The following is a 57,671-nucleotide window of genomic DNA, read 5'->3' as shown; positions in this document are numbered from 1 at the left end:
CGCGCGGTATCGGCAATCTGCTAGCCCAACACCACATCGACACTGCTAAAGATTTAGCTAAACTGGCAGAAATTAGTTTGGCTGACAAAGATTTAGCTTATTTTGTAGCGGGTACGCCGGAGTTTGCTGCTTATTGGCACGATTTGCAGTGGGCGCAGGATTATGCGAGTTTTAATCGCGATATCATGATGAATCGGTTTAAGAAAATTGTGGAAAAGCATCTCGCTGGTGGCAAAGTTACGAAGCCACTTTTACAGGTGAATTGCCACCACAATTACGCCGAAAAAGAAGTACATTTTGGCGAAGATGTGTATGTGACTCGCAAGGGTGCTGTGCGCGCGAAAGTTGACGATTTGGGGATTATTCCGGGTTCGATGGGGGCGAAATCTTTTATTGTTAAAGGTAAGGGAAATGTGGAAAGTTACTGTAGTTGCAGTCACGGTGCTGGCCGCTTGATGTCTCGCACTAAAGCGAAGAATGTATTTACTCTGGATGATTTTGTGCGGCAAACTGATGGGGTTGAGTGTCGGAAAAATGAGGAATTTTTAGATGAAATTCCGGGGGCTTATAAGCCGATTGAGGAGGTGATGAGTCAGCAGTCGGATTTGGTGGAGGTTGTGGCGACTCTGAAGCAGGTGGTTTGCGTCAAGGGGTGATGGGGGAAGTGGGGAGAGATTTTCAGCCTATTGTAGGGTTGAAGTTTTGCGATCGTCTCCTCTTTCTTCCATGCTACAATATTGCTCAACTGCAACAATTTAAATATTTTTAGCAATTTGAACAAAAACAATTAACTTATGAAAATTATTTCACTCCAATTAAAAAATCATTTTTTGGGTTGGGATTTTGATGAAATCAAATTTTCATCAAATTTAACTCTTTTAGTTGGCATATCAGGTGCAGGCAAAACCCAAATCCTATGTGGAATTATCGATTTAAAACGTATAGCCAATGGAAAAGCTATCAATGGATTGGAATGGAAAATCATATTTTCTACTGTAAATGGTACTGAATTCATTTGGGAAGGTGGTTTTAATACTGTTGAAACAAATGAACTAAGTTTTGATGATATTCAAGAAAAACAAGACGATCGAGAACAGTCATCATTGATTTATGAAAAATTGACATCAAATAATCAGGTTTTAATTGAGCGCAATAAAGAATCGATATTATTCAATAATATCCAAATGCCTAGACTTTCTTCATATCAATCAATGATATATATCTTGAAAGAAGAAGCTTTGATCGAAGAAGCCTTTGATGCTATAAATAAAATAGAATATCGAGATCATACTATAGGTGGTAGGCGTCTGAGAAACTCAAACCAATCTTTGGACTCGCTCAAAAATAAATACAACACCTTAGATAGCATAGTCAATAGTGATGAGGATATTAGAACTAAGCTATATCTTGCCTATGAAAAGAAGTTAGATATTTTTGAAACAATCAAGTCAAAATTCATTGATATTTTTCAACAAATTGAAGATTTAAAAGTAGAGCCTTTTAACAGCGATCAATTGTCCAAAGAAATTGCCGATCAATTTCAGCCTCGTATTTATATTAAAGATAAATCTGTACCAAAATGGATTAGAGACGATAGTATGTCTTCGGGGATGTTGCGTACAATGATTCATATTGCCGAAATTTTTCTGTCAAATGAAGGTTCGGTAATATTGATTGATGAATTTGAGAATAGTTTAGGAATTAATTGTATTGATATCTTAACTGATGACCTGATTCATGAAAATAAAACCTTGCAATTTATTGCCACAAGTCATCACCCTTATATTATAAATAATATTCCCTATGAATATTGGAAAATTGTTACCCGACAAGGCGGACACATTAGAACCTGTAATGCCTCGGATTATCATCTAGGTAAATCTAAACAAGACGCATTTATTCAGTTAAACAAAATTCTCGAAAAACAATCGTAGTATGAATTTATATTTTGTATTTGAAGGAAAGACAGAACCGATTGTTTATAAAAAGTGGTTATCTGTGCTGCTTCCAGAGTTGACGGAAGTGGATAGTTTTGATGCGGTAATTCAGAATAATTATTATTACGAAAGTGATATGGGCGTTCCCAGTTGCTATAGAGTTACTGCTAATGCTATCCAAGAAATAAACCTATTTCCTCAATATAATTACTTGGTTTTATTCACAGACGCCGATCGTTTTACAGTTTTGGAGAAACAAGCGGAAGCTGATGAGCAAATTAAGTCGGAATTAAAAGATAAACCTTTTCAATCTCTACCCGTAAATTGTCAACTTGAAGTTATTGTGCAGAAAGTTTGTCTGGAAACTTGGTTTTTAGGAAATCGAAAATTTTTTGTGAGAAATCCACAACATAATGAAATTTTGAAGCAATATATTAAATATTTTGATGTCAGTCAAGATAATCCTGAAGATTTAGCGAGTGAATTTGTTCAAGATGGGGAAAATACAAAGGATATTTTTGGATATAAAACAAAAGCTCTGTTTCATGAAGGTTATCTTAGAGAAATTTTCAAAGAACGTAGTTTGGCTTCAAAAACGCATTTTTCTTATAGTAAACCTAGACCAAGAGAAGTGCAAGAAGAATATTATCTTAAACAACTGATGGCAAGAGTTGAGGCAAATTCAGATCATTTACTGAATTTTCAATATTTTATAAATTTTTGTTTAAAAATCAAGGGGCAATTAAATAAATAATACATTATCTATTTATATTAAGGATTTTAGTTTTTTCTTGAAGGTTTGTAGTAAAGACTTTAGTCTTTTATTCCAGATTTTGGCAAAATGCGGACTAAAGTCCTCACTACGAACATAATATCACTCCCAATATGTTTCCCAATCGTTTTTAAATGCTTGTTGCAGTTTTTTCATGTAAGCCAGAGTTTTTATTTTGACCATCCATACGTTGTTAGCCTTATCCTTTCCTTTACACACAACTCCTTCGGCTACACCGTATTTTCCTTGACGGACTTCATCGATAAATTTGCCTGTCAACTTTCCGCGATACACAACTCTGGCAATGTTCAATGAAGAGAAATCTCGAACGAATTGCTCTGGTTCGACAATACCTCGATCGCACTCCACGTCTAACAGCACCAAATTTTTGGGTTCATCCTGTTTGTGCATTCCTGCAAATGAGCTAGCACCAAAAAACTCTGTAAATACCGCGATCTCTGGGCTGTGATATTCTGGGTTCGCCTGAAATACAGCTTCCAGAGATTTCGCGAAGTCCCTGACGAAAATCTGCGGCGCTTCCTCCAAACCCGGATGTGCTTCATTAAATTCTGCAATTCCGAGATCGTCGAAAACGAATTGATCGCGACGCGTTCCAAACGCATACCACCCAAGTTGCTCTTCCCAAACCCAATGCAGATTGGTGCCATCGTACTTTTCAAAGGCTGTGCACTTATCTAACGGAGCATTTTTGCTGTCGGGAATTTTGGGATAGGCAAGTTGGATTTTTGTCACTTTCTTGACTTGCTTTTGATGCTGAATTTAAGATAGTTGCTTATGTGCGATGGAGATTTTTGTAGTGAGGAATGCGAGTTTTTTGATTTATGCGGACTGAAGTCCTCACTACAAACCTATTTTTTGTCTGGTAATTTTCCCAAACTATTTCCTAACAGGCCATTTGCTGCCACTCTCTTTCTAGCAAGCGCAGCAATCTTTCATCGCCTTTAGCTGCGGCTATTTGTTTCCGTCGATCGAGAATACTGCAAATATGCGATCGGTGAACTTGCGCCAAATCCGCAGCAGTTGGTGCAGATTCAACCGCCGCGCAAGCTGCGCCAACTGTTGTGACCTGCTGCTGGGCTTGAAAATTTCGCTTTGTGGTAGAGTTGATACCGCCGTATTTTTTGGGGACAGCCAGGTGTCTCGGATACCGATAGTTCCAGTCTTGACCCCGATATTTGCCTGCGACTTCCCCTTCGATCATATCTACTGTCGGAATGTCGTACTCGTAGTTGGCACCGCGATAAGTGAGTTTCATATTTTTCGATCCTTATATTGAGATAAAAACGGTCGTCAGTCGATTTTAGATTTTAGATTTTAGATTTACTTTACCAGTAAAGAATTGGTTGAAAGCCTCTCTCTTTGAGGGAGAAATTAAAATCAGACTATTCATTACTCCAATCCTCTTCCTTCTAGGTAGAGGTAGAGGTAGAGGTAACTGTCAACTGTCAACTGTCAACTGTCAACTGTCAACTGTCAACTGTCAACTGTCAACTGTCAACTGTCAACTGTCAACTGTCAACTGTTGAAAGATGAATCTGGTACCTCGGACTTTGGTCTAAAATTTGGCGATCGACTTTCACGAGTCTACGTGGCACGGTACTTGCTTTTGGGCCCGATCGGGTCACGCTTGCTTGTGGCAGCTAAAACTATTTAAGTTTCTGTATTCAATTATACTGTTTTTTAATTAAAATGCGTTCATTTACAAAAATTAATATTTTGAGGGTAAAAACGCAGGAAAAAACCCGCCACAGCGGGTTTAATCGAGCTTTGACTAATTCGATCGTACTCTGAGTACAACGGATCGAGATCCGAAGAACTACCCGACTGTCACTTCATCGGTTTGCACGCCTGTGGCGCCCTCTTCAGCAGAAGCAATGGCCACCAACTTGTCAAGAACTTCCTGACTGGGAACTTGACCCTTGAGAACAACCGTGCCGCTGAGCTGAGCAACCCAAACAGTATCGATATCAGCAACTTCTGAATCGCCGTCAAAAGCCAAGGCCACCCGCTTCGCCAGGCCGCTTTCGTCAAAATTTCCGTCTGGGCCAACCTTAGCAGGAGCAATGGATTGTGCTTCGGCAGCTTGCTGTACTACTTCTGCCATTGGTTGAGCCTGCTCTTCAGGCTTTTCCAGTCCAAACAGTCTTTTAAACCAACCCATAGAAGTTGAGTCTCCAGAAAATACACTTTGTCTAAGATAGCTCTAGAATTCCAAAAGAGTCGTAATTGTTGCAAAACTAAGCGAAATTTCTGAAAATGCTTTTTCTACGGACTTTCAGAATCTAAAATCTCTAACGGTATCCCTATGTTGATGTTACTTTTTTATGTCGGGGACGATCGCTATGCCTTGGATAGCAGGCGCGTCGTCGAAGTAGTTCCCACTGTCACCTTGAAAAAACTCCACAACGCGCCGGAATACATTCCCGGCTTGTTTAACTACCGGGGACATCTCGTCCCGGTCATTGATTTGTGCCAAATGATACAGGGGACGGCCGCCCGCGCTTACTTGAGCACGCGCATTGTCTTAGTCAATTGCCAGTTTCCCGATACTTCTGGCGGGAACAACGACAGTTTGCACGGCCCCCTAATTTTAGGGCTGATGGCGGAACGGGTGACAGAAACTCTCGACAAACCAGAAACCGAATTTGTTAGTCCCGGCATTAAGATTGACAGCACTCCTTATTTGGGAGAAATGATTGCAGACGATCGCGGTATGATTCAATTTGTCAGGGTAGAACATCTGCTGCCTGAATCCCAAAAAACTTATCTGCTTCCCCAGCAAGAGGAGTGAGATTTAGTCATTGGTCATTGGTCATTGGTCATTGGTCATTAGTCATTGGTTATTAGTCATTGGTCATTGGTCATTGGCAATGGGTAATTAATTGGCAATGGGTAATTGGTAATTGGTAATTGGTAATTGGTAATTGGTAATTGGTAATGGTGAGTACGTCCGAAAGTTGATAACTACGATATTAACGCATTAGCGAAAGGTAAGTGTCAACTGTTAACTGTCAACTGTCAACTGTCAACTGTCAACTGTCAACTGTCAACTATCAACTGTCAACTGTTAACTATCAACTGTCATAGGAGCTAAAATCAATGACACAAGTAGCAATTGAAGCTCTACTCAGACAAAAAATTGGTTTAGATGCCCTGACTATTGGGTCTAATACAATTACTAGAGCCGTTAACCGTCGGATGGAAGATTGCGGTTTAACGGATATCAGTATTTATTTGACAAAATTGCAAACATCTCCTCCAGAATTGGAAGAATTAATCGAAGCTGTCGTGATACCGGAAACTTGGTTTTTTCGCGATCGCGAACCTTTTGTTTTTTTGAGTCGCTACGCGCTTTCGGAATGGTTGCCACAAAATCCCGGCGAAACCCTGCGCGTGTTGAGCCTTCCTTGTTCGACGGGGGAGGAACCTTACTCGATCGCGATCGCCCTACTAGACGCTGGTTTAAATCCGCTCAACTTCAGCATCGATGCGGCAGACATCAGCAAAGTTGCTCTCAAAAAAGCCCAGCGCGCAGTTTACGGCAGAAACTCTTTCCGTGACAAAAACTTAGACTTTCGCGATCGCTATTTTACTTCGCTGCCGGGAAACCTTTATCAGTTGAACGATTCGGTGAGAAGGAAAGTTAATTTTATTCAGGGTAATATTCTAGATAGCTATTTTTTATCTAACCAACTTCCTTACGATGCAATTTTTTGTCGCAACGTATTAATTTACTTTGATAAAGAAGGCAGAAATCAAACCATTCAACTGTTAAATCGATTGTTAAAAAAAACAGGCATATTATTTTTGGGTCACTCAGAAAGCGGGCAAAAATTGCCTACTCAATTTGTCTCGGTGCGTCATTCCCTAGCATTTGCTTACCGCAAAACAGATATTCCAGACAGCCCGCAAGTCCAGGTCAAAAAAGAGCAGACTAATATCAGTTATTCGCGGATAGTTCGGGAGTTTAAACACGCGGAAAATAGGGAAAATGTTCGCAGTGAAAAGTTGCCAAGTATTAACAATAAATCCTCTACTTCCCATCAAAAATATCCGAGAGAGAAGGAGAATTCGGGGATTTTGCCAATTCGGGCGATCGCACTTACACCAGATCCTGCTAAGTCTGCGAGTGCGGATTTAGACGCAGCGCGACGTTTGGCCGATCGCGGACAATTGCAAGAAGCGGCCAAACTGTGCGAAACTTACCTCAGTCAAAATCCCACGAATGCTGACGCTTACGTCTTATTGGGGCAAGTTTACCAAGCCAGGGGCGATCGCCAACAAGCTGAGCAATCTTTCCAAAAAGCAACTTACCTGAAGCCGGATCACTATGAAGGACTAATTCACCTAGCTTTGCTCAAAGAAGAGCGAGGAGATATTGCCGGTGCTGCGATCGTCCGCCGGCGCATTCAGCGAATGGAAAAATAGCCTAATAAGTAATAACTGAGAACGGAATTATGGACAATATTTTTAAGCATATGACTTTGCAAAGACGCATGATCGCTGCGTTTGTGTTCATGGGGGCGATCGTGCTTGTTGTAGCTTTAGTCGGCGCCAGCGGCAATTTTCGGCTATCCGGGCACCTGAAGTCGATCGCCAACGATGCTTATCCCAGCACCGTCGCTTTGTGGAAAATCAACGAAGGACAAACACAGGTGCAGTCTTCCGATCGGATGCTGCTCAACGAAGCAATCAATTTTGACCAAAGACGCCGAGAAATTGCGAGAATAAATAATGCTTGGAATCAGATAAATCAAGGTTTTCAAGAGTACGATAAACTTGGGCGCAACGAGGAAGAAGACAAACTTTATCAACAATTTAAACCGCTGTGGCAAAAGTGGGCTGAGGCTCACAAAGAATTCCAAGAACTCAATAAAGAATATGAAAGAATAGGCATTGTCAACCCCCGGCAAATCCAAATTGATTTGCTCAAACAGGGTAAAACTAAATCACCTCAACTAGCAACTGCTGCATCAGCAGTTGAGGTGCTTAACAGAATGAACGACAAAGCTTTGAATGAGAAAGTAACTACATTTCAAGCTGCGACAGAGGGAATGCTGGAACTCCTGAACTACGATCGCCAATTAGCAGCAGACTCAGCCAAAGCTGCCACCGAAGATATCAGTCAAACTCGGTTATGGGTGATTTTAGGCACGCTGCTGGGCCCTTTAACGGCCGTACTGTTTGGACTGTACTTTAGCAATACGATCGCCAAACCGTTAGGGGCTAAAATTGCCGGAGTGGTGGATGTAGCAGAGAAAATGTCGATCGGCGATTTAACAGCAGAAGTTCATGTCAGCGACACCAAAGACGAAATTAGCAAATTGGAGAACTCCTTCCGCAGCATGAATCGCGGTTTGGCCGGATTAATCAAACAAGTGCAAAAATCGGGCATACAAATCACTTCATCAGCCACCCAAATAGCCGCTTCTGGCAAACAATTAGAAGCCACAGTCAACGAACAAGCAGCATCCACCAACGAAGTTGTAGCTACTGCCAAAGAAATCGCAGCCACCAGCGGTAAACTCGTAAAAACGATGGATGAAGTTTCCCACATGGCAGAGTCAACCGCCCGCGAAGCTAGCACAGGTCAAAAAGAGTTAGTTCGCATGGAAAATACCATGAAAGTGTTGGGAAATGCCACCATTTCTATCTCTAGCAAACTGGGAATTATTAGCGAAAAAGCCAACAATATCAACAGCATTGTTACCACGATCACCAAAGTAGCAGATCAAACTAATTTACTTTCCCTAAATGCAGCGATCGAAGCCGAAAAAGCCGGAGAATACGGCATGGGTTTTGCCGTCGTCGCCCGCGAAATTCGCCGCCTGGCCGACCAAACAGCCGTTGCCACATTAGATATTGAAAATATGGTTAAAGAAATGCAGTCAGCCGTTTCTACTGGGGTGATGGAAATGGATAAATTCTCCCATGAAGTCAGCAAGGGGATGGAAGATATTCGCAACATCGGCGTGCAATTAGCCGAAATTATTCAGCAAGTACAATCTCTCACTCCCCGCTTCGATTCGGTAAATAGAGGCATGGAAGCTCAATCGGAAGGAGCTCAGCAAATTAGCGAAACTATGGCGCAGTTGGCCGAAACTTCCCTGCAAACTGCTGATGCTTTGCGGGAAATCAATAGTGCGATCGGCCTTTTGAACGAAGCAGCCCAGGGGATGCGCCACGAAATTTCGCGATTCAAAGTCAATTGATAGTTACTCACACCCAATATTCGTCAGTATCTAAACTCTAAAATATCAAATTTTATTCATTATTTGTAGCAGACAAAAAAGAGGTAAATTAAGTGCAGAAAAATTCAACTATTCAACAAATTTTGTGGAGGGGATTTGGCACAATATTTACCTTAATACTTATAGGGAATCTTGTAGCACAACACACTAAAAATACCTTAGTTAAATCTTTAGATAACGTTACTTCGAGCCATAAGATTTTGCAAGAATTGGCACAGTTAGATATGCTTTTGCTGGAAGCTGAGACTGGTCAGCGCGGCTATCTGTACACGGGAAAAGAGAATTTTTTAGAGCCATACAATGAAGCAAATGCAAGCATTAACGTGCAACTAGCAGAGTTGAGAGAGAAGATGAAAAATCCCACACAACAAGAAAAACTCGGCCAATTGCAAACCCTGATTAGAGAAAGAATCGATTATTTAGAAAAAACTATTCAACTCCGCAAATCTGGTCAAGAACAGCAGGTAAAACAAATAGTAAGTGCTGGAACAGGACTAGAAATTATGGCGAAGCTAAGGGGGAAAATTACAGAAATAAAGGAAACTGAAAATCAATTTTTGGATGAAAGAAAGAAAGTCGCCCAGGAAGCTGAGATTTTTTCAACTTATTTTGCTGGGGCGAGCACTTTGATTATTGTGGGAGTTGGGGTGTTAATTTCTTGGGTAATTATCCGGAATATCGCGCAATCCTTGGGAATAGCAGTAAAAGTTGCAGAAGAAGTATCTGCTGGTAATTTAACTGCCAATATTTCAGCAAATTATCAGGGAGAAGTTGGCAAACTACTCGCCGGATTCCAAAGCATGACTCAAAGCCTCAATTCCTTGATCGGGCAAGTACAAAATTCTGGCTTTCAAGTAACTGCTTCCTCTCATGAAATTGCCGCCTCTGGCAAGGACTTGGAGGAAGTAATCGCCAAACAAGCAGCTTCGATTAGAGAGGTGGAAGCTACTACAAAAGAGATAGCTGCTACTTCTCGACAACTGAAGCAAGCAATGCAGGGAATTACTTCTACATTCCAAACTACCACAATAGCAGCAGAGGGCGGTCAGCGGAACTTAAGCCACATGGAAAATACCATGCGGGAATTATCAACCGCCACAACTTCTATTTCTAGCCAACTTAGCAACATCAGCGAAAAAGCTAATAATATTAGTCGAATTATTATTACAATAACCAAGGTAGCTGACCAAACTAATTTACTTTCTTTGAATGCTGCCATAGAAGCAGAAAAAGCGGGAAAATATGGTATGGGTTTTGCTGTAGTTGCTAGAGAAATTCGGCGTTTAGCAGATCAAACTGCTGTTGCTACTTTAGATATTGAAAAAATGGTTAAAGAAATGCAGGCAGCAGTTTCTACTGGGGTGACGGAAATGAACAAGTTTACTGAAGAAGTAAATGATAGCGTTGAGGATGTGGAAAGTGTGAGCTGGCAACTGACTGAAATTATCGAGCAGGTGCAGGCTATCACTCCGCGTTTTTCAGTGGTAAATCAGAGTATGGAGGCTCAATCGGAAGGCGCTCAGCAAATTAGCGAGGTGATGGTGTATCTGAGTCAATCGTCGTCGCAAACGGCGGGCGCATTGCGCGAAATTAACGGTGCTATCTCTCAATTAAATGAGGCATCTCAAGGTTTGCGTCAAGAAATTTCTCGGTTTAAAGTAAGCAATAAGGATGTAGAAAATGTTTAAAAATATCAGTTTCAAAAAGCGCTTAAATGCTGCATTTATTTTTCTAGCTGTGATTGTTTTAGTAGTGGCTTTTGTCGGCTGGAGCGGCAATTCTCGGCTCGCCCGACATATTGATACGCTAGCTAATAATAGCCTGCCGAGCGTTAGTGGATTGTGGAAAATTAATGAAGGACAAACGCAAATTGAGTCGTCGGAACGGGCCTTACTGGATCTGGAACTTAGCCCAGAGGAAAGGAGAAGTGAGTTGACGAGAATTCAGCAAGCTTGGGAGCAGATTAATGAGGGTTTTAAAGAGTATGAAACCACATCCAGAACTGCGGAAGAAGATAAGGTATACAAAGACTTGCAGGCTAAATGGGATATCTGGAAGAAAAATCACGAAGCTTTTTTAGATTTAAATAAAAAATTTGAGAGTTTGGGAATTCTCAACCCATTTAAAAGGCAGATCGAACTGATTGGTCAAGGGAATACTAAGTCGCCCGATATCGAGGCTGCTAGGAGGGCTGGGGCGTTTTACAATCAATTGAGCGATCGCGCCAAAGCGAACCGCGCCTCGTTTGAATCTGCTACTAATTTAATTTTGCAAGACATAAAAATCAATGAAACTAATGCACAACTAGCTAAACAGCAGTCCAAAAACGATATTAATCAAACCACATTCTGGGTAATTTTGGGGATGATTCTCGGGCCGCTAACGGCGGGACTGTTTGGACTATTTCTCACGAGCGCGGTATCCCAAACTCTGGAAAATCAAATAGATCTGTCGGGTCTCAGAATTAGCGGCTCTACGAACCAAATTGCTGCTTCTGGCAAGGAATTGGAAGCGACGATGAATGAACAAGTTGCCTCAACTAATGAAGTAGTAGCCACGGCTAAAGAAATTGCTGCTACTGCTATGCAACTGGCGAGGACAATGGATGAAGTTTCGGAGATGTCCCACCAAGCTGCTCAATCTGCCGGCGGCGGTAAACAAGAAATTGGTCGCATGGAATCCACGATGAATAAATTAGCAGATTCTACCAGTGCGATCTCGGGTAAATTGGGAGTTATTAGCGAAAAAGCTAATAATATTAACAGTATTATCACGACGATTACGAAGGTGGCAGATCAAACTAATTTGCTTTCGCTCAACGCGGCTATTGAAGCGGAAAAAGCGGGAGAGTACGGGTTGGGTTTTGCGGTGGTGGCTAGGGAAATTCGCCGACTGGCAGATCAAACGGCGGTGGCTACTTTGGATATTGAAAATATGGTTAAAGAAATGCAGTCTGCGGTGGGTGTTGGCGTGATGGAAATGGATAAGTTTACTAATGAGGTGCGCCGGGGGGTGGAAGATGTGCAAACTATTAGTTTGCAGTTGGAGTCGATTATCCAGCGGGTGGAAGCTTTGACTCCGCGTTTTGAAGAGGTGAATGAGGGGATGGATGCACAGTCTCAGGGTGCTGTGCAAATTAGCGAGGCGATGGTGCAGTTGAGTGAGGCTTCTTCGCAAACTGCGTCGGCGCTCCGGGATATCAATGGGGCGATCGGGCAAGTTAATGATGCTACACTCGGTTTACGCCACGAAATGCTAGCGTTTTTAAAGTAGCCTTTTTAAAGTAAAGAGGGAGTCGGCGGCCCGAGTCGGTTTTTTAGAAGAATAAAAGGTGTAGCAAGGCTCAGTCTAAAATCTATTTTTTTGTACAATAGTTATTGTAGGGTGCGGTCGAAGCCTGAATGCGATCGCAAAACTAAGCATTTCCCCCCGCTGGCCACCCTACGGTTAGTTAAATCAACTGGTGCGTGGTGCACACCCTACAAACTAAAATCTAAAATCTAAAATCTAAAATCTAAAATCGAATGACTGATGATTGCTGGAATCGGATCGGAGTTGGGGGCGATCGGACTTGTCCTCAATTAAAAACATTTATTCACTGCCGCAACTGTCCCGTCTATTCCGACGCGGGCCGGAGTTTGCTGGAACAGCAATTACCGACTGGATATCTGGAAGAGTGGACTAATTTATTGCGATCGAGTCAAGGAGTAACTAACGCCGTCACGGCTGCGGGTACTATATCTGTAGGTATTTTTAGGCTTAACGGCGAATGGTTGGCTTTACCGGCGGCGCTGTTTAAGGAAGTGACGCAGATCTCTGTTATCCACACTTTGCCACACCGCAGCAATAATATACTTATTGGCTTGGTGAATATTCGCGGCGAAATCCAGTTGTGCATTTCGCTAAAAGCACTTTTGGGATTGGAAGCAGCAGATGCTAGCCGACAAAATATTAGTCCTGTTGTTTACGAAAGGATGGTAGTTATTGAGAGAGAAGGCAGTCGCTGGGTGTTTGGGGTGGATGAAATTTACGGCATTCACCGCATTCTCCCGGAACAAATCAGAAATGTTCCATCTACTGTTTCTAAAGTGCCAGAAACTTATACTAAAGGGATTATCAGTTGGCAGGGGCAAAGTGTTTGTTATCTGGATGATGATTTGCTGTTTTATACGTTGAATAAGAAGATTATCTGATAAATTGGGCATTGGGCGGAGCGTAGCGGAGGGATTGGGCGGAGCGTAGCGGAGGGATTGGGCATTGGGCATTGTAAAAAAAAATAACTGCTTGCAGTATAAAAAAGATTAATTATCGTTTATCTGCGTTTATCAGCTTGGAGAACGAGCAGAAAAGCTTGTTTCTATCTTCCTTCAACATTCATCCGTTAAATCATTTACACAATCTGTTGCCGAACTTCCGTCTTATATCAAATCTGGTAGCATCAAAATTATAAATCGAGTCAACAGTGAAGAGCCAATCACCATCATTTTTCCGATTAAGAGTCCCACAGTCAACAGTCAACAGTCAACAGTCAACAGTTAACAGTCAACAGTTAACAATCACCTGACGGTGCAACCGGAATTCATATCACTTATTAAGGATTAATAAAAAATGGCAAACCAAGATATGAGCAATTTCTCCATGATGGATTTATTTCGCATGGAGGCGGACACTCAAGTAGCAGTATTAAATGAGAACATTTTGGTATTGGAAAATAACCCGAATTCTCCTGCTGAACTGGAATCTTTGATGCGGGCGGCCCACTCGCTCAAGGGCGCGGCGCGGATTGTGGGACTAGATGCTGCGGTGCGAATCGCTCACATGATGGAGGATTGCTTTGTGGCGGCGCAGGCTGGCTCGATCGCCCTAGACTCACCTGATAAGATTGATGTGATGCTGCGGGCGATCGACCTTTTGGCCCAAATCAGCCAGATTCCGGAAACCGAGATCGAAAATTGGTTCCCGGTTAATCGATCGCAAATTGAAACCTTAGAAACTGCCATCTTAGCAATTATCAATAACGAACAATTAGATTTGGGCAGCCCAGATGAAGCAGAAACAATAGAACAAGAGACCATTGTTGAAACAGAAATTCTGCCGGAATGGGAGCCGCAATTACCTGTTGATTTTACCGCAGAAATAACAGACCACGTACAATTCAATTCTGATATTACTCATGAAATATTGCCCGATTTGCCACAGGTTGAAAGTCCAGAAACTCGGCTGCTTAAAACTGATTTATCGATGTTAGCTTTATTTGCCACAGAAGTAGAAGCACAATCAATACTATTAAACCAAACTTTACTCTCGCTCAAAAATGACCCCAATGAATATTTAGACTTAGACTCCCTTGTTAAATCCGCTCATTTAATAAAAGGTGCTGGCAGAATAGTTCAGTTCCATGAAGTTGTTAAACTTGCGAAGGCGATAGAAGATACATTTGTGGCACTTCAGAAGCACAAATCTAGCTTAAATCCCAGTCAAATTGACACCCTGCTCGCTGGAGTAAATATTCTGGTAAATATGCAGGAAATTCCGGCAGTGGAAATCGAATCTTGGCTGGCAGAAAAAGAGGCAGGAATAGATAATATTGTCGCAGATATAAGTAAGATTTTTGAATTATTAACAACTAAACAATCGGCAACAACTGCGGCAGTTGTTTCACAAAAATCTGCCGAAGTAACGAGTATCCAAACAACCCCGACACCACAACCAAAACCTCAAGATAATGCTTCCCAACGCACAAAAAATAGCGATCGAATTTCCCCTGCTGCCAATTCTACAGCAGTAGCTGTAGAGCAACGACCGACTAAAATTGTTAGCGCCAAACCTGCACCTTCAAATCTCAGGGAAAACGCTCAAAAGCCTAAAACCGCTGACCGCGTAGTGCGAGTAAATGCGGAAAATTTAAACCGGATTATGGGTTTGGCGGGCGAATCTTTAGTAGAAGCAAAATGGCTGCAACCGTTTGCTGATTCATTATTAAAACTTAGAAAAAACCAAGGACAACTTTATAATTTATTGGAGAAATTGCAGGAATCTTTAAGCGATTCTGTTCTGGATCAGCGATCGGAAGATTATCTCAGCAGTGCTCGCAAAAAAGCTAATGATTGCCGCCATATTTTGTCCGATCGCCTCAACGAACTAGAACTGTTTGCCCGCCGTTCTGCCAACTTGTCCGATCGCTTGTACCGAGAAGTTATTGCCAGCAATATGCGACCGTTTGCTGACGGCGTTTCAGCTTTTGGGCGAATGCTGAGAGATTTGGCGAGACAGTTGGGTAAGCAAGTGAAATTTGAAGTTGTTGGCAAATCTACTCAGGTAGATCGAGATATTTTAGAAAAATTAGAAGCACCGCTAACACACATTTTGCGTAACGCTCTTGACCACGGTATTGAACTCCCAGACGCACGTTTGGCTGCGGGAAAATCGGCGGAAGGTACGATCCGACTGGAAGCTGCACATCGGGGCGGGATGCTATCAATTACCGTTTCGGATGATGGAAAAGGAATAGAACCGGAAAAACTCCGCCAAAAAATTGTCACGAAAGGTATGGTAAGTGCGGAAATGGCTGCGAAATTGACTGAACCGGAATTGATGGATTTTCTGTTTTTGCCTGGTTTTTCTACTGCTAGTCAAGTGACGGAAATTTCGGGCCGCGGTGTTGGTTTGGATATTGTGCAAAGTATGGTGCAGGAGGTTGGTGGCATTCTCCGGGCGACATCTGTGCCGGAAAAAGGTATGAGTTTTCATTTGCAGTTGCCGCTAACTCTGTCGGTAATTCGGACGCTGTTGGTGGAAATTTCGGGGGAACCTTATGCTTTTCCGCTGACTCGGATCGATCGCATTGTGATGGTTGAGTCTGCTGATATTGCGATCGCCGAAAACCGACAGTATTTTACTCTTGACAACCAAAACATTGGTTTGGTGACAGCTTATCAGGTGTTGGAGTTGGCTGCGCCATCCGAGAAGTTGGATTTGTTGCCGGTGATCATTGTGAGCGATCGCTCTAGCAGTTATGGTTTAGCTGTGGATAAGTTTCTGGGCGAACGCGATTTAGTTGTCAGGCCTTTAGATCCGCGTTTGGGTAAGGTAGCGGATATCAGCGCGGCTGCTTTTATGGAAGACGGTGCGCCGGTGCTGATTGTCGATGTTGAAGATTTGGTGCGATCGACTGATAAACTGCTGGCTGAAAGTCTGTTACAGAAAGTTAGTAAAACCGAACAAACTGCTGAATCAACAACTCGCAAGCGCGTTTTGGTAGTAGATGATTCAATTACTGTTCGAGAAGTAGAGCGCAAACTTTTAGAAAATCAAGGATATGAGGTTGAAATAGCTGTTAATGGTATGGATGGTTGGAATGCTCTGCGTACCGGGCAGTTTGATTTGGTAATTAGCGATGTTGATATGCCGCGCATGACGGGGATCGAGCTGGTCAGTCAAATTAAAAATCATTCGTCGCTAAAGTCGATTCCGGTAATTATTGTTTCTTACAAAGACCGCGAGCAAGATAGAATCAGAGGATTGGAAGTGGGAGCGGATTATTATTTAACTAAAAGCAGTTTTCACGACGATACGCTGTTAAATGCGGTGGTTGATTTAATCGGTGAGGCTTAGAAAAAATAGCTTCAACAGTTGACAGTTGACAGTTGACAGTTGACAGTTTGAGAGCGACCTCTACCTAGAAGGAAGAGGATTGGGGTAATCAATAGTCTGATTTTAATTTCTCCCGATCGGGGAGAGGCTTTCAACCAATTCTTTATGGTAAAAAAATAAGAATTAAAAATTAAACCCCAATGTGGTATAAATAGTTAGGGTGCGTCAGCCGGTGCAATGCGGTCGGCACTGGAGCAACTATATTGCCGTTCAAATGCCCAAAAACTTATACAAGCCCCCGACAATCGTCGTAGAGCACTGCAAATTTTAGATCGCAGTTCAATCTCCCAGATTCATCTGTGAAATAAATCTAAAATCTAACATCTAAAATCGACGGCACAGTACAAGTTTTATTTTAAAGAAAATTCGGCAAAAAAAATGAATCGGTAGGCTCCGGCAACTACCCGCAACCTAAAATTAATTAACTATGAGCAATTTCAACATGAAAATAGCGATCGTCAACGACACGTTGATTGCTGCTGAAGCTTTGCGCCGAGTTTTGGTGACGGTACCGGAGTATGAAATTATTTGGATAGCGGCGGATGGGGCCGAAGCTGTGGAAAAGTGCGCCCGCAATACACCGGATGTGATTTTGATGGATTTGATCATGCCGGTGATGGATGGTGTTGAGGCGACGCGCCTGATCATGAAGCAATCTCCCTGCGCGATTCTGCTAGTGACATCTTCGGTGACAGGTAATGCGGGCAGGGTTTTTGAAGCTATGGGATATGGAGCTCTGGATGCTATTAATACGCCAATTTTGGGGTTGATGGGCAATTCCCCAAGCGGCGGTATGGAGTTGTTAAAAACTATTTCTAAAGTTGCTAGATTGATTGGCAAAAGTAACTCGACTTCTTTATTTCACAGCGCAACTCCCAAATGCTTGACTCCGCCGCTGCTGGCGATCGGCTCTTCGACTGGCGGGCCCCAAGCTTTGGCAACTCTGCTATCGGCTTTACCTGCCAATTTATCGGCGGCTGTGGCGATCGTCCAACACGTAGATGCTGAGTTTGCTCCTGGTTTGGCAGATTGGCTGAGTCAAAAAAGTAAGTTGTCGGTGAGTGTCGCAGTTGCCGATCGACCTTTGGAAGTCGGTAAGGTGATAATTGCCGCGACTAACGACCACTTAGTATTACAATCGAATTTAACACTTAAGTATACGAAAGAACCTTTAGAATATCCTTACCGCCCTTCAGTGGACACTTTTTTTGAGAGTGTCGCTCAATACTGGCCGGGCAAAGGGGTGGCAGTGCTGTTAACCGGTATGGGCAAAGACGGCGCTAAAGGGCTCAAAGTTTTGCGATCGGCAGGCTGGCACACGATCGCCCAAGACCGCGCTACATCAGTAGTTTACGGGATGCCGAAAGCTGCTGCTGATTTGAATGCGGCTGTGCAGGTTTTGCCGATCGAGGCGATCGCCCCAGCCTGCATGAAATATCTCGTGTAGAAAATACTAGAGATGTTTGGGCCATAAGGCTTAAGTTGTTGAGCACAATGGCCGAGGTCGTGCCAGACTCTCAGCGATCATAATCAATCTATTGGGGTGATGTTTTGGGAGCGCGATCGCGCGTGTATCTTGCCAGAAGTCTGTAATTTCACGGAATGCTGTGGTTACCGGGCACCTGCTAGCAAGCAGCAGCCGGCTGACCCAACAATTAGCGATCGTCGCCCTTGCAATCAATGTCAAGCGTGCTAGGCTGTGTAAAGATTTTACAAAAATCAGCGGATAAGACTTTACCAACCTGGTATTATCACCTGGTAAGCGTACTTAAATAATACCGGGTCGCTATTGACACTTAGAAAATATTTAAGTAAAAGTTTCGATCCTCTCCAGACAATGGCCGTTGCCCGATCTAGTTATGAAATTAACTCACTCTCAGGCTATTGAATTCGATCGCAGTTGTACACTAAATCAACGAGAAAGTCAAATAGTCAACTGCAACGTGGTAAAGTTGAAGTTTGAGGATAGGGGAAACAATGGGAAAAACCCAGTTACCGCCAGAGATAGCGCCATTCTCAGTAACCTCAAATTGGAGAGAAGCCGTCACTCTATTGACTTAAATTTACCTTTAAATTCAGAAAGCAAAAAAATATCTAGCTTGACCGAATACACTGTTACAGTTTTACTGATTGACGATCAGGAAATGATCGGCGAAGCGGTGCGCCGAATGCTTGCTAATGAAAAAGACATTAAATTTTATTACTGTAACGATCCAGCTCAAGCAATTAAGAAAGCATTAGAGGTAAAGCCAACAGTCATCCTCCAAGATTTAGTAATGCCAGAAATAGATGGATTGCAGTTGCTGCGCTTTTTTCGAGGGAATTCGCTGACGCGAGACATTCCGATGATTGTGCTCTCCAGTAAAGAAGAAGCGGAACTAAAAGCGCAAGCATTTTCCTTGGGTGCTAACGATTATTTAGTAAAACTGCCCAATCCAGTCGAACTGATTGCTAGAATTCGCTATCACTCCAAAGCTTATATGCACCTGCTGGAAAGGAATCTTGCCTATCAAACCATGCAGGATTATCTAGTCAAATTAGAGATAGAACAAAAAAAATCCCAGGAGTTGCTGTTAAATATATTGCCAGAGGCGATCGCCGAAAGATTAAAAAAAGAACAAGGTGTAATCGCCGACGAATTCGCAGCAGTTAGCGTGATGTTCGCGGATATTGTTGGCTTCACCCAGTTGTCGGCATCAATATCGCCCAAAAAATTAGTACATTTACTCAACGATATATTTTCCAAGTTCGACGATCTCGCCGAAAAACACGGTTTAGAAAAAATTAAGACAATTGGCGACTCTTATATGGTAGTGGCGGGGTTGCCAAATCCGAGAGCAGATCATGGAGATGCGATCGCGGAAATGGCGATCGATATGCAAGAAGCCATAGTCAAATACAGAGAAGAGTTCGGCCTCAGTATTAGCATCCGCATCGGCATTCATTCGGGCCCAGTGGTAGCCGGAATCATCGGGACAAAAAAGTTTATTTATGATTTGTGGGGCGATACGGTAAATACCGCTTCCCGCATGGAATCTCACGGTATCCCGGACGGAATTCAGATTTCCGACGCAACTTATTTGCTTATAGAAGACAAGTATGATTTTGAAAAACGCGGTTTAATCAATATCAAAGGTAAGGGCCAAATGGCTGCTTATTTATTAAAAGGAAGATTGGAAGTTGATTTTTAATGTTTGTAGTGAGGACTTTAGTCCTTATATTTTTCTGAGGACTAAAGTCCTCACTACGAACCTTGTAGATAATATTTTTCTGCTTCCGACCAATTTAGTTTAAGTAACGAATCTTCTCCACTTGAAAGCTTGAAACTCGGCTTAATTGGTTTTACACCCAAAGCGCTAATAATCTGCGATGCTACAGCTTTCGCCAATAGTGGCGGTACAGAATTTCCGACTTGGCGAAAACCGTGCCATTTTGTGACGTGAAATCTAAACCAGTCAGGATAGGAATGCAATCGCGCTGCTTCTCTGACTGTAATGCACCGAGGCGCGATCGGGTGAATTGGCCTTGGCGAAGTATAAGCGCCCCTCGCCCTGTCGGTTCCAGCCCTGAGAGTGTTGCAAACTCCGTCGGGGTGAAGCTTGTAAAAACGGCTGATCGGCTCTTTTTCGCCGTAGGCTGCGGCTGCAAATCTTTCGATACATTCGGGAGAATGTTTGGTGCGCCGACTGCATGAGAGGATTTGTCGATCGTACTGGCGATCGTAAGCATAATCATTCTCAAAATCATCGAATCCGCGCAAAAAACTCGCGTAATCGCTGCTGCACTTTCCGTACTCCACCATTACCCAATCTCGGTGTAGCAACTCGCTATACTTTTCTACTTCCGGCAAATCTCCAATCGCATCCAAAACTGTCGGAACCGCAGGTAAATTAACTTTTTTATAGCGTTGAGGAAGTTTCTTTTTAGGCAAAAAAGTAGTTGGCTGAGGATAGTTTGGCAGATCGTAGTCTTTTTTGCAACCAATCAGAAACAATCGTTTGCGAGCTTGCGGTACTCCGTAGTGAGCGGCGTTAAGAACTTGATAGTTTTCTTCTACTTGATAGCCTGCTTCCAGAAAAGAGCTAATTAAAAGATTCAGGAGTTCTTTGTGTTCGCCTGCGACAATTCCCGGCACATTTTCCATTACAAAAAACTTGGGTTTGAGCTCCAAAACTAAGCGCTGAAAGTGGAAAATTAGAGAATTTCGCGGATCGCCGACATCGCGCTTCCCCATCAGCGAGAATCCTTGACAGGGCGAACCGCTGATTACTACGTCGATTTCGCGCTTGCCGATCGCAGATTTTTGCCGAATTTCTGCTCCAGTCAGCTCTGAGACATCTTTGCACAATACAGAACACATCGGGAAATTGAACTCGTGGGTAGCGCAGTGGATGGGGTCAATTTCGACTGAAGCAAGTACATCAAAACCTGCTTGTTCAAAGCCCAGCGTCATGCCGCCTGCGCCTGCAAATAAATCAACAGCGATCGGTCGCTTTTTCCGATAGCTTGACATAATATTTCAATACTAAAATTTGTTTTAAGAAGCTGTATTTATTTTAACATTTTTGATTATTTCGGCAGCAGCGCGATCGCACACACCGACATCTCCCAGAGTTTCGCGCATTTGGCGATAATCGGTCAAAGTTTGCTGGCGTCGATCGGCATTTTGGAGCAATTCCAGGGCGTGGAAAACTATATTTTCGGCAGTAGCCTCGTCTTGCAGCAACTCCGGAACGATCTGCTTCATTTGCACCAAATTGGGCGGAGAGATAAAAGGAATCGACAATTTCAGCAGGTGGCGGGCAATCATCGCCGTAATGCGACTGACGCGGTAGGCGACAACTTGCGGAACGCCCAGCAAAGCTAATTCCAAATTAACAGTACCAGATTTGGCGATCGCAAAGTCGGCAGCAGCCAAGATTTCCAGATTGTGATTTTCCAACAAAGTAGCCCGCAAACCGTAATTCTCGATCGCTTTTTCGATTTTGCTGCGGAAAGCCGCTTGAGAAACCGGAATCCAGAAATGAACCTGCGGCAATTTAGCTTGAATAATGCGAGCAGCCTCAAATATCACCGGCATCAGGTACTTGAGTTCTTGCTTTCTAGAAGCCGGAATTAGAGCGACTGACACCTGTTCCGGCTCAATTCCCAAAGTTTTGCGGGCAACTTCCCGACTGGGCGCAGATTGCATTCTATCCACCAAAGGATGACCAACCCAACTGACTTGAGAGCCTTTAGCGCGATAATAAGTAGCTTCCTCGGGGAAAATTGCCAAAATGCGATCGGCAATATTGACAATCAGATCCGTATTGCGAGGAGAAATCGAGCAAACCCATTCTTGAGGTGCGATGTACCAAACCACAGGTAAATCGGGCAAACAGCGGCGAATGTAGCTACCAATACCGAGATTGGGAGTCAAATAATCAATCAATACAACAACATCGGGACGGAATTTTTTGAGATATTGTTTAGCTTTTTGCTGAACTGCGATCGTTGGCAAAATATAAGGCACAGATTCTATAATACCCATAGAACCAATACCCAGAGTATCGCCTAAAATAGTAGCGCCAGCCTGAGCCATACGAGGGCCACCCAATGCGGTTATTTCTAACTCCAAACCAGCGGCGACAGCGTGACGTTTTAAAGCTGCAACTAACAAAGCTCCTTGCAAATCGCCAGAAACCTCCCCAGTGCTAATAAAAATTTTCATAAAATCCATAGGTTTGTAGTGAGGACTTCAGTCCTCTCTCACATCGGTTTGTAGTGAGGACTTCAGTCCTCTCTCTCATCGGTTTGTAGTGAGGACTTTAGTCCTCTCTGACGCGTTTTTTAGCTAATAAGGACTAAAGTCCTTACTACAAACAAACAGCTAACTACTCATAGGTTCGATCCTTCGGACTTCAGTCCTCTCTGACGCGACTTTTAGCTAATAAGGACTAAAGTCCTTACTACAAACAATATATTTATTCTACCTCATTCACTTTTTACCAGGAATCAAACCGCGCCGCCCTTTGGTTACAGACTGTTGCACAAATCTCCGCAGGTGCTGCAAGTGGTGATTTTCCGGCAACAAATCCAACTGTTCCAAAGCTCGATCGAGAGTGTAGCCAGAATGGTATAAAATCCGAAAAGTTTTCTTTAAAACTAGCAAATCTTCTGGGGTTAAACCTGCGCGTTCGAGGCCTATTTTGTTGATAGCTCGCACTCGCGATGGATTCCCCTCAACTAGCATATAGGGAGGTACATCTCGATCGATCCTGCTCAAGCCACCAATCATGGACAAGCGGCCGATGCGGACAAACTGGTGAACGCCCAAAACCCCGCTGAGTCGGGCTTGGGACTCAATTGTGACGTGTCCGGCCAGGGCTACAGCGTTGGCAATGATTACTCGATCGGCAATATCGCAATTATGACCTACATGAACGTAAGCCATCAACATATTATTATTGCCGAGTTTAGTGCTTTCGCCCGCTCCAGTAGCGCGGTTGATTGTCACGTATTCCCGAATCACATTGTTATCGCCAATTGTCACCCTAGTCAGAGAACCCTCATATTTTAGATCTTGAGGTTCCAAACCAATCGCCGCACCAGGGAAAATTTGATTGCGAGCACCTATTTCTGTTAGCCCGTCGATAATTGCATGGGCACCAATCTTAGTCTCCGGCCCGATTTTCACTCTTTCCCCAATTACAGCATAGGCGCCCACTTCTACAGTCGGGTGCACTTCGGCGCGGGGATGAATCACAGCAGTTGGGTGAATCAAAGTAAGCATTTTTCAGTTTTCAGTTTTCAGTTTTCAGTTTTCAGTTTTTATACCAAACCAAGCTTAAATACCCCGTTTATTTCTTAGTCTGCGGAGGCGGACTTCGCTTGTATAGTAGCGATTTCAATCGCCCAATCATCAAGGAGTAACAAACCAGAATTTAGTATCAGTAGTTCCGTCAATTGTCAGTTATCAGTTGTCATCAGAAATGAATTTTCCCAAACAACTAATCACCAATAACCAATAACCAATAACCAATAACAAATTTAATCTACCATCGAAAACGTCAATTCTCCTTCACAAACTTTTTGTCCGTCCACTTCTGCGATCGCCTGCATTTTTCCGAAGCGGCGGCGTTTTACCCAGAGCAATTCTACAGTCATCAGCAACCGATCGCCCGGTACAACCTGACGGCGGAATTTGACTTTATCAATGCCGGTAAACATCCACAATCCCTGCTCGATTTCCGGTAACTGACCGAGAACGATACCGCCAACTTGAGCCATCGCTTCAACAATTAAGACACCGGGCATAATTGGTCTTCCGGGAAAATGCCCTTGAAAATGTGGTTCGTTGAAAGTCACATTTTTAATTCCTACAGCCCGCACTCCCGGCACGTAATCAACTATCCTGTCTACGAGTGCAAAAGGATAGCGGTGAGGTAATATTTTCTGGATTTCTTCGAGAGTAAAAGTAGATTTTACCGCTGGAGAATTATCATCGTTTTCTGTGGAAACGGATTCGGATTTAGCAGTAGGGATGGTGTTAACTTCAGTCAGCATGGACATTGCTTGAAGGACTTTTGAGTGTGGTATGAAAGAAGGAAGTTCGGCAACGGATTTTGTAACGGATGTAACGGATGGAAGTCCCATCGAAGTCGGAAGAAGTAAGAAGGAAGGCTTTAGTTATCGTCGCGATAGAACAGATTCACTGCAATGGTTTCAGCAATTGAGAATGTTCTAAATGCTTTGGCCGTTGCTACATAAACGCAAGCGATCGCGTTTTGGGTTGTGAATTGTAACTGCAAACTATAACTGTATATTGCCTGGAACCTTTTCTAACTTGTCTGTAGCACGGCTGAAACTTGGGAGTTCAGGGCTTTGGCAAGTTGGACGTGCAGGTTGTGACTGGCTTTGTAGGCCAAGTAATGAGCTTTTGGCAAAGTTCCCAGCAGACTGAGGTCGCCTACTAAGTCTAAGATTTTATGGCGCACTGGTTCGTTAGCAAATCTCAAGGGCGGGTTGAGCCAGCCGGATCGATCGCAAACTAGGGCGTTCTCTAGGGTACCACCTTTGATCAAACCTGCTTGTCGCAATTGTTCAACTTGGCGGGCCAGTCCAAAAGTGCGGGCTGGGGCGATCGCGCTAGCAAAACTTTCTACCTCTGGCGACCAACTGTACCATTGATTGCCGATCGCCTGTTCCTCAAAATCAATTCCGTAACTAAACCGAGTTTGAGCCGACGGTAAGGCGGCGGCAAAAGCATCGCCGTGACGCACCCAAATCGGCTCAGTCAGGACGAATGAGGGATTTGGATCTTCCTGGGATTCTTGAGCAATTAGGCCGCTACGGGCGATCGTCTCCACCCAAACCCGAGCCGAACCGTCCAGCAGCGGTACTTCCGGCCCATCAACCTCAATTCGAGCATTATCCGCTCCCATCCCCGCCAAAGCGCCTAATAGATGCTCTACAGTGCGAATTTGAGCACCTGCCGCACCAGCCAGTTCAGTAGAAAGTGCAGTCTGACAAACCGCCTCAATTGTTGCCGGAATTATCGGAGCACCGGGCAAGTCAATTCTGACAAAATAGCGGCCTTCTCCCACCGCAGCGGGCAAGACTCGGACGCGAGTTTGTTCGCCGCTGTGCAAACCAATTCCCGACAGTTCAAATTCAGATTTTAGAGTGTGAATAGTCATTAGTCAGTTGTCATTAGTCAGTTGTCAGTTGTTTGTGGTAACTGGTTCCCGGACTCTGCCTGGGAACCCATATCTAGAGGCTCTGCCTCGCGTAGGTGGTGAAGGAAAAACGAAGGCAGAGCTGACCCATCTGGTTGACCAGTGGAACTGCCAACTGCTTTCCTGACAACTGACAACTGACAACTGTCAACTGTCAACTGTCAACTGTCAACTGTAATTAGAATCTTTCACCAATCCCAAAGTGAATTTGATTGTCGCCGCTGTCGTTGATACCGTAATCGATCCGGATCGGGCCTAAAGGAGATTGAATCCGCACGCCGAGGCCGTAACCGTAACCGCTACCGGGCTTTCTGCGAACACCAGCCGGATCGCCGGGGACATCATTGCCCGTACCCAAATCGGTGCCTGCATCCAAAAATAGCGCTCCGCCGATAAACGAAATAATCGGGAAACGGTACTCCACGCTGCCTTCTAGGAAGCTGCGGCCGGCTCCGATGTCGCCTTCGTTGTATCCGCGTACAGAGTTGGCACCACCCAAGGCAAAGGCTTCGTAGGGAGGCAAATCTCCGAATATGGTGCCGGCTTTCAAGCTAAATGCCAGGGTTTGGGGGCCGGGGGAAAAGTTAGTGTACTTGACTGGTAGGTAAAAGCTGTAGCTGGCGCGCACTCGGTTGAGCAAGATGCTGCCGGAACCTACAGGAATAGATTGTTCCATCCCAAATCTGAGCAGGGAGCCGCTGGTGGGGCGGAGGGGGTCGTTGCGCCGATCGCGCACAGCACCTGCTTGGATTGTTGTCAAGTCGTCGCTGCCGGAATCGCTAAAACTTAATTGGTTGCCGAGTTGATCCTCTGATTCGCGACGGCCTTTGCGATCGGTAATTGAGACTCGCTGGTATTGCAAACCGAGTGAAGCTGTCCACTCAGAATCTGCAAAAGGATTCCGCGACAAGGGACGAGTAAAGTTGATGCCGCCACCGGTGCGGACGATGCGGGGTCGATCGTCATTTGGCAATCTAACTTCCCTTTCACCGCCGTCAAAAATCACGCTGATCGATCGCCTTCTAAAAATATTAGCCGTGAAAGAAGTCCGGTAAGGATCGCCCGCAATCCAGGGATCGGTAAAACTCAAGTCAAACAGGGTTTGGCGTTCCCCGATTTGTACTTCAGCCCCCAATTTTTGGTTCCTACCGTTCAAGTTTTGCTGCTGGTAACTCACCGTACCGAACAAACCCGTCGCGGAGCTCAAACCCGCACCCGCAGCCAGAGAACCAGTATTTTTCTCAATGACGTTGACAATTACCCTTGCCTTGCGGGGGTCAGTCGTTCCCGGTTCCAAAGCCAGCCGCACGTCTTCAAAAATCCCCAAACCAAACACTCGCCTCAAATCCCTTTCCGCCTTGGTGCGGTTAAAGATGTCTCCGGGCTTGAGTTGTACTTCGCGGGTGATGACATAGCGGCGGGTGTTACCTCCGATCGTCTGACCGGTCGCATCCGTTGCCTCTCCCTCCTTGTTCAGGAAGCGAACATCAACGGATTCGATTTGACCTTCTGCCACTACCAAGGTGACAGTGCCGTCGTCTGCTACTTGTGGCGCATCAGTGATTTGGCCCAAAACATAGCCGTTTTCTTGATACCAGGCATTAATTTTTTTCACTCCCTCCTCAAAGCGGCGGAGGTTGAGAATTTTGCCGTACTGATCGCGGAAGCTATCGTCAATTACGCTTTGGGGCAGAACTTGCTGACCGGTGATTTTCACTCCCTGTAGCACAGGATTTGGCTGCACGATAAAACTCACCCGAACGCCCAAGGGGGTGTCTTCCGGGACTGCGCGCACGTTTTTGAAAAAGCCTGTGGCAAAAATAGCGTTGATGTCTTGTTGCAGTTGGGTGCGGTTAGTCGTGCGTCCCGGTTGGGTGCTGATGACTCGGTAAATCTCGCTTGCCAGGTCTCCGGTTGCCCCGGTAACGGTAACTTCGGCAACTAGCACTTGCGGTTCTGCTGCCCCGGCTGGTGCGGGGGCTGGTCTGGGCTGCGGTGTTCCTGGGCCCGAGGGCAATGTCGGAAGGGTGTTAGCCGGCGGTCTGGTCGGGGCCGGTCTGGTCGGGGCCGGTCTAGCCGGGGCCGGTCTGCGCGGAATTTGGGCGTTTTGGGCGATCGCCCCTGATTCATCCTGGCCTGGTTTGGGAGAAACTTGGGCGTTTTGGACGATCGCCCCTGATTCGTCCTGTTTCCGAGGCTCTACGGAAACCCAGGCGGGCGAAACACCCGTCTCCGAGGGGGGGAGCGGGCTAGCCGCTTGTGCCTCTGGCAGGGCATTTTGGCTGCTAGAGCCGACCGGATTGGATGCAATCTCAGGTTGGAGTTGCACCTGTGCGGGCGAAACCGGAGTTACTGGTTCTGTGACTCGGTTTGGAGGTTCGCGATCGTCTTCTCCTCTGCGAGGGGCAGCCGCTGGGCTGTTGTTAGCTGCTGTGCGGTTTTGAGGAGAATTTTTGGTTAATTCTGGAACGGGGCGATCGGGTAATTCGATCGACGGGGCGGAAGGAACGGCAGCCAAAGCTTCCTCTGTTGATTCAGAGTAGGATGTTTGACCACTTGCCGAATTTGACAATCCGAAGGTTGCTGAGACAGTAAAAACTGCCACCAATACAGCAGATAAGCGCATTTTTGTTCACTCTTTTTGGCAATCACACACACGACTTTATATAGTCATTAGTCATTAGTCGTTAGTCATTAGTCGTTGGTCATTAGTCCTTAGTCATTAGTGCTGTCCCCGCTCGCGAACGCTATTAGTCATTAGAAACAACTGTCAACTGATTAACGCTGTCAACTGTCAACTGTCAACTGTCAACTGATTAATGCTGTCAACTGTGCAACTGTCAACTGTTTATATACTCCCGCAAGGCTTTCGTGGTGTTCCCCAAATTTTAGACTAAGGGTTCAACCTCCCAGATTAATCTGTGAAGTAAATCTCTAATCGAAAAATGGAAAATCTACTGACCGCTAATTCATGACTGTTCACCGCTGATTGCTGACACCGAACGTACAAGAGTACAAGTACAAACTGTGCAATTCTAGCGCATTTCCAGCCTCTAGACTTTCTGAGCTAGAACCCGCTGGAGAACTTGTTGGTAAGCGCTTTCTACCGAGCCCAAGTCGCGGCGGAATCTGTCTTTGTCCATCACGCGGGCGTCGGGGTCAGTTTCTGCGTTGTCCCAGAGGCGACAAGTGTCGGGACTGATTTCGTCAGCCAGGATCAGATTTTGATGTTGGTCGATCCCAAATTCCAGTTTGAAGTCTACCAGGGTGATGCCACACTGGGTAAAAAATTCTTTGAGTATTTCGTTAATTTCACGGGCGGCGATGGACAGTTGCTTTACTTGTTCGGGGGTGGCTAGCTGCATTAACTGCAATCTGCCGCGGGTTAGCAGCGGGTCTCCCAGATCGTCGTTTTTGTAATAAAATTCCACCAGCGGGGGATTGATAATTGTACCGATCGCAATTCCGGTTTGTTTGCAAAGACTACCGGCGGCAATGTTTCTGACGACGACTTCTAAGGGCAAGATGCCGACGCGGCAGACTCGCATTTGGTTGGGGGCAGGCGTGTCGATGAAGTGGGTGGGAATGCCTTTGGCTTCCAGCATCCGAAACAGGTGGGCAGATATGGCACAGTTAATTTCGCCTTTGCCGGCGATGCTGCCCCGTTTTTGGGCGTTAAACGCTGTGGCGTCGTCTTTGAAATGAGTCAGCAAAATTTCGCTGTCTTCGGTGGAGTATAGGATTTTGGCTTTGCCTTCGTAGAGTTTGCGATCGGCTGACATGGCGATTAATAATATAGATGAGTTTGAGATTTTACCAGAAAGAATTGGTTGAAAGCCGGAACCCTTGGGCGGAGAAATTAAAATCAGACTATTCATTACTCCAATTCTCTGACTTTTCGGCAGAGGTCAACTGTCAACTGTCAACTGTCAACTGTCAACTGTTGAACGTAGCTCGATCGCAAATTATACCATTTTAGATGTGAGATTTTAGATAAGGAATGCCCGATCGTGTATAGGTTTCGAGCTTACTTACAGTTTCATTCTTTTTTTTAAACTGGTATTATTTGCGAGTTTTTGCCGATCGACTGCACCGTTAGATGCCTCCTACCCACTACCAGAAATAATTAGTTGAAAGCCGGCCCGCCTTCTCGGGAGAAATTAAAATCAGACTATTTATTACTTCAATCCTCGGGCTTAATGGTAGAGGTCGCTTTAAACTGTCAACTGTCAACTGTCAACTGTCAACTGTCAACTGAGTATGCCTCCAGATATATACTGCGATCGGCTGAGGCATAAATGATTCTTGACAAAGCACAATAGAGATTAGACCTGCTGGGTTCGCGATCTGTGCTGAATGAAACTCACCATACAGACTGGCGCTTAAAAAACATCTGTAAAATGGCTGATTTATGGAAGACAAAAAAATTCATATCCTCTTGGTAGAAGATGATGAGGTGGATGTGATGAACGTCCGGCGAGCGTTCAAAAAAAATAACATTGTTAACCCTCTCTACTTGGCTGCAAACGGATTAGAAGCTCTGCATATATTGCGCCAAGAAAGCAAAACAGAGCCTGCAATGCCTCAAGCACGCCGATTGATTTTGCTCGACTTGAATATGCCGAAAATGAACGGCATCGAGTTTTTGCGAGAATTGCGGCTGGATGAAAAGTTGAAGTCGATTCCGGTGATCGTCCTCACCACTTCAAATGAAGATAGAGATAAGGTAGAAGCTTATAATTTAAATGTCGCGGGTTATATTCTTAAACCAGTAACTTTTTCTAATTTTGTCGAAGTTATGGCTACCCTCAACAGATACTGGATGCTGAGCGAAATTCCCTAAACCATAGAAAATAGAACAGAAAAATTTCAAGGTGGCTGTTGTGATTTTGGGAGCGGTACATTTGTTTTAGATACTTTTGGAATGCCGCAGTTTTTTTCAGATTAATTTACAATTCGGTTGTTATGGACAAACTTATCAAAATTCTGATAGTTGATGACGATGAAGTCGATCGCATGGCGGTCAAACGCTCGCTCAAGTCTGCTCAGGTTTCGGTAGAAATTACTGAAGCCGAAGACTGCGCCGATGCTCTGGCAAAACTATCGGTGAGGAAAAGTTCTAGTAGAGCAGCGGCACAACTCTCGCATCCAGATACATCTCAAAAGCTAAGCGAGGTTGAGGAAACCGACAATTCGCTGCTATTAAATCAGATATTTGACTGCAAATTTGACTGCGTATTCCTAGACTACCGCTTGCCAGACGGAGACGGACTGACTTTAGTAAAAAATGTACGGGAAGCTGGGCTGAAAGTTCCCTTAATTGTACTTACCGGGCAAGGCGACGAACAAATTGCTGTGGAATTGATGAAGGCGGGAGCTTCTGATTATATCGCTAAAGGCAAAATGTCTGCTGAGAGTTTGTCGCGCAGTTTGCAGAATGCCCTTCGCGTTTACCGCGCCGAATCTCAGGCGTTTCATGCCAGTCAACAACTTAAGGAAAGCGAGGAAAGGTACAGGTTAGTTTTAGAGGGAGTGAACGATGGAATTTGGGATTGGGATTTAAGTAAAAATGAGGTTTATTGGAACGATCGCCTTTTGGAAATTATCGGTTTGGTGCGAGATCAATTTGGCAGTACGATGGATGCTCTCTACAGCCGCCTGCACCCGGAGGACAAGGACGGCATCGTCCGGGCGATCGCCGCTCACTTAGATCGGGCGATCGACTACAATGTAGAATTCCGGCTGCTGCACTCCTCAGGAGCTTACCGCTACTGCACTTCCCAGGGCAAAGCCCAGCGAAATTCCCAAGGAAAAGCGCTGCGGATGGCCGGCATGATTAGCGATATTACCGATCGCAAACAAGCCGAAGACGCGCTAGAAAGAGAACGGCAGCAACTAAAACAAATTATTACCTGCGTGCCGGTAGCAATGGCGATGTTCGATACCCAAATGCGCTATTTAGCTAACTCTCACCAATGGCTGACTCAATTTAATTTTGAGTGGCAGTCCCTGACAAATCTCAGTCATTACGAATTGTTTCCAGATACGCCTAATCGCTGGAAAATGATGTATCAAGATGTGTTAAAGGGTGAGGTAGTTTCTGTGAGCGAAGATGCTTGGGAACGAGCAGACGGCTCTGTGATGTACCTGCGCTGGGCAGCTCACCCTTGGTACAATCCCGACGGCAAAGTGGGGGGAATGGTAATGGTAGCCGACAAGATTAATGAGTTGGTGGAAGCGCGGGAAACTGCCCTAGAAGCGAGCCGGGTAAAGTCGCAGTTTTTGGCGAACATGAGTCACGAAATTCGTACTCCAATGAATGGCGTTTTGGGCATGGCTCAATTGCTGCTGCGCGCTCCTCTGGAACCAAAACAGCGGGAGTCGGCTCAGACTATTTACCGCAGTGCCGAACATTTGCTGAGCGTGATTAATGATATCCTCGATTTTTCTAAGATAGAAGCCGGAGAAATGCGGCTGGAAAAGGCAGATTTTGATTTGGATATCTGCCTGGAATCGGTGATAGAAATGGTGGCACCTTGGGCGGAGGAAAAAAGTCTTGAATTGGATTTTTTAATTGACAGTGCGGTGCCAAAAAAGTTGGTGGGCGACTCGGGCAGGTTGAAGCAAATATTGCTGAATTTGACGGGAAATGCGATCAAATTTACCGATCGCGGTCAAGTCTTAGTTCACGTGAGTGTGAAACGGGGCAACCGATTGGCAGACGGCAGACAAGGAGAAAGTTTGCTATTTTCGGTGCGCGATACTGGCATTGGAATTTCGCCGGAAGGGCAGGCAAAACTGTTCCAATCTTTTTCTCAGGTAGACGCTTCTCCAACTAGGGCTTACGGAGGCACGGGTTTGGGTTTGGCTATTTGCAAGCAGTTAGTCGAAATGATGGGAGGTGCGATTGGGGTTCGCAGTTTTCTCGGCAACGGTTCGACATTTTGGTTTGCTGTACCTTTGGAAAAACAGTTGCAAGTTGAGCCTCAGACTGGCGAACTTGCTCTTAAGAAGCTGTTAGTAGTCTCGGGAAGCGCTTTGAAGAGGGCGGCGGTGCGATCGCTCGCTCAAAGTTGGGGCGCCCGCTGCTGCGAAGCAGAAACCGCTGCCGCTGCTTTGACTTGGTTGAAAAATGCCAATAGCAGCAATTCTGAGCATTCAGAGGCAGGCGAAAAAAGCTGCGATGCGGTGCTGGTGGACTTGCAAATGCCGGATTTGGATGCTGAGGAATTTGCCCAAAAAGTGCGATCGACTTCCGCATTTACCTCGTTAATCGCCATGACTGCTTGGCGGGAACAGCCGAAAGCTGAAGCACTTTGCTGTCATGGTTTTAGCAGCTATTTAATCGAGCCGGTGCGGCCTTCCCGCTTGCTTGAAGCTTTGCTGGCATCGGTTGAGGGAACGGGAGACTTTGACAGCTTGGAGGCTGCTAATACTTGCAAATTGCCAGGAGTTAATTCTCGATATATTACTCCCAATTCACCCTCATCTATGAGAATATTGCTGGCGGAAGACCACCCGATCAATCAACAAGTTATTGTCGAACAGTTGACAGCTTTAGGCTATCATCCTGACTGCGCCTCCAACGGTCAAGAAGCGCTGGACTTGCTGGCACAAAAAAGCTATGATTTGGTGTTGATGGACTGTCAAATGCCAATCCTTGACGGTTATGAAACGACAAAAAAGTTAAGGGAACGAGAACAGGGCGATCGGCATACTTTTGTGATTGCTTTAACGGCTCACGCTATGCCGGGAGAACGAGAAAAGTGTCTGGCTGCGGGGATGGATGATTATCTCAGCAAACCTGTCGATTTAGATGCTTTGGCCGTGGCGCTGAAAAAATATGAATCCCAAAATTTTGAGTTTAAAAATAAGTATGGAGTTAAAAGTATTAATTTGGCACAAAATCCTCAATTAGAAACAAATTATCCAGAAGTTTTGGAAGCAGCAAAGCCTGTCGCTGTGCCGGCACCAAGGGCTATAGAACTTCAAGCTTGGGAACGCGCAGACTGCGACGGACTGTTCGATAAAAGCAGATTGCAGCAACTCGGACGGGTTAATGTCAAATTGCCCGAGCGACTCTTGCAAGCATTTGTGGGAAACGCACAAGCTGATGTGGATGCTGCCAAAATAGCCGCAGAAGCTAAAGATTGGCAAACTGTGGAATATCAAGCTCACCGTCTCAAGGGAACTTCTGCAAATGTGGGAGTTGCTCAGATGTCGGATTTGGCAGCACAATTAGAGCATCAGGCGCGAGGCTTTCAATCTCAACCGCCAGCTTCTGGATTGTCAACTATTGAGAGGGTTGAAAGCATATTAGCGAGTTTGTCGAGTCATTTAGCTAGAGTTCAAGAGTTTGTGGAAACTCGAATGTTTGGTTAACATTTAAGTTTTTAAATGTGTCGGCATAGTGATTGTAGGGTGCCGTTCGTAGTGTGGACTAAAGTCCGCAACATACTGCGGACTAAAGTCCACACTACGAACCTTACTTATTGCAATCGATCGGAGACGATATTATTGTAGGCTCAGTTATTGTAGGGTGCGTCAGGACGGATTTTGTTAACAAAAGACAAAGAATATTCTCCCTGACGCACCCTACGCCTGCGGTTAATTAAAAAAATCGATTAGTTTAGCCATGACTGACGATACCGAAACAAACACTGTTTTACATAGCGAACCACCAGCAAATAATGGCTCGCTGCCAACGCCTTTGATGGATTTTGCTCGGGAACTTTTGCTACTTGAAAACAATGCTATTTCTGGGGAAACTTCTGTAAATGCCGTGCCGTGTCCGCCTGACGAAATCAATGACTTTTCTGTTGATAGCCTGATAGCAAAAATAGCTCGTTTTTGTCGGGAAAGCAAAGTAGGAAAAAAATTACCTACCGCTTTTTACGTTCACATTTCGGCTTTACCAGCAATCAATCCTGTTCTGGTAATTTACGAAAATTGCGCCAGACGCCATCTCGAAAATATTGATGAAGCAACTTTAGTTAAGTTTTCCCTCAATCAACCTAAAATATCTTATCTTTTTTACCCCGATTTCGATACGGACGCTCACCCTGCTTTGCAAAATAGCATCCAAATTAATCTAGAAACAGGCGAAGTTAAATATTTCGATTATAGCAACAGCGAAAATCCACCAGTTTTGCACCGCAAAGAAACTTTTGTGACACCAGATTATCCCAATTACGAGAAGTTTGCTCGGCTGACTCGCTGCGAGGAAGGATGGGGACTGCTGGACAATACAAGCGTCATTGGCACTCGCGATGGTTGGCTTAAATATTTGGGATATTGCGGTGTTGAAATCCACGATCATGATGTTGTCGAGCGTTTGAAACAGGAGAATAGTGAGTTATCAATTCCCAAGATAGAGCGGCACAAAGCTGCGATGGTGCGGAACTCTATTTCTAAACCTGTGCGCCTGGTTTTGGAATCTGATTTGTTTGTTGATGGGATGACTTTTTTTGATTACGGTTGCGGTTACGGTGGGGATGTTAAATGTATTGCCCGAGAGGGTTATGGTGCTGCTGGTTGGGATCCGTACTATCAGCCGGATACTCCGCAAATTAGTGCGGATATTGTGAATATTGGTTATGTAATTAATGTGATTGAATCTTTGGCGGAACGCCGAGAAGCTTTGCTGAATGCTTGGGAATTAACTAAGAATTTATTGGTGGTGGCGGCTCAGGTTTTGATTGACGATCCGGATCGCGGTCAAATTGCTTACGGGGATGGGGTGATCACTTCTCGGAATACTTTTCAGAAGTATTACGAACAAGAAGAATTGAAAATTTATATCGATCAAGTTTTAAATGTTGATGCAATTCCTGTGGCTTTGGGAATCTATTTTGTGTTTCGGGATGCGGCGGAGGGTGAGGGTTTTCGGGCTTCTCGATTTCGATCGCGCTTGGCGACTCCCAGAGTGCGATCGCAAGTCAAGCGTTTTGAGGATTACGAGGAAATGCTCGCTCCTTTAATGGCTTTTGTGAGCGATCGCGGCCGGCTTCCGGTGAAGGGCGAATTAGCCGAAGAATCGCCAATTAAGGAGGAATTTCACAGTTTTAACCGGGCTTGGAGGGTGATTTTGCAAGCAACGGATGCGGATGATTGGGAGACAATCGCCGACAAGCGCCGCCAGGATTTGCTAGTATATCTCGCTCTTAACGGTTTGGGCGATCGCCCTCCGATGCGCCGGCTTCCCGCTCAAATCCGCAATGACATCAAGGGTTTGTTTGACAGTTATCAGAGGGCTTGCACTTTGGCAGATTTAATGCTATACAGCCTGAGCAAACCGGATATTGTGGCGGATTGTTGCGAGGATAGTGCGATCGGCTACAAACAACACGGTTCCCTTTCAGTCCACGCCTCATTTTTAGAAGAACTCGACCCTTTACTGCGCCTCTACGAAGGCTGTGCAAACCGCACAATTGGCAGGCTGGACGGCGCTACAATTATCAAATTCCATGCTCGAAAACCTCAGATTTCTTATTTATTTTATCCAGATTTTGATACTAATCCGCATCCAGCCCTGCACAAGTCTATGCACATACATTTGGGCGATCTTTCTGTCAGCTATCAAGACTATTCCGATGTAAGTAACCCGCCACTTTTAGTCAGAAAAGAAGCTTTTGTGACGCCTAGTTATCCGCATTACGAAAAGTTTGCCAAACTCACCCGCCAAGAGGAAAAGTTGGGGATTCTCGATGGTGGTGCAGTTAGGAAGTATCGGGAATGGGTGAAGTGTTTGGAGGACAATTGCGTTAAGATTAAGGGACATAGCTTGTTTAGGCGATCGGATGCTGACCCGGAAAAATTGAAAATGCTGCAACAAGCTGCGTCTGAACGTCACTCGCGAAAAATTGAGGTTAATGGAGGAAAGAGTGAAGGAACCGCAGAGGCCGCAGAGAGCACAGAGGAGGAGAAGGAAGAGGCAGATGAAAAAGGTTCGTAGTGAGGACTTCAGTCCTTCTTCATCCATTCAAAAAGGACTAAAGTCCTCACTACAAACCAAGAGAGGAAAAAGGTTCGTAGTGAGGACTTCAGTCCTTCTTCATCCATCCAGCAAGGACTAAAGTCCTCACTACAAACCTTGTCCTAAATTGAAATAATAGTAGCCTACTTTTATTAACCAGTATATGCCTGTATCCATAACGTCTAGCTTAGCATCTCCGATTCCTTTCGATATATATGCTCCTCAACCATTCCTTGAAGACGATGACTCATCCTCCGTCATCTTAATTTTACAAGGAGTTGAAATCGACAAGTTAGAATATGCTGCGATCGCAACTGAGTTGACTAAGCATCAATTCTGGGTAATTGTACCAAACTGCTTCCCAGTTGGTAGAGATTATCTTTGTCCGGATAACACTTCAGCGGCGAAGGTTTTTGCCGCACTGAAACCTTCGAGTTATCCCTCGCTTAACAATGCTCTCGATAGAGGAGTTATATTGTTAGGACATTCGGCTGGTGGTATGGCTGCTTTCGGTACTGTAGGCGCTAATTCTCCTGAAATATCCATTCAACTCATGGCGATCGTTACCTACGGATCGAACGCACCATCAAACACTGGCGCGATCGCCCCTTTGCCTCCGATCCTAATGCTATCTGGGGAAAAGGACTCAGTAGTTCCTTCTGGACTTTCGCGATCGGCATTTCAGAGGATACCAGCACCAGCAAAAACCTCGATCGAGTTAACGGGTTTCAACCACTACAGCATCAATGATTCTCCACAACCCAGCGGGGCACCGGAAGAGGATAACACAGCCGACATCTCCAATCAAGACTCAGTTAGAGTCATAGCCTGTCTGTTGAGCTCCTTTGTCCAAAGTGTTAAAACTCAACAGGAGAATTGGCTGAGTTACGTGGATAGTGAGATTGTTAGTGCGATCGCAAACGCCATAAATTGATAAGCGATCGGGGCATAACAAACCATTGGAGCGGACAAAATTGTGATATTTTTAGATTGAGTTAGGGCGATCGTTATGGAAATCAGCAGCGAAGACCGAGAGATTCTCGAACGCCTAGAGCAAGAGCTATGGCGTCAAGAAACTCGCCTTGACAAGCAGCGCATGAATCAACTCATCGCACCGGACTTCTTTGAATTTGGACGTTCTGGGCGTGTCTGGCAAAGACAAGATACACTTGCAGCAGAGCCTTCATCAATAGATGTCGTCCGTCCACTGCCTGAATTTCACATTCGCCTGTTCGATGAGAACATTGCCCAGGTTAGTTATGACAGTGCATTTAGGTATGATGGCGTTGTTGAACATACGCACAGAAGCTCTATTTGGTCGCGAACAACAAGCGGTTGGGTACTTCGCTTTCATCAAGGCACACCATTTCAACCATGAATAAATACTGATATCGCGATCGCACCACAATGATAAACGTAATTGCCTATCGACCTCCACAGCCTGGTGACGAACAAGAAATTAGTGCTTGTATGTGGGCTTCTGCGGATCTATGGGAACTCACAGATGGAACACCAGAAAGCGTTGCTGAATGGAAACAAATTTCCGATCTAGAAGAATTAAGAGCCAGAATTTTGAGTAGCGAGAAAACGCTAGTCGCTATATGGAATGGGATTGTTGTTGGTTTTATTGCATTTCGGAGAGGGAGTCATCTGTCGTTGTTGTTCGTCCGCAGAGAATTTTCGGGGCAAGGAATCGGTAGAGAACTATTCACCCGATGCAGCAACGATCTTGATGAAATCACGGTTAACGCATCTGATGTGGCAGTAGGCTTTTACCAGAAAGTAGGGTTTGTCCAAAATGGCGATCGCTTCTTCACAAAGGGAATATGGGGGACACCAATGAAGTGGATAACAAGGAAGTGAACCAACTAGATGACACCCGTTGATTACTTTGCTGAGTGAAATTACTAAAATAGCCTTGAGTTCAGATGTTTGACTGAGTAGATAGTCTCTAGAACGACTAAACTAAAAATACAGGACTTACGCAGGCAAACTATTTATATTGTGCCTGCGTAAGTCCTCTTAAATTAAGCAAACTTAATCTTCAAATAATCATCCTCCATCTTCGCCCCGGAAGGTTGCAATGCCGCTAAAGCTTGCGGCAATACCATATTGCGGCGGTGATTCCCAATCCGAACATTCAACTCATCACCAGTTTTGCTCAACTGAATCTGATCCTTAGCAATTCCAGGCAAATACAGTTCTAGAACATATTGATTGTTGTCCTGCACAATCCTAATCGTATTTTCTTTGTAATAAATCTGGCTGGGATCTTCATCTTTGTAAAGCGTTTCTTTCAATCGCTCCAAGGCTGGCAAACCGCACAGTTCTTCAGAATAAAGCGGTACTTCTTTCACGGGTAGCGGCCGGAAATTTTCGTGAATTTCCTGCTTGTACTCCTGCTGGTTTTCTTTCCAGCGCTTGAAAAATGGATCTGTTACTTCTTCTGGAATAATCCGATTGGCTACGATTAAATCTGTGGCAACGTTGTACAAACTCAAATAAGCGTGGGCGCGCAAAGACTCTTTAATTACCATTTTTTCGGGATTAGTGATTAACCTTACCGAAGTCACAGTGTTATCAGTTAAAATCTTTTCCAAAGCTTCAATTTGTTCGTAAAATTCATAAGGTGCATCCATCACCTCTTTGTTCGGCAAAGAAAAGCCTGCAAGCGGTCTAAAAATTGGTTCAACTAAAGGTCTGAGGGCAACTGATATGCCTTGGAATGGCTTGTAAAATTTTCTCATGTACCAGCCACCAACTTCTGGCAAACTTAGGAGTCGTAATGCTGTGCCGGTGGGGGCAGAATCGATAATTAAAACATCATATATTCCCTCGTCGTAATGCCGTTTCATCCGCACCAAACCGAAGATTTCGTCCATTCCCGGCAAAATGGCTAGTTCTTCAGCTTGCACGCCCTCAAGTCCCTGGGCTTTCAAAACTTCGCTAATGTAGCGTTTTACTGCTCCCCAGTTGCCTTCTAATTCTCTGAGGGCGTCCAATTCTGCTCCCCACAAGTTGGGTTTTACGAGTCGGGCGTCGTGTCCGAGCTCCATGTCGAAGCTGTCGGCCAAGGAGTGGGCGGGATCAGTGCTCAGCACTAGGGTTTTGTATCCCAATTCGGCGCATCGCAGCCCTGTAGCCGCTGCTACGGAGGTTTTGCCGACGCCGCCTTTTCCGGTCATTAAGATTAAGCGCATTGATTTTTGAGCTCGCCTGCAAGTTCTGTTTACTTTTTTATTGTAACGGAATGTAACTTTATGAGACTGAGGCTACAAAATATCAGTCTGTAGGGTGCTGGTGGGGCTTCGGCTGGGGTGGCTGGGGGTATCGCTTAAAGGCTGGAAATATCACAGGGGGCGATGATAAATCTCGTGAAGGGCGATCGCGCTTAACATCAAATGCTGTATTGGTATTGTTTGCGATCGTATTTTTCAAAACAAATACCAGAGTATTAGTAGGGTGCGTCGCCTGCGAAAAATCCCGAATAAAAGCTCGAAAATCTGATGGCGACGCACCTTGTCCCATTTGTGGGAGTAATGCAACAAAAAAATTATTGAGCATACATATATTCAGATATGTTGTGTAGATTCGATCCAGGAATCTTGCGCGGGGTGGGGGCGGGTTTATTTAACCTGTCTGCATCCTTTAAGGTTATTGGTGAACCCGCCCCTACAGGAATTATGATAATTGCGATCGATCGAACCCGATCTAAATAATACTAAAATTCACTGTACTTTCCATCACAATCCTCAGTCGGTTTTAACCGACTTTCGCTATGAGGCGGGGGTTTAAACCCCCGCCGGACTGCGTAAAAACGAGCGAAAATCTGACACTGCACAGGAACCTTTATATATTGAAAACTCTTAAGAGATTCCCAAAGATTGAATGAATAATTTACTGTAGGGTGCGGATGGTTGTACCTCCGCCAGCGAACCAAACAACTCTTTTCCCCCGAAGATAACTAATGTCTTATGTTTAGAGTCAGGTTCTTGACTCAACACTTGTGAATGAACGGACAGAATGCTATCTGAATCAAAAGGATAGAAATAGTGCAAGTCGCCACAAAGCCCTTCTTCAACATCCTTGAGATTAGGAAAAAGTTCTTTAGACGAACGCGGTTCGTGACCGATTAACATTAGTTGATCTGATATTTCCATTTTGTTAAGATCGATTAGATACATGAGTCCTTCATCTGTGTTGACTAGAATGCGATCGTCCGATACATAGCACATATAGTAGCCAAAACCGTCATTCGCATGAGGCCATTCGCATATTCCAAGTAGATTGCAGTCGGGAAAACTGAATCGGCTGATTTTTCGCCCACAATCATGTACCGTCACAAATTCCCTACCAGCAGGATGAAATTCTGGAGGTGCTGCGTCATGGGGACATGGAACGTCCACGGCGTGAATTCTCGTACCATCATCATAAAGCCAGTAAATTTGCTGTAAGCCCTGACCCTCAGCAGCCCAAATAGCTAAAATTTGGTTTTCCGGGTGCGGGTAAAACCCGAAGGAACTCGATCCAAAAGGGTCTTCGAGCAAAAGTTTTCGCTGGATTTGCCATGAATTGGTATCGCGAATTTGAATTTCTACTTCCTTGCCTTCAATTACTTTCATGCACCAAAAACGCAAGCCGTCTGTATCAAACCAGCAGTCCTCAAATCCATTATAGTAACGAGGGTTAGGTAGCTGTTCTTCAAAAACTAGCTGGTTTTCTGCTGTGACAATTGCTAAATGATTGCGATTTGCCATAACTGCCGCCAGCAAGTCGCCTTTGGGATTGATGGCTAAGCAGCTAATTTCGTCGGGAAGCTGGTATTCGTATTTTGGCGACAAGTTGCGATCGCACACAGTGACCTTTTGACCGCAAGTTATCCCAATAGCCCACTCGGAATTAGTGGTTTGATTTATAGCTAATATCCCGAAGTCAATTTGTCTTTCATTTTTTGGTGAAATCAGCATAAAGATATTGCGAGAATTTTAAGCCGGCATAATGTCGTCAAGTTGCAATTGTAAATTGGGAAATAGATAAGAACAAATCGGCTCTCCCAAGCGATATTGTTGCTGCTGGTAAACTCCATTAACCAACTGGCAGACGGTGAAAGTAGGTTGCTTGGGAGAGCCGATAAATTGCAAACCCCCCAAGCCTCGAAAGTCCACAATCCAATATTCTGCAATCTTCAAAAAAGCGTATTCTTCCACTTTCCTTGCATAATCATCTTGCCAATTAGTGCTGACTACTTCGGCAACCAGCTTAATTGTACTATCCTTACAAATCACTGGTTCTTTTTGCCAAAGGGGTTCACTACCAAGTTCTGCTTTATCTAAAACAACTACATCAGGACGCAGTGCTGTGGCGTCAGCATATAGGGGTTTTATTAAACAAGTTTTTGGAACCAACCAATTGAATTGTTCGCGAAAAATTTCTACGTAAATTCTACCAGCAATACTACCTGCAACCGCTTCGTGAGGGCCAGTAGGTTCCATATCTCTGAGTTCTCCATCAATGAGTTCATATCGTGTATTATCCCCATATAGGGCAATAAACTCCTCAAAGCTAAGTAGTTTGGATGGGGTGTATGTCATAGCTTCTTTCTTAATGAGATGTCTATTATACTCGCTCGATTGCATCACCGTCTATGAGGCAGGGTTAAACCCCTGCCGGATTGTGATAAAGTTCGCGGAAATCTAACACTTTTAATTCGCATTCTTTCTCCCCGTCTTCTGCACTGGAACCGCCACCACCTGCGGCTTCTTCTTCGCTGCAAACATCCCGAAGAAATCGTGCAGCAAAATATAGAAACACGGAATAATAAACAGCGTTAGCAAAGTAGCCAGCGATAAACCAGAAAACACCACAACTCCCAAAGGTTGCAGAAACTCGGAACCTTCGCCAATCCCCAAAGCGAGGGGAAACAAACCTAAAACTGTGGTGATAGTTGTCATCAAAATCGGACGCAAACGTTGAGGTGCCGCCCTGACAATTGCTGTCGTGCGATCGACATTTTCGTCTTCCCGAATTTGGTTGGCCAATTCTACCATAATAATGCCGTTATTTACGATAATTCCGACGAGCAAAATTGCCCCGATCATTACCGTGGCCCCGATCGCAGTTTTGGTCACGTACAGCCCGAAAATCCCGCCAGCTAACGCCAGCGGTACTGTCAGCAAAATCACCAGCGGATCGACTAGGGAATTGTACTGCACCGCCATCGCGACAAATACTAAAAACGTCGCCAATCCGCCCAAAAGTTTGAGCGAACTTTGCAATTGCTGGTTGGTTTCCGCAGCGGAACTAGGCACTATTCTGACTCCAGGCGGCAGCTTCAATTGGGCTAAAACTGCATCGACTTGTTTGACAGCATCGCCCAAACTTGCACCGCGATTTAAGTTTCCGACAATTAAGAAAACTTGCCGCTGGTTGAGACGCTGAATTTCTCCGGGCGCTTTGCCGATCGCAATTTTTGCGACATCGCTCAAACGGACGATGCTATTATTAGCAGATAGCGGAATTTGTTCGAGTTGGGCGGTGGATTTGACAGAAGTGCGATCGAACTGCACGCGCACATCTACTAACCGATTTCCCCGCTGCACTTGAGTCGGAACAGAACCTTCAATTGCTGTTTGAACTGTCTCCCCAATGTCTCGGGCACTGAGCCCGTACAAAGAAGCTCTTTCCCAGTCAGGACGAATTTGCACTTCCGACTGCGGCGCGTCTCCATCCGGCCGAAACCTCGCTAATTTTACCTTTTCATCCAATGCTGTCAATATCTGGCGCCCTGCTTCCTGCAATGCTTTTTCAGTTGGGCCCTGAAGTATGACATCAATTTCGCCGCCCCTGACTGGAGAATTCGTTAACACTAAACCCCTGATACCTTCTGGGACTAAGCGCAAGCGAGTTCCCTTGGGAACGTCTATTTTTCGTAATTCTCCGGTCATTCTTTCGGTAAAGGCGATCGTATTTGTCCCAGATTTTAGGGTAATCGTGCTGCTTCCCCTGAGCAAATTCTCGATCGTATTGTTGCCGAACAGCAGCCCTCCGGCTGTGGTTAAAGTATACTGAGTTTCTGGCTGTGCCAGCAGCAGTTTGTCGGCGGCTGCCACTACTTTTTGATTGGTTTCTAAGTTAGTCCCGGGAGGAAACAAAGCAAACAATCGCGCTTGACTTGTGTTGACTCTCGGCAAAATTTCTTGGGGAATTTGACCTGCCATCACCCAAGTGGCGCCGCCTAAAATTATAAAAGCCAGTGGAATGATAATTAAGCGCCAACCCAGCACTTTTGACAGCGCCGCACCGTAGGCCCGCGTGCCGTTTTCAAAGCCGCGGTTGAAATGTTTGATCGGCCCGAACTGACTGACGCCGCTGGAATAAGACATTCCCATCAAGCGAGAAGTTAGCATCGGTACTACAGTTACAGCTACTAGCAGAGACGCTGCTACTGCGAAGCAAATTGTCAAAATTAATTCGCTAAATAGCAGGGAAAAGAAGCCGCCGATCAGCAAAAATGGCAGCACCGATACTAAGTTCGCCGCCGTGGAAGCAACCATTGCTGATTCTACTTCTTGACTCCGCATTACCGACTCTTCTATGGTGACTTCTTTGCGATTTTTGACTTTGCCTTTTTTGAGTTCGGGGTTGCTGTTTAAACCGACTACAATATTTTCTAAAATAACTACGCTAGTATCGATCGCCTGGCCGATTCCCAAGGCTAAGCCACCCAAACTAAACAAGTTCAGCGACAAGCCGAACAGCCGCATTAAAATAATTGCAGCTAAGGTACACAGGGGAATAGTCAGGGAGATAATCAGCGTTTGTCTGAGGGAACCTAAAAAGAACAAAACTGCGATCGCAGCCAAGACTGCCCCGGAAATTCCCGCATTCGCGACATCGGCTAGGGAATTGCGGATAAATCGGGATTCGTCTAAGGTCGTAACTACTTTCATGTCTGCCGAAATTAAGCCGGATTCCTGCATTTGTTTGAGGCGATTTTTCACTCCGTCCACCACAGTAATTGTGTTGGCATCCGGCTGTTTCAAAATGCTGATTTTAACGGCAGGTTCTTGATTGAGAAAAACTTTAACTCGCTGTTCTTCCGTACCGTCTTTGACTGCGGCAAAATCCCGCATATAAACTCGTTTTGGCGGGTTGGAACCGGATATTTGAAAGGAAAGGTTGTTGATTTCGGCGGCTGTTTTAAATCGGCCGATGGTGCGAGTCAGCGGTTCGTTGGATTCTTGGCGCAGTCTGCCGCCGGAAGTGTCTAAATTGCGATCGCGCAAAGCACCAAAAACATCGTTAAGATTAACTCCTAAACTTTGCATTCGGTTCAGGTCAATATTAACTTGAATTTCTTCTTGAACGCCGCCGGAAACGTCAACTGCTGCTACTCCGGGAATCACGTTAATTTCCCTGGCTAATTCGTCATCGGCGAATACTCGCAAATCTACGCCTTGGCGGGATTCGGAAGTCAGTGCAAATTCGTAAACCGGTTGTTGCGAAGGGTCAAATTTAAATAGAGTTGGCGATTCTACAGTGTCGGGAAGTCGGTTGCGAATGCGGTTGACGGAGGCTGTGGCGTCGTTGAGGGCTTGGTCAATATCTCCGCCGGTTCTGAAGAATAAATCGACGCTGACTTGTCCTTCGCGGGTGCGAGAAAACACTTGCGTGACGCCTTCTGTGGCTGAAAGTCCTTGTTCGAGGGGCCGAGTAATTTCGTCAACTGCGACTTCTGGCGAGACTCCGGGGGCGTCTAGACGCACGGAGATGCGGGGATAGGTGATGGAGGGTAGCAAGTCAACGGGCAGTTGGGTAATGTAGAAAATGCCTACCATGACGATCGCCAGTGTCAGCATTATAGTGCCGATGTGGCGGCGAATGGCGGTAGCGCTAATGCTAAATCCGGGTTTGTCTGCCGTCATTTGATTTATGATTTTAGATTTGGGATTTTAGATTGAAGAGTCGGCTCAGTCAGTCACATTAATTCTAGTAGGGTGCGTCAGTTTTGAATTTCTCTTGGGGGTGAGAGCATATCTACTGACACACCTTACGAGTATAATAAATCTTAATAAAATTTCAGAAAATTTTTTAGTAAATATTTCTTTAGAGGTAGCCGATCGCCCGCAATGAAAATTTGCTAAAGTTGCGATCGACTTTTTTGTCGATCGAAAGCTGTTCCGATTTACCGTGGGATGGAGGCGGGTTTACGAGACTATTGGTTTTAGGCAATTTTTGTTAAAACCTGTCCCTTGTGTGGTGCGTCGCCCTGAAATTTTCGAGTTTATTTGTAGATTGTTGCGGCCGACGCACCTTACGGTATCTACTAATTGGTTATTTGTTATTAGTGTCGCCACAAATAACAAATAACCAATAACCAATAACCAATAACTACTGTACTTGAGAGCCGTGGGCGCGGGGGTCAGAACTGCTTGCTTTCACAGGCCCTGTAACGGGAGTAAAATCAGAAACTTGACCGGAAGATTGCGAGTGCGGTATTGGTTTTCCTGCAATTAAAGCCTCTAAATTTTCTTCCATAATACTGCGTGGGGTTTCGCCTATGGTTTCAGCAACCCTGCTGCCTTTATTATTCAAATAGACAAAGTGGGGAATGCCATCTACTCGATATTTAGTGATTTCTGGCAGCCATTTGTCGTTGTCTACATTTAGCATAACAAAATTCATTGGTTCGGCATATTTCTGTTTGATGGCGCTTAAGTCCTTAGCCATTGCTTGACAGCTACCGCACCAATCAGCATAAAATTCCATGAGTGTTGGCTTGCCGTTTGTTAAGGCTGTTGCTATCGGTGCCGAGGCTTTTGCCATTTCGGTGAGACTGCTTGCTGGCGTTTGAGTTCGCACTCCTAAGAAGATGGATACTGAAAGGGCGATCGCTGCTAATACTATCAATAAGTTTCTGACGCGTGCGGCGGCGTTTATTTCGGAATCTGCGGGGGCAGGAGTTGAGTTGGGCGAATTGAGACTCATAAAATAAATGCTGATTCTAATTTTATGTTTTTATTAGACTTCTTGCAAAAGTCGGGAACAGGGAACGGGGAACAGGGAACGGGGAACAGGGAACGGGGAACGGGGAACGGGGAACAACAATTAATGCAAACAACACCGCAAAAATATTTTTGCAAGAGGTCTATTTTTAATAAGCACTTTAAACTATACCATATTTTGAGATAATCAGACCAATCTCATCAAAAAATTGGCTGAGGCCAGTAATTAGAGCAAGTGCGCTAAAACAATAAGATAAGAAAGATTGTGTTTGTAAATTACCGAGGTAACAGTGAAAAAACGGGTAACGCTGACGTTTCCACAACGATCGATCCAAATGCCTGTCACCTATCGACTGGCCAAGGATTTTAATGTTGCAGCCAACATTATCCGCGCTCAGGTGGCTCCGAATCAAGTGGGCAAACTGGTGCTAGAGTTATCAGGGGACATTGACCAACTAGAAGCGGCGATCGACTGGATGCGATCGCAAAGTATCGGCGTTTCCCTAGCCAGCAGGGAAATACTCATCGACGAAGATACCTGCGTTCACTGCGGCTTGTGCACGGGGGTTTGCCCGACAGAAGCCTTGACCCTTGACCCAGAAAGCTTTAAACTAACGTTTGCTCGATCGCGCTGTATCGTCTGCGAGCAGTGCATCCCTACTTGTCCGGTGCAAGCTATTTCTACTAATCTCTAAGCCCGCACGCAAATTTATCGGAGTCAGCCGATTTTAGATTAAAGAAATGAAGAATTTTAGATTTACTCGCAGCGCCCTGAATCTGAGAGCTTAAGCAAGAGTCTAAAATTTTGGAATCGACCATCATGAGTGTCGGCAAGCAAGTAACCGTTTTTGGGCGGGGTCATCTTTATGTTGCTTGGTTCCCCTAATTTGTATATCGGATGAAAAGAAATTCTTGGTTTTCCTTAACTCTACTTTTTGTTACTTATTTCATTTTTGGCTGGAAATTATCTGAATTTGATATTCCCCCGCACCTGACTTGGTTTTTTGCCGTAGCTGCTGTTTTAGTGTTAGCCATTGCCTTGTCATTCCCGCTGAAGGAGACAAAAAAATTGCTCATGCGCTGGATTTCGAGTGATGCTGGGGCTTTTATTTCGATTATTGTAGGAGCTTGTTTGGCAGTTATAGTTGTTACCTGGTTGCACCTTTTTGTGACGGTTTTAGTTTTGACTTCAGCCGGAGCTTTAGCAAGACTCGATATTCAAATGTTTGGGCACCAAAGATGGCGGACTTTTGCAATATTAACTACTATTTCTTTAACTGGTTTGGGGGTGGGCGGAGCGATCGAGTTTTTGTCAAGAACAGGCAGGCTAGTATTACCGTAATGTGGAACGGGCAATTCATAAAAAAGCCAAATACTACAACTGGCAATGGGTATTTAGCGCAAAATTATGCGATCGCTCATCAATAAATGGAGATGGTTTTTTTAATACCTCACCGCCCCCCGACTAAGGCCTTCGTGCCGTAATTCTAGCAGTTTTCCACTCTCATAAGGTAGAGCTTCCCAATTACCGATTACAAATTCACAATACCCAATTAGCAATTGCCAATTGCCAATTGTCAATTAGGGAGGAACCTGGAGTGCAACGGAAAACCACTATGGCAATATCGATCTGTAGCGACTGTTGTTCAAAATTTTATTCCCAAGATCCGTAAATCCGGCAACCAAAAACTAAATCCCAATAAAAAAGCAGCTTTATGGAGCTGCTCGTCAGAATGCATGAGGTATTGTTTTTAGAATAGGACAGGTTGAATTCGATCGATCTTGGGTTACATTTTTTGATACGAGAGCATTGATGAGTCAATGGACGATCGCAAAATCGTCACACAGGAGGATAGCATCGATGCTAATTTTTCCGACAATGAGGTTAGCGTTTAACTGTCCTTGCGCCCTACAGCCCTTCAGCGGTGGGGCCATTTTATTTTTTGGCACAACAGAAGGAAGAGTTGACAGTTGACAGTTGACAGTTGACAGTTGACAGTTGACAGTTGACAGTTGACAGTTGACAGTTGATAGAAAGAAGAAAGCACTTCGACTTCGCGATCGGGTAAAAATAGCGAAGAAGCAGCAATAAAAACAAGGGTTTCAGCAATGCCAGAACGTTGTAATAGTCGGGCGCGGTTGCTATATAAAACTTACGCGCCACATCCGATCAAACCCGGTTGATTTGCAAACATTCAGCGGTTAAACCGATACACTCAGGCATAAATAAGTATTTTTACGGGATTCCCAAATGTTCAGACAATAGTGAATTTTTCCAAAAACCCGGTTTATGAGTGTATCAATTGACATCATGACCAGTTTCTGATAAAAACCGAGCCAGACGGTTAGGACGTTTTAGTTGTCGAAACCGTTGCTTTCTTCTTTCTTCTTCCTTCTTCCTTCCTCTAGAACTTTTTTGATTTCCTCGATCGCCCGACGCGCTACTTCTTCGGGCCTTTCGCCTCCGGAAATGCCAACTCGGACATCTGCTTGAGCGTAGAAACGCTCTCGTTCGCTCAAAAGGCTTTGCAGCTTAGATTTGAGATCTCCCTGCCGCAGTAGCGGCCGAGTGCTGTCCGATCGCAGTCGATCGTACAATTGGTCTACAGGTACATCCAGCCAAACCACGATACCGTAATGCAAGTAACCCCAATTTTTCGATCGGGCAACAATACCGCCGCCCGTAGCCACGATCGAATTTTGATAAGCAGCCAATTCGCCGAGCACTTTCGTTTCTAATTCCCGAAAAGCCTCTTCCCCTTCGCGATCGAAAATCTCAGCAATTGACTGATTAGCAACTCGCACAATTAGTTCATCCGTATCAAAAAAACGGTATTTTAATTCCCTTGCCAAAATCCGCCCCACCGTGGTTTTGCCCACACCCATCATCCCGACGAGATAGATATTAACTCCCCTCAACAAATCCACCGCCAAATCCTCCAATATTTTGCTATTTTTTCACTGTAACAACGTTTCTTGTATTTTAAAGACCCACGGGTAGACTACTCCCGTGGGTTTTTTAGTGGAATTTTAGATTCTAGATTTTGACGATGCCGCAAAGCTCTTTAAAAAGTTCCCGTATGCAGCGGGCAATGACTCGCTGGCGGGCTAGTTTAATTGGAGTCCCGCCTTTCTGTCTCTTTCTCCTCCTGAAGATTTCGGCTGGGGACATTTCTTCTGCGCTGTCGCCCTGACCGTAAACAAATTTTAGCGGCGGATTGTTTCGGCGAACTTCCAGCCGTGTAAAGCACCACTGCCAGAGTGCTTTTCTACACAGCGCGCAGCCGGACTGCTTTCCCTTCTTTCTCTGGCCGCTGTCGTCCCGAATTACGCCCATGCCAACCGCTCGCATAAAGCGGCGCTCTGAAAGTTTGAGCTTAGACTTTTTCCCAGTTTGGCGATTTTTTCTGATTTTGACTTCTGGCCGACCGTCTTTTAAAAAATCTTCGATCGGGTAAATTGCTCCCAGCAAGTAGCCTTGCAATTGGTACCCAAACCCGAATTTTGTAAAAATGCGGCGATATTCCGTGAACTGCGGATGCTCGATCAATCGAACCAACTGCTTTTTGAGTTTGAAAATTTCCTCTTCGATTTCGCAGTATTGACTGGCGGCCCACCGAGTTTGAGATTCGATTCCCGAGCCGACGGTTGCTTTCAAAATGCGATCGTACTTTTTCGACTTTCGCCGCCCGGCCAGCCACCCCCACATCAGGGGCGGCAGTTCTTCTTGCAGTTTTGCCGATCGCACTTGGGCAATTTCCGGGCACTGCCAAGTAAGCTCTTGTCTCATTCTGTTGATAATCGGGGATTGCACTCGGTTCAGATGTTCGATTCGCAAACAAATTTGTTTGACTTGGCTCACCAGGGGATCTCGAATCTTGAGGTAGCTGGACTTCGGCTTATCGAAATACCAACAAGCAATAGCAAAGGCATCAATGTCATCAGTTTTAGCCCCACTCTTCCCCTCTTTACCCATAAGATCCGCCCTGTAGTTGGGCAACTTGCTGTTAGAAATCATCCGCATTTCCGCGCCCCAGTCGGTAAGTTTATTCACCCACAGCTTTGCGTAGTTAATCCCGGTTGGCTCACAAATTGCGATGACTTTATCGGCACCAAAACTTTCAATCTTTGCTCTTAATTTATTCAAATTTTCAAGGTTCGAGTGAAACACTTCGATATCGGCGTCGAAATAGTCGTCACGGGGGCTGGCGGGTTTCTCCAGCATAAAGCACACGGCAATTGATGACCGACTAACGTCAATGCCTAGGATTAAATATTTCATGTGTTTGGGGAGTAAAAGTGTTAAAGACAAAGAGAGCCTACGAATCTCCCAAAAGCAAATTAATGCTTACTTCACTGATTAAGGCTCGTTTATTTTGTCCGGTTTTAGATGCGGGCTGGCGCTTACGAAAAAGAGATAGCAATTAAGCTAATTTCACTCTTAAAGCGCCACTCATCTTGCGACTCGTCCCGCGACTCCCCCTTAAAAAGGGGAGTTTCGGCCGCTGAGTCTTGGCGGCACTCATCAGGCAGCAGTTAGTTTAATCGTGTTGGTTGCGACCAGCGCGACGTACGCATAAATGTGGGTGATATTGGCTGAGACTGTCGGGAAAAATCTTTCGGTTCCAAAAGTTTCTAAAATGCGATTGGCGGCGTTAATGTACGGGCTTAAGCAGCGGTCGGGGGGCTGTTTTTGCAAAAGCCCTCGCGCTTTGGCTTCTTTGATGATGAGAAAAACTTTGTATGATTTGGCTTCACTAAAATTGTCAAATCGCTCTTTTGCGGATTTTACGCAAGTAGCAATATGCTTGTTGGTGGTTTGCTTGTTCATGGTATACTGCCTGATGAATTGGTCAAGATAGCTTGGATGCAAGCGGCTAGTAGTGTAATCTAGCCGCTTGCTTTTTTGCGCCTAAATATTTTTTAGCTGCTTATGATTTCTTTTCAGAGGGGTCTCCAACGCGCTCCAACAGAAAATGATTGTCTTTTGCCTCTTGTATTTTTGAAAGCAAGTTACTAATAAATTCTTCCACTTCGTCATTTGCCACTGGTCTGCTGTGAGTCAAAGCTTTAGATGCTATGTTTCTCGCCAAGTCTTCAGGAGTCTCGCCAAGAAGGTCGGCAAGTATATTGAGCAGAAGTGAGTTTGTGAACGAACACGAATAAATAATTCGCTTTTCGTCCAAAGATAAATCTTTCATACTGGCACCAGATGGTTGGGGGCTGTTGTCAGGAATAATCCGAATTGAATTGAGGTTGAGTTCGCAACTGTCTAGACGGTTGTCTAGTGTTTCCGCTAGTTCCTGTAGCTCGCGATAATTGCCTTGACTTTTAAGTATCAAATCAGCAATATGAACGTCTATCCCAACAATTTCGGCTTTGATTTCAGGTCGAAGCGCGGGCAAATCGGAATGCCTGTAAGTAAAAGTATTGTGCATGATTTTAAGTTAGAAGTTAGGAGGAATCCGACACTTTGCCGGATCTATTTTTGTCGCTGGTAGCTTTTTGATAGCTTTTTGATGGCTTTTTGATAGCTTTTTGATAGCTTTTTGATGGCTTTTTGATGGCAAATCCTCTTTTTCTAGATTTGGATTTAAAGTAGACATCCAGCTCATCGCAAATCTCTTCTTTCTCAGCGGTCAGTTCCGTTCCCTCACCTTCACCCTCTGGCGGTTCTTCATCCGGCGGCTGGGTGCCGCCAATCAGCATCTCAAGATACTTGGAGACAGCCATCCCCGCTGCTGCTGCTTTCTGTTGCAGCAGTTGGTAGCTTTTGCCGCCGATGCGGACTTGCTTGGCTCTGTTCTCTGGGTTTTCGTCGAGAGTTTCTTGGATTTTTGCAGCCGTGATTGACTGGGGTGGGAAACCATCAATGACAGTTTGCCACTTGTCTTGTAGATCCGAATCGCCGTACTCATCAACTTTTGCAAACTTCAGAAGCGGTAGCGCTTGAGCTACGGAAGTAGGGAGAATCTTAAACTTGGACTTAATGAGCTCGATGCAAATCTTGGCCGCTTGAATAATTTTCTTGCAGTAAAAGTGCGATCGCCCTAAAGCAAGATTGCAGTATTGGGCAAAGTCTTTGTAATCCCGTTTGTATAAGCGATATCGGCACACAGCATCCAGCATTACACCTTGGCGCACGTAGTCCAGGAACGAATCTTTGATGCGATGCGTAAGCAGAGCAATATCGTTGTGGGGTACTTCGCGAGCGATATCGGATTCAAAGTCGAGAAGAGGCTGAAATTCACTTTCTGGGGGTTCCCAATAAATGTCGTTAAAGTCGGCGGTTATTTCCATCATTAAAACTCAGAGGAATTTGCAAGAACTATTTTTAATCGAGATAAGTCACAGATGAGTCGTCGTAATCGTCTGGGTCTGTGACATAGGCGGGCATCTTTTCCCAGGCGTCCATAAAAGAAGTCTCGGTGCCTGTTTCGTTACCTTTTCTCCATATGAACTCCCCATTTTCGTTTCGATAAATCGATACAAAGGAGTGCCCATCGTTGAAGGTTAGTGACCCCCACATTTCAAAAAATACATAAAAGTCGTCAATTAATTCACCCGTTAGCTTGATCCTATTGTCGGGCTCGTACCCGTTGTACAAGCTGCGATACCAAGTGGCTTTTTTCATCAGATTTGTAGGAAGCGATCGCCCTCGCTCAAGAAACGATCGCACAAGAATGTAAGCATGATGGAAATATGGGTAGACAACCATAATTAGAAGCTGGCATCACCTCCTGGGGGCGATCGCCCGCTAGACAGTATTGCGCCGCGGGCGAACTTTTTGATGCGGTTTGCGCGATCGCCCGCAACGACACTCATCGGCGGAAAACTAGGGGGTTTTGGCTTGGGCAACCGGGCGAAACTTCCCCCGTCGGGCGGTTCGTCTTTGTCGTTTTGTCGATCGCCCGCAGCGCCAAAAACAGGAATCAGGAATTTGCAAGTGCTGGAAGTTTCGATTATTTCGATTATCTCGTTTGCCTGGGAAGGTTCCAGCACTTCAGGCATGGATGAAGCTTCCAGTGGCAATATTTCGGCTGTTGGCTCGTCGTACCAGTCCTCTGGACACGGTGCCCATTCGCGCATCGAATCCATAGATACAGCAGGCGATTCAGGGTTTTCGACACCTGAAGGGGCTGGTAGCTGGCTGAAAGCATCGATGCTGTCAAAATCGTCTGGGTTGCGATCGCACCAAGCGTCGTAAGCAGCCCAGAATTCAAATTCTGTCGAGTAGTCGTCAAAGTCTGGTGGTTCATCCACTGATTCCACCTCGAAATCAAGTAGGCTCAGTTGCCCGTCCGCGCCGACTTGATAGTGGATGTTCTCCGTCTTCGGCGGGGAATAGCGGGCGAGAAAATTGTCGGAAAAAGTAACCCCTGTCAAGATCGGATTCAGATCGGATTCAGATCGAGGGAGATTTTTAGTCGCTGGTACGATCTCACTTTGGCTCAACTTTGGCTCATTCTCCAGCCTGCCTCTGTCCCCAATGCCACGGTTCGGAGGGCGATCGTCGCTGAAATAAGCCTCAATCTCGGCGACGTGAGTTTGTTGGAATTCATCAACATCGAAACTGACACCGGGGGAATTTTTGTCCGCAGGGGCGATCGGCTTAACGGCCGGTTTGGGATAAGCGGTGCGGCCGAATTTGGATTCGATCGGCTCGGTGGGTTGAACTTCGATCGCCTCGGCAACCGGTTCAACTTTGACACCGGGGGAAACTTCCAGCAGTTCCAGCAGCGGGGGATTGACTCCGACAATGGCGTCAATCCAGGTTTGTCTGTACGTTTTGTTGCCCGCTGGGAGTACGTTAAGCTCGTAACCGATCTCCTTTAATTGTTTAAAAGTCTTGCTCTGTAATGCTTCTAGTGTGTACATGGCTTCACAGTTAGTGGGGAAAGGGCGGGTCAAGCAGTCCCGCCCGGTTCTTGCAGGGTATGCAGTGCAGTCTCATAACAGACTATGGATATTACTATAGAGTCTATGATGATATAATGTCAACATCTCATATAAGACTTTGTTAATTTAGTGGAGATGTTATGAGCCAAACCTATGGGCAGAAAAGCGAAGCAGAGAGAGTACGGGGAAGTAAAGGTGACGAAGGCGTTCGGCTTGACGCCTACGGGAGCCAAAATGTTGAACGAATTGGCGAAGGAATTGGGAATCAGTGCATCTCACCTGATCGAGAAGGTGGCAAGGAGGGAGTTGGGGCTAGTGACGCCCTTGGGGGAATCCTTGACCAACTGATCGACGATGCACAAAAGCAGTTGGTCAAGAGTTTGGAGTGCATCGTCTGGTATCAGTCGGAAGCGAAGGAATGCGAGCAGAAGCTAAACAATCTAATCAAGCTAAAAGAGTTGCAGGCACGGCAGAAAGAAGAGCAGCAGCAGCTAGAACCACCAATTAACCATCAAGAGGCCTCAAATCCTGAATAGCAAAAAAGCCAGCGTCCCCCAAAGGGATGCTGGCTTTTGCGTTGCGGACAACTAACGACTGACAACTAATAACTAATAACTGATAACCAAGGAGCGATCGCACTTATGAATAAAAAGGAACTGGTCGAAGCTGTTGCCGACAGAGCCGACACCACCCAGAAACAGACTAACGCCGTATTCGACGCCCTCATAGAAGTAATTACCAAAGCCGTTGCCAGGGGTGAGAAAGTGACCATCGTTGGGTTTGGCACTTTCGAGAAGCGCGATCGTAAAGCCCGTGAAGGTCGCAACCCTAAAACAGGTCAATCACTCCAAATCCCTGCTACTCTAGTGCCGGTCTTCACACCAGGAAAGACCTTCAAGGAGGCTGTGAACAATGACTGATAGACAACTCCTCAAGCAATACTATGCGGAACTAGCGGAACTCGAAAATGCACCGGCTCGTGAGATCCAAATTCTCCCGCTGCAAGCGATCGCCATTGTCAGCCACATTCAGCTAGCACTGCTGCATCGATCACTGGCAGGCAAGACCACAGTGACAAGAATAGCTAGGGATGTAGCGATCGACCTTCAGGCCTTGTTCAATCCAGAGTCTGCCACGTACAAAGTGCTCGATCTGGGATGGCACAGCCAGCACGACATATTAGTTGAAGGCACGGATTTCAATGATTGATAGAGAAGAAGCAAAAACCTTACTAGGCGGCCCCAAGAGAGAACTCCCAGACAATCCCCAAACTCCTGAGGAAGTACTTGAGGCAATGAAAGCGGCTAACGCCAATTACTACCGCGAGGCGATCGCCACCAACTGCCACACATTTATCGAATTTACCGGGCTAATCGGCGAATATATCAAAATCTGCGAGCGGAATTTCAAGCGGGGCGTTGACTTTACTCAAGCGAACATTCACATCGACGGCCCTAGATTGCGAATAGAAGAGTGGGAATTCGACTACATCAACGAGAAACTTCGGTGCATATTTCCAAGCCTCAGAATGGTGAGACTAGACGATCTGGCAAAGCTAGATTCCGAAGATATTGCTACAGATAAATGACGCCTCCGTGAGAAGCCTGTTTATCTGTAGCACAGCAAACTGGCGACACCTGCCAGAGTAGATCCGAAGTGGGGTGGCAGCCGGGAGAGACCGGCACTTACCAACCAAGTAAACAAGGACGTTAAACCCATGAACCCTATTCTTTTTCAACTGCTGCGAACGATTCTTGAGGTCGTAAACAGTCAAGGCAATCGCTTGGCTGTATTGGAAGAAGAAGAATCTCGCGAATCAACCGAGGAACTTGCAACCATCCAGCAAGCTCAGGCTCTTCTCGATCAGCTAACTATGGGTACTGCTCCCACAATGCCACCGAGCTTCCCGGCGACAATGCCTTTGGATTTCGCACCTAGCGATATCTAAGGTTTTTTGAAAATTAGCCGATCGCTCTTAGCGGGCGATCGGCTTGCACAAATTAGATTTTAGATTTGGGTTTATATGAATACTCAACTTGCATTATTCGAGAATTCTCCAGCGGTCGGAACGCTCTACAGAGTTGGCGACCTAGTCAAAGTGAAGAGAAAGACACCTCAAGCTCCTGGTCTAAAGAAGGGAGATGTTGTCAAAATCGAAACCATCCATCCTTTGGACGGTAGCTGCAAATTTTGGAGTGATGTTACTGAGTCGTGGGGGTATCTTTACCCGGGCGAGTTTGCATTGCTTCCACGCAACAAGATTGATTCTGTATCAGAGTCGATCGCCCTTGTGGAACTTGATACAGAATCAAATCCACCCGATGATTCTGTATCAGAGTCGATCGCCCTTGTGGAACTTGATACAGAATCAAATCCACCCGATGATTCTGTATCAGAGTCGATCGCCCTTGTGGAACTTGATACAGAATCAAATTCACCCGATGATTCTGTATCAGAGTCGATCGCCCTCGTGGAACTTGATACAGAATCAAATCCACCCGATGATTCTGTATCAAATTGCAAGGCAATATCTACCTACCGCCCGCGCGGAACGGCCCGCAGCGGTGAATATTTTAGATTTAGCTACCGCGACGGTTCCCGGATGCGCCACGTACACATTCGCGGTGGCAACACCGACTCGCCGATCGCGCAGGCAAAAGTTGCAGAAGTGCGATCACTTTTGGCGATCGGCATCAAACCTTCTGAGATTGTAGAGACTTTGAGGCCTTCTGCTACAGGCGGTAAGTGATTAGCGCAAAAAAGGGGCACGAAACCAGCCTTGCGGATTGATCTGGAACATTCAATACAAACAAATCCGCGCCAACGACCCCCCAATCAAACCGATGCCCGGTTCCGACGCCATTCTGATTGTTGACCCCCACGAGCGCGCCAGAATTCGCCCTAATCATGATTACTACCGAAAGAATTTTGGTGATATCGAGGCCGTGAGGCACTCTCGCTGAAGATCCTTGCACCACGGCGGTGGTTCCCTCGATCAGCTTTGTTTTTGTCGCCATCCCGTTGTCGAGGGTTACGGCGCTGGCGGAATCGGCCGAAATAGCAGATGCTGTGCGATCGGCAACAAGTGCGCGATGTACAAGAATCGCCGTGTCCCCAACCGTCCACGCCCCCAGATGTCGCCAGCGATAAGTGCCGTTCCATTGACATCTCCCCATGCCTAAAGGCGAGGGGATTCACAAGACCACAATTTAAGTCTTATAGGTGCTGACAAATCACCTCTACCAACTCCACTTAGATCCAATCCAAGCATTGTTGCTACTTTACGACCAATATTTGCACACCCATTGCAGTCTGCATTAGACCTCTTGCGAAAGTGCAATCGTTCGAGGTAAAATAAAACAAAAATTAGATTGAGAATATGAATTACGAAGAATTACAAAAGTTAACCCCCAAAGACTTTAAACGCTACTGTGGAGTACAT

At 45.4% G+C, this 57,671-nt stretch carries 54 protein-coding genes (1 of these 54 running past the window's edge); 28 read left to right on the top strand and 26 right to left on the bottom strand.

Annotation, left to right across the window (positions count from 1 at the left end):
• From QZ918_RS12305 to QZ918_RS12295, 3 genes are all read left to right on the top strand, one after another.
• On the top strand, positions 1-656 hold the 3' portion of the coding sequence (locus tag QZ918_RS12305) for an RtcB family protein (protein WP_293335267.1). It extends 526 nt beyond the left edge of the window; the window shows 656 of its 1,182 coding nt (coding positions 527-1,182); its start codon lies beyond the left edge, outside the window; its stop codon occupies positions 654-656.
• Positions 657-794: 138 nt separating this feature from the next.
• Positions 795-1,934, top strand: coding sequence for an AAA family ATPase (locus QZ918_RS12300; protein ID WP_293335264.1), 1,140 nt, complete (start codon positions 795-797; stop codon positions 1,932-1,934).
• 1 nt (position 1,935) lies between these two features.
• Positions 1,936-2,691, top strand: a complete 756-nt coding sequence (locus tag QZ918_RS12295; RefSeq protein WP_293335261.1) for a hypothetical protein — start codon at positions 1,936-1,938, stop codon at positions 2,689-2,691.
• A gap of 120 nt (positions 2,692-2,811) precedes the next feature.
• Here QZ918_RS12295 and QZ918_RS12290 read toward each other — a convergent pair whose 3' ends face one another.
• Both QZ918_RS12290 and QZ918_RS12285 read right to left on the bottom strand, forming a co-directional pair.
• Entirely contained in the window at positions 2,812-3,462 is a 651-nt protein-coding gene (locus QZ918_RS12290; protein ID WP_293335258.1) for an RNA ligase family protein, read from the bottom strand.
• A 151-nt stretch (positions 3,463-3,613) separates the two neighbouring features.
• The gene (locus QZ918_RS12285) at positions 3,614-3,985 is read right to left on the bottom strand and encodes a DUF4278 domain-containing protein (protein ID WP_293335255.1); all 372 of its coding nucleotides are present in this window, start codon (positions 3,983-3,985) and stop codon (positions 3,614-3,616) included.
• An 88-nt stretch (positions 3,986-4,073) separates the two neighbouring features.
• On the opposite strand from QZ918_RS12285, the gene QZ918_RS12280 reads away from it, so the two are divergent.
• The gene (locus tag QZ918_RS12280) at positions 4,074-4,256 is read left to right on the top strand and encodes a hypothetical protein (protein ID WP_293335252.1); all 183 of its coding nucleotides are present in this window, start codon (positions 4,074-4,076) and stop codon (positions 4,254-4,256) included.
• 290 nt (positions 4,257-4,546) lie between these two features.
• Here the strand turns inward: QZ918_RS12280 and QZ918_RS12275 are convergent, their stop codons facing one another.
• The gene (locus QZ918_RS12275; protein ID WP_293335249.1) at positions 4,547-4,891 is read right to left on the bottom strand and encodes a BON domain-containing protein; all 345 of its coding nucleotides are present in this window, start codon (positions 4,889-4,891) and stop codon (positions 4,547-4,549) included.
• A gap of 144 nt (positions 4,892-5,035) precedes the next feature.
• On the opposite strand from QZ918_RS12275, the gene QZ918_RS12270 reads away from it, so the two are divergent.
• The 7 genes from QZ918_RS12270 to QZ918_RS12240 all read left to right on the top strand — a co-directional run bounded on the left by QZ918_RS12270 (position 5,036) and on the right by QZ918_RS12240 (position 16,595).
• Positions 5,036-5,521, top strand: coding sequence for a chemotaxis protein CheW (locus QZ918_RS12270; RefSeq protein ID WP_293335246.1), 486 nt, complete (start codon positions 5,036-5,038; stop codon positions 5,519-5,521).
• A 308-nt stretch (positions 5,522-5,829) separates the two neighbouring features.
• Positions 5,830-7,158: a CheR family methyltransferase gene (locus tag QZ918_RS12265; protein WP_293335243.1), complete on the top strand. Its 1,329-nt coding sequence runs from the start codon at positions 5,830-5,832 to the stop codon at positions 7,156-7,158.
• 29 nt (positions 7,159-7,187) lie between these two features.
• A complete protein-coding gene (locus QZ918_RS12260) occupies positions 7,188-8,942 on the top strand; it encodes a methyl-accepting chemotaxis protein (protein ID WP_293335240.1) in 1,755 nt (584 codons plus the stop codon).
• 92 nt (positions 8,943-9,034) lie between these two features.
• Complete coding sequence (locus QZ918_RS12255) at positions 9,035-10,669, top strand: methyl-accepting chemotaxis protein (RefSeq protein WP_293335237.1); 1,635 nt, start codon at positions 9,035-9,037, stop codon at positions 10,667-10,669.
• Entirely contained in the window at positions 10,662-12,254 is a 1,593-nt protein-coding gene (locus tag QZ918_RS12250) for a HAMP domain-containing methyl-accepting chemotaxis protein (protein ID WP_293335234.1), read from the top strand. Before QZ918_RS12255 ends, QZ918_RS12250 begins: the two co-directional genes overlap by 8 nt.
• Positions 12,255-12,505: 251 nt before the next feature.
• Positions 12,506-13,174: a chemotaxis protein CheW gene (locus QZ918_RS12245; protein WP_293149751.1), complete on the top strand. Its 669-nt coding sequence runs from the start codon at positions 12,506-12,508 to the stop codon at positions 13,172-13,174.
• A 415-nt stretch (positions 13,175-13,589) separates the two neighbouring features.
• Positions 13,590-16,595, top strand: a complete 3,006-nt coding sequence (locus QZ918_RS12240) for a hybrid sensor histidine kinase/response regulator (RefSeq protein ID WP_293335231.1) — start codon at positions 13,590-13,592, stop codon at positions 16,593-16,595.
• An 11-nt stretch (positions 16,596-16,606) separates the two neighbouring features.
• Here QZ918_RS12240 and QZ918_RS12235 read toward each other — a convergent pair whose 3' ends face one another.
• The gene (locus QZ918_RS12235) at positions 16,607-16,729 is read right to left on the bottom strand and encodes a hypothetical protein (RefSeq protein WP_293335228.1); all 123 of its coding nucleotides are present in this window, start codon (positions 16,727-16,729) and stop codon (positions 16,607-16,609) included.
• A 332-nt stretch (positions 16,730-17,061) separates the two neighbouring features.
• On the opposite strand from QZ918_RS12235, the gene cheB reads away from it, so the two are divergent.
• Together cheB and QZ918_RS12225 are read left to right on the top strand one after the other, a co-directional pair.
• Entirely contained in the window at positions 17,062-18,081 is a 1,020-nt protein-coding gene (cheB, locus tag QZ918_RS12230) for a chemotaxis response regulator protein-glutamate methylesterase (protein WP_293149747.1), read from the top strand.
• A 412-nt stretch (positions 18,082-18,493) separates the two neighbouring features.
• Positions 18,494-19,825, top strand: coding sequence for an adenylate/guanylate cyclase domain-containing protein (locus tag QZ918_RS12225; RefSeq protein ID WP_293335225.1), 1,332 nt, complete (start codon positions 18,494-18,496; stop codon positions 19,823-19,825).
• Between the two features lie 53 nt (positions 19,826-19,878).
• Here QZ918_RS12225 and QZ918_RS12220 read toward each other — a convergent pair whose 3' ends face one another.
• The 7 genes from QZ918_RS12220 to purC all read right to left on the bottom strand — a co-directional run bounded on the left by QZ918_RS12220 (position 19,879) and on the right by purC (position 29,133).
• Complete coding sequence (locus tag QZ918_RS12220) at positions 19,879-21,147, bottom strand: DNA cytosine methyltransferase (protein ID WP_293335222.1); 1,269 nt, start codon at positions 21,145-21,147, stop codon at positions 19,879-19,881.
• A gap of 24 nt (positions 21,148-21,171) precedes the next feature.
• Positions 21,172-22,344 (bottom strand): lipid-A-disaccharide synthase, encoded by a 1,173-nt coding sequence (gene lpxB / locus QZ918_RS12215; RefSeq protein WP_293335220.1) that lies wholly within the window; start codon positions 22,342-22,344, stop codon positions 21,172-21,174.
• A gap of 267 nt (positions 22,345-22,611) precedes the next feature.
• Positions 22,612-23,406 carry an acyl-ACP--UDP-N-acetylglucosamine O-acyltransferase gene (gene lpxA / locus QZ918_RS12210; RefSeq protein ID WP_293335217.1) on the bottom strand — a complete coding sequence of 265 codons (795 nt, stop codon included), beginning with the start codon at positions 23,404-23,406 and terminating at the stop codon, positions 22,612-22,614.
• 257 nt (positions 23,407-23,663) lie between these two features.
• On the bottom strand, positions 23,664-24,185 hold the full coding sequence (gene fabZ / locus QZ918_RS12205) for a 3-hydroxyacyl-ACP dehydratase FabZ (RefSeq protein WP_293335344.1): 522 nt from the start codon (positions 24,183-24,185) through the stop codon (positions 23,664-23,666).
• Positions 24,186-24,454: 269 nt separating this feature from the next.
• A complete protein-coding gene (gene lpxC / locus QZ918_RS12200; RefSeq protein WP_293335214.1) occupies positions 24,455-25,312 on the bottom strand; it encodes a UDP-3-O-acyl-N-acetylglucosamine deacetylase in 858 nt (285 codons plus the stop codon).
• A 217-nt stretch (positions 25,313-25,529) separates the two neighbouring features.
• On the bottom strand, positions 25,530-27,977 hold the full coding sequence (locus tag QZ918_RS12195; RefSeq protein ID WP_293335211.1) for a BamA/TamA family outer membrane protein: 2,448 nt from the start codon (positions 27,975-27,977) through the stop codon (positions 25,530-25,532).
• A 427-nt stretch (positions 27,978-28,404) separates the two neighbouring features.
• The gene (purC, locus tag QZ918_RS12190; protein ID WP_293149727.1) at positions 28,405-29,133 is read right to left on the bottom strand and encodes a phosphoribosylaminoimidazolesuccinocarboxamide synthase; all 729 of its coding nucleotides are present in this window, start codon (positions 29,131-29,133) and stop codon (positions 28,405-28,407) included.
• Between the two features lie 17 nt (positions 29,134-29,150).
• Here purC and QZ918_RS12185 point away from each other — a divergent pair, with 17 nt between their 5' ends.
• The 7 genes from QZ918_RS12185 to QZ918_RS12155 all read left to right on the top strand — a co-directional run bounded on the left by QZ918_RS12185 (position 29,151) and on the right by QZ918_RS12155 (position 38,189).
• Entirely contained in the window at positions 29,151-29,330 is a 180-nt protein-coding gene (locus QZ918_RS12185) for a hypothetical protein (protein WP_293335208.1), read from the top strand.
• 432 nt (positions 29,331-29,762) lie between these two features.
• The gene (locus tag QZ918_RS12180; RefSeq protein WP_293335205.1) at positions 29,763-30,194 is read left to right on the top strand and encodes a response regulator; all 432 of its coding nucleotides are present in this window, start codon (positions 29,763-29,765) and stop codon (positions 30,192-30,194) included.
• A gap of 122 nt (positions 30,195-30,316) precedes the next feature.
• On the top strand, positions 30,317-33,733 hold the full coding sequence (locus QZ918_RS12175; RefSeq protein WP_293335202.1) for a response regulator: 3,417 nt from the start codon (positions 30,317-30,319) through the stop codon (positions 33,731-33,733).
• Between the two features lie 253 nt (positions 33,734-33,986).
• Positions 33,987-36,305 (top strand): DNA phosphorothioation-associated putative methyltransferase, encoded by a 2,319-nt coding sequence (locus tag QZ918_RS12170; RefSeq protein ID WP_293335199.1) that lies wholly within the window; start codon positions 33,987-33,989, stop codon positions 36,303-36,305.
• 184 nt (positions 36,306-36,489) lie between these two features.
• Complete coding sequence (locus QZ918_RS12165; protein WP_293335196.1) at positions 36,490-37,260, top strand: alpha/beta hydrolase; 771 nt, start codon at positions 36,490-36,492, stop codon at positions 37,258-37,260.
• Between the two features lie 75 nt (positions 37,261-37,335).
• On the top strand, positions 37,336-37,704 hold the full coding sequence (locus QZ918_RS12160) for a nuclear transport factor 2 family protein (protein ID WP_293335193.1): 369 nt from the start codon (positions 37,336-37,338) through the stop codon (positions 37,702-37,704).
• A 29-nt stretch (positions 37,705-37,733) separates the two neighbouring features.
• Positions 37,734-38,189 carry a GNAT family N-acetyltransferase gene (locus QZ918_RS12155; protein ID WP_293335190.1) on the top strand — a complete coding sequence of 152 codons (456 nt, stop codon included), beginning with the start codon at positions 37,734-37,736 and terminating at the stop codon, positions 38,187-38,189.
• A 164-nt stretch (positions 38,190-38,353) separates the two neighbouring features.
• Here QZ918_RS12155 and QZ918_RS12150 read toward each other — a convergent pair whose 3' ends face one another.
• The 7 genes from QZ918_RS12150 to QZ918_RS12120 form a co-directional block, all read right to left on the bottom strand.
• Positions 38,354-39,526 carry a TRC40/GET3/ArsA family transport-energizing ATPase gene (locus tag QZ918_RS12150; protein WP_293335187.1) on the bottom strand — a complete coding sequence of 391 codons (1,173 nt, stop codon included), beginning with the start codon at positions 39,524-39,526 and terminating at the stop codon, positions 38,354-38,356.
• Between the two features lie 82 nt (positions 39,527-39,608).
• A complete protein-coding gene (locus tag QZ918_RS12145; RefSeq protein WP_293335184.1) occupies positions 39,609-39,890 on the bottom strand; it encodes a hypothetical protein in 282 nt (93 codons plus the stop codon).
• 302 nt (positions 39,891-40,192) lie between these two features.
• A complete protein-coding gene (locus tag QZ918_RS12140) occupies positions 40,193-41,293 on the bottom strand; it encodes a hypothetical protein (protein ID WP_293335181.1) in 1,101 nt (366 codons plus the stop codon).
• 18 nt (positions 41,294-41,311) lie between these two features.
• On the bottom strand, positions 41,312-41,917 hold the full coding sequence (locus tag QZ918_RS12135) for a Uma2 family endonuclease (protein WP_293335178.1): 606 nt from the start codon (positions 41,915-41,917) through the stop codon (positions 41,312-41,314).
• A 111-nt stretch (positions 41,918-42,028) separates the two neighbouring features.
• Positions 42,029-45,250 carry an efflux RND transporter permease subunit gene (locus tag QZ918_RS12130; protein ID WP_293335175.1) on the bottom strand — a complete coding sequence of 1,074 codons (3,222 nt, stop codon included), beginning with the start codon at positions 45,248-45,250 and terminating at the stop codon, positions 42,029-42,031.
• A gap of 181 nt (positions 45,251-45,431) precedes the next feature.
• Positions 45,432-45,557 (bottom strand): hypothetical protein, encoded by a 126-nt coding sequence (locus tag QZ918_RS12125; protein WP_293335172.1) that lies wholly within the window; start codon positions 45,555-45,557, stop codon positions 45,432-45,434.
• Between the two features lie 159 nt (positions 45,558-45,716).
• Entirely contained in the window at positions 45,717-46,313 is a 597-nt protein-coding gene (locus tag QZ918_RS12120) for a thioredoxin family protein (RefSeq protein ID WP_293335169.1), read from the bottom strand.
• Between the two features lie 307 nt (positions 46,314-46,620).
• Here QZ918_RS12120 and QZ918_RS12115 point away from each other — a divergent pair, with 307 nt between their 5' ends.
• Together QZ918_RS12115 and QZ918_RS12110 are read left to right on the top strand one after the other, a co-directional pair.
• Complete coding sequence (locus tag QZ918_RS12115) at positions 46,621-47,025, top strand: NIL domain-containing protein (protein WP_293335166.1); 405 nt, start codon at positions 46,621-46,623, stop codon at positions 47,023-47,025.
• A 203-nt stretch (positions 47,026-47,228) separates the two neighbouring features.
• Positions 47,229-47,672 (top strand): hypothetical protein, encoded by a 444-nt coding sequence (locus tag QZ918_RS12110; RefSeq protein ID WP_293335163.1) that lies wholly within the window; start codon positions 47,229-47,231, stop codon positions 47,670-47,672.
• 594 nt (positions 47,673-48,266) lie between these two features.
• On the opposite strand, the gene QZ918_RS12105 is transcribed toward QZ918_RS12110, so the two are convergent.
• From QZ918_RS12105 to QZ918_RS12070, 8 genes are all read right to left on the bottom strand, one after another.
• On the bottom strand, positions 48,267-48,494 hold the full coding sequence (locus QZ918_RS12105; RefSeq protein ID WP_293335160.1) for a hypothetical protein: 228 nt from the start codon (positions 48,492-48,494) through the stop codon (positions 48,267-48,269).
• Between the two features lie 191 nt (positions 48,495-48,685).
• Positions 48,686-49,258 carry a shikimate kinase gene (locus QZ918_RS12100; RefSeq protein ID WP_293335157.1) on the bottom strand — a complete coding sequence of 191 codons (573 nt, stop codon included), beginning with the start codon at positions 49,256-49,258 and terminating at the stop codon, positions 48,686-48,688.
• Positions 49,259-49,367: 109 nt separating this feature from the next.
• Positions 49,368-50,612, bottom strand: a complete 1,245-nt coding sequence (locus QZ918_RS12095) for an IS110 family transposase (RefSeq protein ID WP_293335154.1) — start codon at positions 50,610-50,612, stop codon at positions 49,368-49,370.
• 243 nt (positions 50,613-50,855) lie between these two features.
• Positions 50,856-51,161: a hypothetical protein gene (locus tag QZ918_RS12090; protein WP_293335152.1), complete on the bottom strand. Its 306-nt coding sequence runs from the start codon at positions 51,159-51,161 to the stop codon at positions 50,856-50,858.
• A 100-nt stretch (positions 51,162-51,261) separates the two neighbouring features.
• Positions 51,262-51,768, bottom strand: coding sequence for a hypothetical protein (locus QZ918_RS12085; protein ID WP_293335149.1), 507 nt, complete (start codon positions 51,766-51,768; stop codon positions 51,262-51,264).
• Between the two features lie 16 nt (positions 51,769-51,784).
• On the bottom strand, positions 51,785-52,633 hold the full coding sequence (locus QZ918_RS12080) for a hypothetical protein (RefSeq protein WP_293335146.1): 849 nt from the start codon (positions 52,631-52,633) through the stop codon (positions 51,785-51,787).
• 31 nt (positions 52,634-52,664) lie between these two features.
• Positions 52,665-53,048 carry a hypothetical protein gene (locus QZ918_RS12075; RefSeq protein WP_293335143.1) on the bottom strand — a complete coding sequence of 128 codons (384 nt, stop codon included), beginning with the start codon at positions 53,046-53,048 and terminating at the stop codon, positions 52,665-52,667.
• 2 nt (positions 53,049-53,050) lie between these two features.
• The gene (locus tag QZ918_RS12070) at positions 53,051-54,208 is read right to left on the bottom strand and encodes a hypothetical protein (RefSeq protein WP_293335140.1); all 1,158 of its coding nucleotides are present in this window, start codon (positions 54,206-54,208) and stop codon (positions 53,051-53,053) included.
• 161 nt (positions 54,209-54,369) lie between these two features.
• Here QZ918_RS12070 and QZ918_RS12065 point away from each other — a divergent pair, with 161 nt between their 5' ends.
• From QZ918_RS12065 to QZ918_RS12040, 6 genes are all read left to right on the top strand, one after another.
• Positions 54,370-54,765 (top strand): hypothetical protein, encoded by a 396-nt coding sequence (locus QZ918_RS12065; protein WP_293335137.1) that lies wholly within the window; start codon positions 54,370-54,372, stop codon positions 54,763-54,765.
• A 105-nt stretch (positions 54,766-54,870) separates the two neighbouring features.
• Positions 54,871-55,149 carry an HU family DNA-binding protein gene (locus QZ918_RS12060; protein WP_293335134.1) on the top strand — a complete coding sequence of 93 codons (279 nt, stop codon included), beginning with the start codon at positions 54,871-54,873 and terminating at the stop codon, positions 55,147-55,149.
• Positions 55,142-55,438 (top strand): hypothetical protein, encoded by a 297-nt coding sequence (locus QZ918_RS12055; protein ID WP_293335131.1) that lies wholly within the window; start codon positions 55,142-55,144, stop codon positions 55,436-55,438. Before QZ918_RS12060 ends, QZ918_RS12055 begins: the two co-directional genes overlap by 8 nt.
• Positions 55,431-55,817, top strand: a complete 387-nt coding sequence (locus QZ918_RS12050) for a hypothetical protein (RefSeq protein WP_293335128.1) — start codon at positions 55,431-55,433, stop codon at positions 55,815-55,817. Before QZ918_RS12055 ends, QZ918_RS12050 begins: the two co-directional genes overlap by 8 nt.
• Positions 55,818-55,946: 129 nt before the next feature.
• Positions 55,947-56,177 carry a hypothetical protein gene (locus QZ918_RS12045; RefSeq protein ID WP_293335125.1) on the top strand — a complete coding sequence of 77 codons (231 nt, stop codon included), beginning with the start codon at positions 55,947-55,949 and terminating at the stop codon, positions 56,175-56,177.
• Between the two features lie 75 nt (positions 56,178-56,252).
• Complete coding sequence (locus tag QZ918_RS12040) at positions 56,253-56,978, top strand: hypothetical protein (RefSeq protein ID WP_293335122.1); 726 nt, start codon at positions 56,253-56,255, stop codon at positions 56,976-56,978.
• Positions 56,979-57,671 lie beyond the last annotated feature (693 nt).

The sequence above is a fragment of the Microcoleus sp. CAWBG58 genome (assembly GCF_020883045.1).
Classification (GTDB): domain Bacteria; phylum Cyanobacteriota; class Cyanobacteriia; order Cyanobacteriales; family Microcoleaceae; genus Microcoleus.
Note: the sequence above shows the minus strand (reverse complement) of the source record. Positions and strands in the feature narration are given on the sequence as shown.

Coding starts and splice junctions, on each gene's coding strand:
- QZ918_RS12090 (WP_293335152.1), bottom strand. CDS start 51,161: ATGAACAAGCAAACCACCAACAAGCATATTGCTACTTGCGTAAAATCC.
- QZ918_RS12060 (WP_293335134.1), top strand. CDS start 54,871: ATGAATAAAAAGGAACTGGTCGAAGCTGTTGCCGACAGAGCCGACACC.
- QZ918_RS12220 (WP_293335222.1), bottom strand. CDS start 21,147: ATGTCAAGCTATCGGAAAAAGCGACCGATCGCTGTTGATTTATTTGCA.
- QZ918_RS12055 (WP_293335131.1), top strand. CDS start 55,142: ATGACTGATAGACAACTCCTCAAGCAATACTATGCGGAACTAGCGGAA.
- fabZ (WP_293335344.1), bottom strand. CDS start 24,185: ATGTCCATGCTGACTGAAGTTAACACCATCCCTACTGCTAAATCCGAA.
- QZ918_RS12155 (WP_293335190.1), top strand. CDS start 37,734: ATGATAAACGTAATTGCCTATCGACCTCCACAGCCTGGTGACGAACAA.
- lpxA (WP_293335217.1), bottom strand. CDS start 23,406: ATGCTTACTTTGATTCACCCAACTGCTGTGATTCATCCCCGCGCCGAA.
- cheB (WP_293149747.1), top strand. CDS start 17,062: ATGAGCAATTTCAACATGAAAATAGCGATCGTCAACGACACGTTGATT.
- QZ918_RS12070 (WP_293335140.1), bottom strand. CDS start 54,208: ATGTACACACTAGAAGCATTACAGAGCAAGACTTTTAAACAATTAAAG.
- QZ918_RS12075 (WP_293335143.1), bottom strand. CDS start 53,048: ATGGTTGTCTACCCATATTTCCATCATGCTTACATTCTTGTGCGATCG.
- QZ918_RS12135 (WP_293335178.1), bottom strand. CDS start 41,917: ATGACATACACCCCATCCAAACTACTTAGCTTTGAGGAGTTTATTGCC.
- QZ918_RS12225 (WP_293335225.1), top strand. CDS start 18,494: ATGAAATTAACTCACTCTCAGGCTATTGAATTCGATCGCAGTTGTACA.
- QZ918_RS12270 (WP_293335246.1), top strand. CDS start 5,036: ATGTTGATGTTACTTTTTTATGTCGGGGACGATCGCTATGCCTTGGAT.
- QZ918_RS12110 (WP_293335163.1), top strand. CDS start 47,229: ATGAAAAGAAATTCTTGGTTTTCCTTAACTCTACTTTTTGTTACTTAT.
- QZ918_RS12045 (WP_293335125.1), top strand. CDS start 55,947: ATGAACCCTATTCTTTTTCAACTGCTGCGAACGATTCTTGAGGTCGTA.
- QZ918_RS12285 (WP_293335255.1), bottom strand. CDS start 3,985: ATGAAACTCACTTATCGCGGTGCCAACTACGAGTACGACATTCCGACA.
- QZ918_RS12265 (WP_293335243.1), top strand. CDS start 5,830: ATGACACAAGTAGCAATTGAAGCTCTACTCAGACAAAAAATTGGTTTA.
- QZ918_RS12245 (WP_293149751.1), top strand. CDS start 12,506: ATGACTGATGATTGCTGGAATCGGATCGGAGTTGGGGGCGATCGGACT.
- QZ918_RS12095 (WP_293335154.1), bottom strand. CDS start 50,612: ATGAAATATTTAATCCTAGGCATTGACGTTAGTCGGTCATCAATTGCC.
- QZ918_RS12080 (WP_293335146.1), bottom strand. CDS start 52,633: ATGATGGAAATAACCGCCGACTTTAACGACATTTATTGGGAACCCCCA.
- QZ918_RS12120 (WP_293335169.1), bottom strand. CDS start 46,313: ATGAGTCTCAATTCGCCCAACTCAACTCCTGCCCCCGCAGATTCCGAA.
- QZ918_RS12065 (WP_293335137.1), top strand. CDS start 54,370: ATGAGCCAAACCTATGGGCAGAAAAGCGAAGCAGAGAGAGTACGGGGA.
- QZ918_RS12165 (WP_293335196.1), top strand. CDS start 36,490: ATGCCTGTATCCATAACGTCTAGCTTAGCATCTCCGATTCCTTTCGAT.
- QZ918_RS12160 (WP_293335193.1), top strand. CDS start 37,336: ATGGAAATCAGCAGCGAAGACCGAGAGATTCTCGAACGCCTAGAGCAA.
- QZ918_RS12140 (WP_293335181.1), bottom strand. CDS start 41,293: ATGCTGATTTCACCAAAAAATGAAAGACAAATTGACTTCGGGATATTA.
- QZ918_RS12260 (WP_293335240.1), top strand. CDS start 7,188: ATGGACAATATTTTTAAGCATATGACTTTGCAAAGACGCATGATCGCT.
- QZ918_RS12170 (WP_293335199.1), top strand. CDS start 33,987: ATGACTGACGATACCGAAACAAACACTGTTTTACATAGCGAACCACCA.
- QZ918_RS12185 (WP_293335208.1), top strand. CDS start 29,151: ATGAGTTTGAGATTTTACCAGAAAGAATTGGTTGAAAGCCGGAACCCT.
- QZ918_RS12130 (WP_293335175.1), bottom strand. CDS start 45,250: ATGACGGCAGACAAACCCGGATTTAGCATTAGCGCTACCGCCATTCGC.
- QZ918_RS12085 (WP_293335149.1), bottom strand. CDS start 51,768: ATGCACAATACTTTTACTTACAGGCATTCCGATTTGCCCGCGCTTCGA.
- QZ918_RS12150 (WP_293335187.1), bottom strand. CDS start 39,526: ATGCGCTTAATCTTAATGACCGGAAAAGGCGGCGTCGGCAAAACCTCC.
- purC (WP_293149727.1), bottom strand. CDS start 29,133: ATGTCAGCCGATCGCAAACTCTACGAAGGCAAAGCCAAAATCCTATAC.
- lpxC (WP_293335214.1), bottom strand. CDS start 25,312: ATGACTATTCACACTCTAAAATCTGAATTTGAACTGTCGGGAATTGGT.
- QZ918_RS12250 (WP_293335234.1), top strand. CDS start 10,662: ATGTTTAAAAATATCAGTTTCAAAAAGCGCTTAAATGCTGCATTTATT.
- QZ918_RS12300 (WP_293335264.1), top strand. CDS start 795: ATGAAAATTATTTCACTCCAATTAAAAAATCATTTTTTGGGTTGGGAT.
- QZ918_RS12275 (WP_293335249.1), bottom strand. CDS start 4,891: ATGGGTTGGTTTAAAAGACTGTTTGGACTGGAAAAGCCTGAAGAGCAG.
- QZ918_RS12040 (WP_293335122.1), top strand. CDS start 56,253: ATGAATACTCAACTTGCATTATTCGAGAATTCTCCAGCGGTCGGAACG.
- QZ918_RS12295 (WP_293335261.1), top strand. CDS start 1,936: ATGAATTTATATTTTGTATTTGAAGGAAAGACAGAACCGATTGTTTAT.
- QZ918_RS12180 (WP_293335205.1), top strand. CDS start 29,763: ATGGAAGACAAAAAAATTCATATCCTCTTGGTAGAAGATGATGAGGTG.
- QZ918_RS12195 (WP_293335211.1), bottom strand. CDS start 27,977: ATGCGCTTATCTGCTGTATTGGTGGCAGTTTTTACTGTCTCAGCAACC.
- QZ918_RS12175 (WP_293335202.1), top strand. CDS start 30,317: ATGGACAAACTTATCAAAATTCTGATAGTTGATGACGATGAAGTCGAT.
- lpxB (WP_293335220.1), bottom strand. CDS start 22,344: ATGAAAATTTTTATTAGCACTGGGGAGGTTTCTGGCGATTTGCAAGGA.
- QZ918_RS12050 (WP_293335128.1), top strand. CDS start 55,431: ATGATTGATAGAGAAGAAGCAAAAACCTTACTAGGCGGCCCCAAGAGA.
- QZ918_RS12240 (WP_293335231.1), top strand. CDS start 13,590: ATGGCAAACCAAGATATGAGCAATTTCTCCATGATGGATTTATTTCGC.
- QZ918_RS12145 (WP_293335184.1), bottom strand. CDS start 39,890: ATGCTCAATAATTTTTTTGTTGCATTACTCCCACAAATGGGACAAGGT.